39 protein-coding genes and 1 rRNA gene (1 of these 40 running past the window's edge) are annotated in these 57,671 nt (G+C 53.7%); 14 read left to right on the forward strand and 26 right to left on the reverse strand.

Features of this window, described 5'->3' with window-relative positions; all coding sequences use genetic code 11:
* Positions 1-90: ribosomal RNA gene (rrf, locus tag C8N40_RS17535) — 5S ribosomal RNA — on the forward strand; the annotation flags it as partial.
* Positions 91-559: 469 nt separating this feature from the next.
* Here the strand turns inward: rrf and C8N40_RS17540 are convergent.
* The 5 genes from C8N40_RS17540 to C8N40_RS17560 all read right to left on the reverse strand — a co-directional run bounded on the left by C8N40_RS17540 (position 560) and on the right by C8N40_RS17560 (position 8,132).
* Positions 560-1,843, reverse strand: coding sequence for a M16 family metallopeptidase (locus tag C8N40_RS17540; RefSeq protein WP_108213117.1), 1,284 nt, complete (start codon positions 1,841-1,843; stop codon positions 560-562).
* Between the two features lie 18 nt (positions 1,844-1,861).
* Positions 1,862-2,998 carry a type IX secretion system outer membrane channel protein PorV gene (gene porV, locus C8N40_RS17545; protein ID WP_108213118.1) on the reverse strand — a complete coding sequence of 379 codons (1,137 nt, stop codon included), beginning with the start codon at positions 2,996-2,998 and terminating at the stop codon, positions 1,862-1,864.
* A gap of 48 nt (positions 2,999-3,046) precedes the next feature.
* Positions 3,047-6,547, reverse strand: coding sequence for a type IX secretion system sortase PorU (gene porU / locus C8N40_RS17550; protein ID WP_108213119.1), 3,501 nt, complete (start codon positions 6,545-6,547; stop codon positions 3,047-3,049).
* A 217-nt stretch (positions 6,548-6,764) separates the two neighbouring features.
* Complete coding sequence (gene pssA, locus C8N40_RS17555; protein ID WP_108213120.1) at positions 6,765-7,475, reverse strand: CDP-diacylglycerol--serine O-phosphatidyltransferase; 711 nt, start codon at positions 7,473-7,475, stop codon at positions 6,765-6,767.
* Between the two features lie 21 nt (positions 7,476-7,496).
* A complete protein-coding gene (locus C8N40_RS17560) occupies positions 7,497-8,132 on the reverse strand; it encodes an MBL fold metallo-hydrolase (RefSeq protein WP_108213121.1) in 636 nt (211 codons plus the stop codon).
* Positions 8,133-8,216: 84 nt separating this feature from the next.
* On the opposite strand from C8N40_RS17560, the gene C8N40_RS17565 reads away from it, so the two are divergent.
* From C8N40_RS17565 to C8N40_RS17580, 4 genes are all read left to right on the forward strand, one after another.
* Entirely contained in the window at positions 8,217-9,308 is a 1,092-nt protein-coding gene (locus tag C8N40_RS17565; RefSeq protein WP_108213122.1) for an NAD(P)/FAD-dependent oxidoreductase, read from the forward strand.
* 4 nt (positions 9,309-9,312) lie between these two features.
* A complete protein-coding gene (locus C8N40_RS17570; RefSeq protein WP_108213123.1) occupies positions 9,313-12,519 on the forward strand; it encodes a TolB-like translocation protein in 3,207 nt (1,068 codons plus the stop codon).
* 15 nt (positions 12,520-12,534) lie between these two features.
* Entirely contained in the window at positions 12,535-13,686 is a 1,152-nt protein-coding gene (locus C8N40_RS17575) for a serine hydrolase domain-containing protein (protein WP_108213124.1), read from the forward strand.
* Positions 13,687-14,142: 456 nt separating this feature from the next.
* Positions 14,143-15,024, forward strand: a complete 882-nt coding sequence (locus C8N40_RS17580; protein WP_108213125.1) for a YicC/YloC family endoribonuclease — start codon at positions 14,143-14,145, stop codon at positions 15,022-15,024.
* Between the two features lie 79 nt (positions 15,025-15,103).
* On the opposite strand, the gene C8N40_RS17585 is transcribed toward C8N40_RS17580, so the two are convergent.
* The 16 genes from C8N40_RS17585 to C8N40_RS17660 all read right to left on the reverse strand — a co-directional run bounded on the left by C8N40_RS17585 (position 15,104) and on the right by C8N40_RS17660 (position 40,385).
* Complete coding sequence (locus C8N40_RS17585) at positions 15,104-16,393, reverse strand: M28 family metallopeptidase (protein ID WP_108213126.1); 1,290 nt, start codon at positions 16,391-16,393, stop codon at positions 15,104-15,106.
* A gap of 855 nt (positions 16,394-17,248) precedes the next feature.
* Positions 17,249-17,596 (reverse strand): VanZ family protein, encoded by a 348-nt coding sequence (locus C8N40_RS17590; protein WP_245905170.1) that lies wholly within the window; start codon positions 17,594-17,596, stop codon positions 17,249-17,251.
* Positions 17,597-17,648: 52 nt separating this feature from the next.
* Complete coding sequence (gcvH, locus tag C8N40_RS17595; protein ID WP_108213127.1) at positions 17,649-18,029, reverse strand: glycine cleavage system protein GcvH; 381 nt, start codon at positions 18,027-18,029, stop codon at positions 17,649-17,651.
* Positions 18,030-18,088: 59 nt separating this feature from the next.
* Positions 18,089-25,267, reverse strand: coding sequence for a T9SS outer membrane translocon Sov/SprA (sov, locus tag C8N40_RS17600; RefSeq protein ID WP_245905171.1), 7,179 nt, complete (start codon positions 25,265-25,267; stop codon positions 18,089-18,091).
* Positions 25,268-25,283: 16 nt separating this feature from the next.
* The gene (gene ruvA, locus C8N40_RS17605) at positions 25,284-25,874 is read right to left on the reverse strand and encodes a Holliday junction branch migration protein RuvA (RefSeq protein WP_108213128.1); all 591 of its coding nucleotides are present in this window, start codon (positions 25,872-25,874) and stop codon (positions 25,284-25,286) included.
* Positions 25,875-28,154 carry an NADP-dependent malic enzyme gene (locus C8N40_RS17610; protein WP_211318143.1) on the reverse strand — a complete coding sequence of 760 codons (2,280 nt, stop codon included), beginning with the start codon at positions 28,152-28,154 and terminating at the stop codon, positions 25,875-25,877.
* Positions 28,155-28,433: 279 nt separating this feature from the next.
* Complete coding sequence (locus C8N40_RS17615) at positions 28,434-29,963, reverse strand: lytic transglycosylase domain-containing protein (protein WP_108213129.1); 1,530 nt, start codon at positions 29,961-29,963, stop codon at positions 28,434-28,436.
* An 8-nt stretch (positions 29,964-29,971) separates the two neighbouring features.
* A complete protein-coding gene (gene gatA, locus C8N40_RS17620) occupies positions 29,972-31,408 on the reverse strand; it encodes an Asp-tRNA(Asn)/Glu-tRNA(Gln) amidotransferase subunit GatA (RefSeq protein WP_108213130.1) in 1,437 nt (478 codons plus the stop codon).
* A gap of 243 nt (positions 31,409-31,651) precedes the next feature.
* On the reverse strand, positions 31,652-31,867 hold the full coding sequence (locus C8N40_RS17625; protein WP_108213131.1) for a Sec-independent protein translocase subunit TatA/TatB: 216 nt from the start codon (positions 31,865-31,867) through the stop codon (positions 31,652-31,654).
* A gap of 753 nt (positions 31,868-32,620) precedes the next feature.
* Positions 32,621-33,856 (reverse strand): murein hydrolase activator EnvC family protein, encoded by a 1,236-nt coding sequence (locus C8N40_RS17630; RefSeq protein WP_108213132.1) that lies wholly within the window; start codon positions 33,854-33,856, stop codon positions 32,621-32,623.
* Positions 33,857-33,935: 79 nt separating this feature from the next.
* On the reverse strand, positions 33,936-34,685 hold the full coding sequence (lolB1, locus tag C8N40_RS17635) for a lipoprotein insertase outer membrane protein LolB1 (RefSeq protein WP_108213133.1): 750 nt from the start codon (positions 34,683-34,685) through the stop codon (positions 33,936-33,938).
* Positions 34,678-36,435 carry a tetratricopeptide repeat protein gene (locus C8N40_RS17640; RefSeq protein WP_245905172.1) on the reverse strand — a complete coding sequence of 586 codons (1,758 nt, stop codon included), beginning with the start codon at positions 36,433-36,435 and terminating at the stop codon, positions 34,678-34,680. The genes lolB1 and C8N40_RS17640 overlap by 8 nt, the downstream gene beginning before the upstream one ends.
* A 3-nt stretch (positions 36,436-36,438) precedes the next feature.
* Positions 36,439-37,446: a sugar phosphate nucleotidyltransferase gene (locus C8N40_RS17645; RefSeq protein ID WP_108213134.1), complete on the reverse strand. Its 1,008-nt coding sequence runs from the start codon at positions 37,444-37,446 to the stop codon at positions 36,439-36,441.
* A gap of 157 nt (positions 37,447-37,603) precedes the next feature.
* A complete protein-coding gene (dut, locus tag C8N40_RS17650; protein WP_108213256.1) occupies positions 37,604-38,053 on the reverse strand; it encodes a dUTP diphosphatase in 450 nt (149 codons plus the stop codon).
* Positions 38,054-38,071: 18 nt separating this feature from the next.
* Positions 38,072-39,568 (reverse strand): oligosaccharide flippase family protein, encoded by a 1,497-nt coding sequence (locus tag C8N40_RS17655; protein WP_108213135.1) that lies wholly within the window; start codon positions 39,566-39,568, stop codon positions 38,072-38,074.
* Between the two features lie 34 nt (positions 39,569-39,602).
* On the reverse strand, positions 39,603-40,385 hold the full coding sequence (locus tag C8N40_RS17660; RefSeq protein ID WP_108213257.1) for an enoyl-CoA hydratase/isomerase family protein: 783 nt from the start codon (positions 40,383-40,385) through the stop codon (positions 39,603-39,605).
* 172 nt (positions 40,386-40,557) lie between these two features.
* On the opposite strand from C8N40_RS17660, the gene C8N40_RS17665 reads away from it, so the two are divergent.
* A complete protein-coding gene (locus C8N40_RS17665) occupies positions 40,558-41,625 on the forward strand; it encodes a DUF3078 domain-containing protein (RefSeq protein WP_245905173.1) in 1,068 nt (355 codons plus the stop codon).
* A 92-nt stretch (positions 41,626-41,717) separates the two neighbouring features.
* Positions 41,718-42,068, forward strand: coding sequence for a hypothetical protein (locus C8N40_RS17670; protein ID WP_108213136.1), 351 nt, complete (start codon positions 41,718-41,720; stop codon positions 42,066-42,068).
* Positions 42,069-42,534: 466 nt separating this feature from the next.
* On the opposite strand, the gene infB is transcribed toward C8N40_RS17670, so the two are convergent.
* The 3 genes from infB to C8N40_RS17685 form a co-directional block, all read right to left on the reverse strand.
* Entirely contained in the window at positions 42,535-45,573 is a 3,039-nt protein-coding gene (gene infB, locus C8N40_RS17675) for a translation initiation factor IF-2 (RefSeq protein WP_108213137.1), read from the reverse strand.
* A 121-nt stretch (positions 45,574-45,694) separates the two neighbouring features.
* The gene (gene nusA / locus C8N40_RS17680) at positions 45,695-46,948 is read right to left on the reverse strand and encodes a transcription termination factor NusA (protein WP_108213138.1); all 1,254 of its coding nucleotides are present in this window, start codon (positions 46,946-46,948) and stop codon (positions 45,695-45,697) included.
* 7 nt (positions 46,949-46,955) lie between these two features.
* Positions 46,956-47,429 carry a ribosome maturation factor RimP gene (locus tag C8N40_RS17685; RefSeq protein ID WP_245905174.1) on the reverse strand — a complete coding sequence of 158 codons (474 nt, stop codon included), beginning with the start codon at positions 47,427-47,429 and terminating at the stop codon, positions 46,956-46,958.
* 511 nt (positions 47,430-47,940) lie between these two features.
* Here C8N40_RS17685 and C8N40_RS17690 point away from each other — a divergent pair.
* The 3 genes from C8N40_RS17690 (at position 47,941) to C8N40_RS17700 (ending at position 51,687) form a co-directional block, all read left to right on the forward strand.
* Complete coding sequence (locus tag C8N40_RS17690) at positions 47,941-49,074, forward strand: endonuclease/exonuclease/phosphatase family protein (RefSeq protein WP_108213139.1); 1,134 nt, start codon at positions 47,941-47,943, stop codon at positions 49,072-49,074.
* A 107-nt stretch (positions 49,075-49,181) separates the two neighbouring features.
* On the forward strand, positions 49,182-50,678 hold the full coding sequence (gene cysS, locus C8N40_RS17695) for a cysteine--tRNA ligase (protein ID WP_108213140.1): 1,497 nt from the start codon (positions 49,182-49,184) through the stop codon (positions 50,676-50,678).
* A complete protein-coding gene (locus C8N40_RS17700) occupies positions 50,668-51,687 on the forward strand; it encodes a M28 family peptidase (protein WP_108213141.1) in 1,020 nt (339 codons plus the stop codon). The genes cysS and C8N40_RS17700 overlap by 11 nt, the downstream gene beginning before the upstream one ends.
* 166 nt (positions 51,688-51,853) lie before the next feature.
* Here the strand turns inward: C8N40_RS17700 and C8N40_RS17705 are convergent, their stop codons facing one another.
* The gene (locus tag C8N40_RS17705) at positions 51,854-52,522 is read right to left on the reverse strand and encodes a hypothetical protein (RefSeq protein WP_108213142.1); all 669 of its coding nucleotides are present in this window, start codon (positions 52,520-52,522) and stop codon (positions 51,854-51,856) included.
* A 385-nt stretch (positions 52,523-52,907) separates the two neighbouring features.
* Here C8N40_RS17705 and C8N40_RS17710 point away from each other — a divergent pair, with 385 nt between their 5' ends.
* The 4 genes from C8N40_RS17710 to C8N40_RS17725 all read left to right on the forward strand — a co-directional run bounded on the left by C8N40_RS17710 (position 52,908) and on the right by C8N40_RS17725 (position 56,975).
* Positions 52,908-53,966 carry a class I fructose-bisphosphate aldolase gene (locus C8N40_RS17710; protein ID WP_108213143.1) on the forward strand — a complete coding sequence of 353 codons (1,059 nt, stop codon included), beginning with the start codon at positions 52,908-52,910 and terminating at the stop codon, positions 53,964-53,966.
* Between the two features lie 152 nt (positions 53,967-54,118).
* Positions 54,119-55,015 carry an acetyl-CoA carboxylase, carboxyltransferase subunit beta gene (gene accD, locus C8N40_RS17715; RefSeq protein WP_108213260.1) on the forward strand — a complete coding sequence of 299 codons (897 nt, stop codon included), beginning with the start codon at positions 54,119-54,121 and terminating at the stop codon, positions 55,013-55,015.
* Between the two features lie 281 nt (positions 55,016-55,296).
* Positions 55,297-55,992 carry a YiaD family glycine zipper/OmpA-like lipoprotein gene (locus tag C8N40_RS17720; RefSeq protein WP_108213144.1) on the forward strand — a complete coding sequence of 232 codons (696 nt, stop codon included), beginning with the start codon at positions 55,297-55,299 and terminating at the stop codon, positions 55,990-55,992.
* 296 nt (positions 55,993-56,288) lie between these two features.
* On the forward strand, positions 56,289-56,975 hold the full coding sequence (locus C8N40_RS17725; RefSeq protein ID WP_211318138.1) for a YiaD family glycine zipper/OmpA-like lipoprotein: 687 nt from the start codon (positions 56,289-56,291) through the stop codon (positions 56,973-56,975).
* Between the two features lie 274 nt (positions 56,976-57,249).
* Here the strand turns inward: C8N40_RS17725 and C8N40_RS17730 are convergent, their stop codons facing one another.
* Positions 57,250-57,671, reverse strand: partial view of a DUF2238 domain-containing protein gene (locus tag C8N40_RS17730; protein ID WP_108213146.1) — the 3' portion only. 223 nt of this gene lie beyond the right edge of the window; only the last 422 of its 645 coding nucleotides appear in the window; the start codon falls outside the window, past its right edge; it ends in the stop codon at positions 57,250-57,252.

Consider the following 57,671-nt stretch of genomic DNA (forward strand, 5'->3'; position numbering starts at 1 on the left):
AGCACCTCTTCCCATTCCGAACAGAGCCGTTAAGCCCGGGAGCGCCGATGGTACTGGGTTCACCCCCGGGAGAGTAGGTGGCCGCCAACCCCATCCCAAGGGGGCAGCAGGAAGTGATTCCCGCTGCCCCTTTTTTCGTTTCCACACCCCCAACCCAACAAAGCTCGCCAGCCCTAAGGCGCCTGCTATACTTGACTGCGCTTAATCCGCAGCAGTCAATCCTTTAATGTCAATGCCTACTCTAGGAACTGAGCGAGCTCAGATTTTGAGCTTCCTCTATTAGTTCTCCTACAATGGACATTTTCTTCTTTCTATACAAGTATATTTTCCAGGAGTGAACATATACCTAGTATAGGAGGATCAGGACGCGCGCCATCGAAATAGCTTAAGCACCAAGATTTTTCTAAGCAAAAGAAGTGTGGGAAATCAACAACGACTTGTGTGCTCACCTCCCGTACTAGACCGATACAACATAAAAAAAGCGCCTGGGATGTCCCGGCGCTTTTGAGTTTATACTTTAGGGGTGATTATTTCTTAATCCTGTACCCTTTCCTTTAACCTATTTCCTGCCAGCCACCGCCGTAAAGAGTTCTTCTTCCTGTAAATATTGGTTTGCCAGCTCTTGAAGTTCCGGGGCTGTTACAGTTCTGATGGTAGTGACATAATTGTTATAATGCTCTGGCGATAGCTCATGCAGAATAATCCGCTTGTACCTGTCGCTTTGGTCGAAAATGGTGGAGATGTCGTTCAGGAATTTGCCCAGCATATAATTCTTTACCGTACTTAATTCTTCTGCCGGTATTTCTTCCTGCTGCAGTTGCTTGATCTCCTTTTGCACTTCCTCTACTGTGTTATCTGTAACAGCATAATTTACATCTGTTCCAATATAAAATAAGCTATCATGCTCTTTAGGAGAGATAACAGAATAGATGCCATACGTATAGCCTTTCTCTTCCCGGATATTCCGCATGAGCCTGGATCCAAAGTATCCTCCCAGCACTTCATTCAACACCAGGAGCTTCTGGTAATCCTGATGATCAAGCTTTGGGAAACGCTTGCCTATGCGGATGGAAGACTGTAGGCTATCTTCTATCTCAACCAATTTATACTTCGCTGCAGGTGCAATGCTTATGGAAGAAGGTGTTGCTGCTGAGCCGGCAGCGGGAACGAGCTGGAAAGATGAGATTTCATGCTCCAGCTGTTTTTGTAGCAGGTCGTTTATAGCACCACTGGCAAATACTTCTAACTCCTGGGCAACAAAGCGCTTGCTGTAGTAGCGCTCCACATCCTCTTTTGTAACCGCTTCCAGTACCCCTTCATCAAACCCGAAAGTATAAGGATGGCTGCTGCCGTATACCTGTTGTGTGAAGCTATGTGTGGACAGGTAGTTATTCTTTTGCCGCTGCACTTTCAGCGTTTGGATGGTACGCTGCTTCAGTAGGTTGAATTCTTCTTCCGGGAAAGCCGGATTCTGAAGGACATCAAGTACAAGTGCCAGCAATTCTGAAGTATACTTTGACAAACAGTATAAAGTATACTCGGTGCGATCGTAGCCGTGGTTGTTGTCAAAGGATGCGCCGTAATACGCTACTTTATCAGCAATTTGCTTGGCGGTGTGGTTAATGGAGCCTTCCAGCAGCATTTTAGCTGCCAGATCGGAAACACCTTTCTTGTCCTCAAACCACTTACCGGCCTTAAAAACAAAATCCAGCCTGACAACAGGCTGGGTTTCGCTTTTTATTACATGCAGTCTGGCACCATTGCTTAGGTGAGTTACCTCGGCTATCTGGATACTGACGGCATCTATTTCATATGTTTCTGGTGCTTTTGTTCTATCTAGCATTCTTTAAAAGTGTAATTTCTACTCAAGGTTAAGCGCGAGCGTAAAGCGCCATGTATCAGCCAGCGGATTACCCTGATCATTCGGGATGAGATAGGCCGCATCTAGGCCGAACTTCTGGTAGCGAATACCCAAACCTGCAGAGAAGTATTTTCTGCCACCTTTGTCCGGGTGCTCGTAGAAGTAACCTACGCGCGCTGCAAACAGCTCATTATACCAGTACTCCACTCCCGTGGAAAGGTTTATTTCCTTCAGTTCTTCGCTGGCTCCGCCTTCGGCATCTCCGAAAGAGGAGAAGATACCACCGATTACGCTCTGATCAGTATCAGCTCCGGGAGAGGGCACCAGCAGTTTATTCGCGTCGAAAAGGAGTGTGAGCGAGTTATAAGCGTCCAGGTTATACTTCAGGGCAGTACCCAGCTTCAGGTTGGTAGGCAGAAAGCTTTTATCCTCGTCCTCAGAGTAAGCAATCTTGCCACCGATGTTCGAGATGTTCGCTCCCAGACCCAGGTTCAGGTTCTGGCCCAAATCGCGGTTATAGTATACGCCTACGTCTACAGCTGCTGTGTTGCCTGCCTGCGACTCTGTGTTGCCGCCGCTCACGTTCACATCACCGGCAAGGTTAGAGTGGATAAAGCGCGCCGAAATACCCACGCTAAAGTTCTCGCTGAGCGCCTGGCCATACGAAAGGGCTACGGCATACTCCTTCGGGTTATAGTTCTGCAGCGGGTTCTGCTGTGCATCAATAAACTGAATCTCTCCCAAATCGAAGTACATGAGCGAAAGCGAGATAGCAGACGTTTCGTTCAGCTTCTTGTACCCGGAGAGGTAGTTCAGCGACATGTCGTCCACAATATTGCGTAGCCACGGAGAGTAGGAGAAGGAAACGCTCAGGTCGTTCTGCACGAAGCCCAGCTTGGCAGGGTTCCAGTAAGAAGCATTGGCATCGGGCGAAGCTGCCACACCCGCATCACCTAAGGCTGCAGACCGGGAGTCCGGACCAACGGTAAGGATCGGTACTGCAGTAGTCACAGCGTTAAGATCAGAGCCGGTAGTGGTAGAAGGAGGTGGCGGCGTTTGCTGTGCGAACGCAGTTGGCGCTGAGAACAAGGCAAACGCTAACGCAGCGGCCTTCAATATCTTACTATTCTTCTGCATATGTAGGGTATTGATAACTACCAAATATAGGAATTATGTATCGTTAATTTACTTAATAATCACAAGTTTCTCGTGCCGGGAAGCCTTGGCCCCATCCTTCTTCGACAGTACATTTAGTCTATAAACATAAACGCCCGGCCTTAGCAAATCATTGTACTCATCCATGCCGTTCCAGGATATTTCTGTTACGCGGGTCTTGCTGTTATAACTCGCTGCTTGTAATGTCTTTACCAACTTGCCCGAAATAGCGTAGATCTGCACCTGTATTTCCAGGTCTTCTCCGGCCCTGTTATGGTCAAAAAGGAATGTTGTTTCTGCTGAGAACGGGTTCGGGAAGTTTATTACCTGCTTTAACGCAAGTTCGACGCTATTAGATACATGAAATTCTATATATGATTCGGAAGAATTATTATAATTATCCCAAGCCTTTACCCGGATAACATAGAACCCCGGTTCCAGGTCCTTTAGAGGGTATTTTATTTCCCCTTTTTGGTAGGTATCCGGATCAGCAGTATAGAAGTTGTTCAGGATGATGGGCCTGTTCTGGTCGTCGTTTAGTAAGCCTACTATTTCGTGGCCTATGCCTATGCCCGCCGTGTTGATGCCGCTTTCATCGTACAAGCGGGCCAGCAGCATCGTATGCTGCCCAGTAGTACCTCCCGATACGAACGAGTCGTCGTCCATATACAGGCTAATGGTAGGCGGCGTGTTGTCCTCAGGGGCATCCGGAGAAGTGCCGCCTATCACGACTTCCTGGTGAGCGCCTATGGCGTCGTGGGTGCTGCTGGTGGCGTAAAGGCTGATTTTGCCTAAGCCGTAGGTATAGTCAATGTCTTTGGGCACCACGAAGCTAACCTCAAACAGCCCCTCCCTTACGCTGGCTCTGCCATCATACACGATATTCTCGCGCACCTGCACCGGAACCTTCTGGCTGGTCTCATCTCCCAAAGTATAGCGTATGCTCGGCTTTTCGTATACTTTCAGATTGAGCATGCCTGTGAAATCACTGGCAAGACTTCCCGAGCTGTGCTGCACCTGCCCCTGCAGGGTCACTTTTGCCAGGGCTTTCAAGGTATCGCTGGCCGTGTCCTGGCTTTTTATACTGGTGATTTTTGCCTCCAGCCCGGGGTATGCCAGCTGCATGGAAGGGTCGGAGAGCAGGGTGAAGTTGCGGTTATTCACGCCTCGGGAGCCTGTGGCGTTTTCGGTTATACTGTTGTTCTTGGTGAGGCGCGCCAAATCCCCGAGGCGTGGTTTGCGGCCGTTAACCTCTTCAAAAGCAGCTTTAAAGAAGTTGCGGTTAAGCACGCGGTTGCCGTTCGAGTATACCGGCCGGGTCGTCGTCAGGAGGCCTACCGCGCCGCCCTCGGGGTGTAGGAGTGCCAACTCAGCGCCGGATGGCCTGCCGGGGTCGTCGTAACGGCCGAACTCGCAGGTGGCGGTCAGCAGGAAGGTCAATCTATCTTTGTTTTTCCAGCTGCTGACCTGCGGCAGGGTGAGCACCTGCTCGGACGCCAGGCTGACCTCGTTCCCGTGGCCGGTATAGTTCGTAATAAGGGAGCCCTGCTCGATGGCTTTGTCCAGGTCAGCGGAGGCCTCTGGTACGCGCTGGCCATTGGCCACTGCCTGCTGTGGGTACAGGTCGATGTAAATTTTCGTGGGGTTATACGCCGGATGGTGCTGCTCCAGGTAGTTGGCCAGAAACTCCGCATCGTTCTGGTGCTCGTTGTAATCGCTGTCGTCGGCTACAAATGTTACGTTGCTGCGCCAGTTGCCCAGGTGGTTGGGGCTGTCGTAGTTTATAATCTTGTCTACCATGGTGGCGGCTTCGGCCCTGGTTTTGGCGGGCAGCCTGCCTATGCCCACATCCAGCAGGTGGTCGCCCGAGATATTCTCCGCCCATTCGCCTTCGTCCTCATCCAGGAAACCATAGTAGTCTTCGGAGCTGTAGCTGGTAATGGGGTGCAGCGACTCCCGCGACTGGTAGGCGGGCACAAAGTTGGTGTTGTTGCGGATGCGGTCTTTAAAGTCGTAGGAGGCATCGCCGAAGAGCAGCAGGTACAGCACATCGTCGCCGGACTTGCTGCTGCGGCTGTAGAGCATGCGCATAAAGTCACGGATAGCGGTTACTTCCTGCGCGCCGGAGGAGAACTCGTTGTATACTTGCTGCGTGGTCACGACCTGCACCTCCATCTGGCTGTGCTGCGCCCGGTGGCTGGCCAGCCGCTGCGCCTCCTGCAGAAAAGCCGGGTGCGTCACAATCACAAAGTCGAGGGTGCCGCTCTGGTTAAGGCTGTGCAGGTTCTGATTCTCCACGCGGCCTATAGGGATAGGTTTGCTGCTGATGCTACCAGCCTGAAAAGCCACAAACTCGCGCAGCACCTCCGTAGCCACACTAAAGCTGCCGTTTTGGTGTTGCTGGGCCACTGGCTGCAAGGGGTTGGTGACATCCCAGATAGTAGCGCCTGCCGCAAGGCCAGCGATGGAGAAAGTGCTTGACGGCTGGTTTATACTTTGAAGAGAGCGGAAAGCCGTCTGCTCCCCGTAAAGCTTTAGCTGGCGCTCGTAGTGCAGCTCCAGGTAGTTCAGGTAGCCCATGGCCGTGGCGCTGGCACCTGTGCTGAAGTTGAGCGTGACGGTAAAATCACTGTTACTTCCCAAACTTGCCTGGGGGATGCGGTACGATCTGGTGCTGTTTATACCTTCCGGATGATACTTCTGGGTGCCCCGACCGGCAATATCCTGCGTGCCGAGTGCTTGGTTGTTTAACAGAACGGAAAAGCTGCTGCCAGAGGGGGAGTTCGCCATCAAAGCTGCCTCCAGCATGACTTCAGAGCCTTCCACTGCGTCTGACGCGGGAAAGCTGAAGCTGCGGGAGGCCTGGTGGGCGCTGAACTCCTCGCCGTACCACTCGCGCCCCGAGAAGACCATGTTTTTCAGGTCTTTCTCATGAAAAAGCCGCTCGTTGTAGCTGGTTATAGGTTGTGTTGCCCCGCTTGCCTGCCCGCGCGTGCTAACCCTGGCACCGGTGCTGTGGTTGATCCGGAGGAAGTAAAAGGCGGTGTCGGAGTATACGTTATACTCGTGGCGGAAGCGTTTAGCTGCTTCGTCATACTTCCAGGCGTGCGGCCCCTGCGCGTAGAAAAGTATAAAATCAGCATCATCAAACCTGCCGTCCTCTTCGCCTACTACGATGATAGCATTCTCCTGCAGGTCGTCGGGGCGGGGGGCACTGTTGGGCTGGGGCAGCATGCCGCCGCCGTTGCCGTAAAGCTGAATTTCCCGAGGGTCTATACTTTGAGGACTAATGCCAAGCGCTTGCAGCACGCTTTTATCGATTTTGTGGATGCCGCTCCCGGTTACGGCAAGCTTGTACCATTCGCCCTGGCTCAGCACCGAGTTAGGAGCAAAATCTACGGAGGCAGCGGCAGGTTGTGCGGAGGGAGAGATGTTGCTGCGTTCAGTGGCTGAGGTTTGCGCGGAAGTACTTACCTGGCTGGCAAGCAGACAAATCGCACACGCAAAAACCAAACGCTTGGGCCACATCATCAGCAAGTATAAATTATGGACAGCTGCCAGCTTACAGGTAACGTTCAGGAAGGCAGCATCCTTATATCTTCAGTAAGCTACGGCTAAAATAAAGGAATTGTGAGAATATTTATACTTGTTATGATTCAAAAGTATAAAATGCCCTTCCGGTTAATCCTTTACTCCATACTTTCCAGGGAGGTTTAGTTATTCCCAGACGTTGCTTTCAGCAGGAACTTTAAGCTGTAGGAGAGGCCCTTTTAATGACGGACAACAGGACGTAGAGCAGGATGATAAATGGGATGGCTGCATATTGGAGCAATACCACCAGAAGCACCGACAGGCCCAGGAAAACGAAGCGGATAGCATTATCCTGCCAGGTAAAGTTCTTGAACTTGAGGGCAAAAAGCGGGAGCTCCGCCACCAGCAGGTAAGAAAGTATAACCGTCAGAGTCACCAGCACCACCGGGTTAAGGATGATTTCGTAAGCCAGCAGGCCATCCGTAGTTTCCAGTATCAGCGGCAGCGAGGCTACTAGCAGGGTGCAGGCTGGCGTGGGCAAACCAATGAAGGAGTCGGTCTGGCGGGTGTCGATATTGAACTTGGCCAGGCGCAGCGCCGAGAAAATGGTTACCAGGAAGCCGAAGAACGCAAAACTTTCGGCAGGGATGCCAAAGAACGAGGCGTCGGCCCGCTGCAGAAGTATAAAAAGTATGGCTCCCGGCACCACACCAAACGATACCACGTCAGCCAGTGAGTCGAGCTGCTTGCCAATCTCGGAGTAGGCTCCAATCAGGCGGGCCACCATTCCATCCAGAAAATCAAATACGGCGGCCAAGCCCACCAGGTAGGCGGTGATAACCAGTTCTCCTTTAAAGGCAAAGTATAACGCCAGGCAGCCCGAAAACAGGTTCAGGCAGGTGATGGCGTTCGGAATGTGTTTTTTCATGTAGCACGGAGGGCGGCAGGGTTACCGCAGAAAGGGGTTATACTTTTTCTCGTAGCCGATGGTGGTCTCCGGGCCGTGGCCGGGATAAACCGTTACCTCATCGGGTAGCGTGAAAAGCTTTGTTTTTATACTTTGGATGAGCGTGTCGAAGTCGCCGCCGGGCAGGTCGGTGCGGCCTATACTTTGCCGGAACAGCACATCGCCACCAATTACGGTTTTATCGGCCTTGTTGTAAAACACCACATGCCCCGGCGCGTGGCCCGGCGCAAAGAGTACTTCCAGCTCCGTGTTGCCAAATTTTATACTTTCCCCCTCTTTCAGGTAAGAAGCGGGTAGTTGCTCGGCATACTGCGGGAAACCGTAGTTGGCGGCATAGGTCTGTACGGCGCGCAGCACCTGCTCATCCTGCTGGTGTATCTCCAAACCCACGTTATAGGTAGTGGCCACAAAGTTGTTGCCCAGCACGTGGTCGATATGGCAGTGGGTGTTTAGCAGCCTGACTACTTTCAGCTCGTTGTCGGCGATATACTTTTTCAGCTCCTCCTGCTCATGGCGCTCGTAGCAGCCGGGGTCTATTACCACGCACTCCTTCGTCTCGTCGTGCAGCAGGTAGGTGTTCTCCTGAAACGGGTTAAATGTAAGGCAGGTAACCTTCATAGCTTTCTCTTCTGATGATGGGGTGTGCGCAAAATCGTGCCTCTAAGTTACTAATTTACGCGGTACATCTCGTAACTTGCCCTTATGAAATACGATTTTATAGTGGTGGGCCATGGCCTGGCCGGCGCTATTTTAGCCGAAACGCTGCGCAGCCGCGGCAGCAAGGTACTGGTTATCGACGAGCCGAAAGCGAACTCTGCCTCCAGGGTGGCGGCGGGCTTGCTGAACCCGGTGGCAGGCAAGCGCTTCGCCAAGTCGTGGCTGGCGGACACGTTTATACCTGCCGCCGATGCCTTTTATACTTCCCTGGAGGCGCGCTACGGGCAGGAGCTGTTCTTCCGCAAGCCCATCTACAAGATATTCTCCTCCATAGAAGAGCAAAACACCTGGATGGCCAAGAGCGCCGGCGGTAACTGGGGCGATTACATCCTGGCCACACACACCCAAAGTATAAACCAGCCGGGCATCGACGACCCGTATGGCGGCATTATGATCGGGCGCGGCGGCTACCTGCACGTGTTCGCCATGCTCGACCTGCTCACCGAGGATCTCCTGAAACAGAACCTGATGCTGCCCGAGCGCTTTGACATGAGCGAGTTGCAACTGACGGAGGGTGGCGTGAAGTATAAAAGTATAGAGGCTGCGCGCCTGGTCTTTTGCGAGGGCTACCAGGTGGTGCACAACCCATACTTTAAGTGGCTGCCCATACAGCCTACCAAGGGCGAGGTGCTGGAAGTACAGACGGATCAGAATTTCAGTCCGGAATGCATCTATAACAAAGCCGTTTACGTTGTTCCGGAAGGGGCAGGGCGTTTCATCATCGGGGCCACCTACGATTGGCGCAATCCCGACGAGGAGCCGACACCACAGGGGCAGGAGGAGCTTTCCGAACGCTTTCGGCAGATTACCCCACAGCCGTTTCAGGTGACAGGGCACTGGGCGGGCATACGTCCGGCCGTCCGCGACCGCCGTCCGCTCGCGGGCTTGCACCCGCAGTATCCGCAGCTGGGCGTGTTCAACGGAATGGGCTCGAAAGGCGTATTAATGGCGCCCTACCTGGCCCGGCAGTTTGCCGCCGCACTGGCCGGGGAAGAAGAGCTGATGCCGGAGATACACATTTTTAGATATTTATCGTTATATTACGCGTATACAGATCAACAGAACCTGCAACCATAAGCGCATGCGTTTCCTCTCCAGATTTCTACCGCTGTTCGCCCTTTGCCTCCTGGCGGCCTCTGCTGTGCAGGCGCAGCCAACCGTAGATGCCTTTGGCAAAAGCCGCATACAGTATAAGAACTTCAACTGGAAGCTGTACAGCACCCAAAACTTCAACGTTTTCTTTTACCAGGACGGGCAGGACATGGCGGTTAACACGGCCGCCTACGCCGAGCGGGAGCTCAAGCGCATCACCAGCCTGATCGGGTATTACCCTTACTCCAAGATCACGCTTATACTTTACAACTCCCCCACCGACCTGCTGCAAAGCAATATCGGCCTCAACAACGACCAGTACCAGACCGGCGGCGAAACGCTCTTCATGAAAAACAAGATGGAGCTGGCCTTTGGCGGTACCCAAACCGAGTTTAAGCGCGATCTCAATTACCAGCTCACTGAGCTGCTGATGAACGACATGATGTATGGCGGCAGCCTGAAAGAGGCGCTGCAGAGCAGCTACCTGCTGCGCCTGCCGGAGTGGTTTATCTCAGGCGTGTCGGCTTATACGGCAGAGGGGTGGAGTATAGAAATGGACAGCTACATGCGCGATATGCTGCTGAAGCAGCAGGGCAACCCGCGCCCCGAGAAGGTTTTCCTCAAAAGCCCCGCGCTTACCGGGCAGAGTATCTGGAACTACATCGCCGAGCGCTACGGCTACACGGCCATCCAGAACATCCTCAACCTCACCCGCATCACCCGCGACATTGAAATAGGCATCACCAGCAGCCTGAACATCCCCTACAAGCGCTTCCTGCAGGATTGGTACAACTACTACGTGCAGATAAACACCAGCTCCGAAAGCCCGCTGGTGCAGCTGCCCGATGGTGCCAAGCTCTTTAAAAAGAACAAGGAAGGCCACTACTACGGAAAGCCAGTCCTGAACCCGGACGGCACGATGCTGGCCTATGTAAAGAATGACAACGGCATTTTTAAGGTATTTGTGCAGGAGGTGCGCACCGGCAAAAACCGCGTGGTATGGCGGGCTGGTTACAAAAACCTGGACCAGCGCGTGGACTTCGATTTGCCGGTGCTGGCCTGGCGCTCCAACACGCAGCTGGGGCTGATAGAGTCGAGGAGGGGAAGGCTTTTGCTGCGCCAGGTAAATGCCCGAAGTGGTTATTCTTTTGTGCCTTTTGTGGAGAACCTCACCACGCCAGCCGCCACGCTGGAGCAGTTTGTGCACGTCAATGGCATGGCTTACTCCGAGGACGGGCAGTCGGTGGTGGTCAGCGCGGTGCGTAACGGGCAAACAGACCTGTTTCTGCTCAACGCCAGTGGCAGGCTGCAGCGGCAGCTCACCAATGATATTTTTGACGATATAGACCCTATTTTTCTGCGCGGCAACGGGGGTATCGCCTTTAGCTCTAACCGTTGGGTAGATACCACCGGCGCCTCAGGCCAGCCCAGCTTTAACAGCATTGTCAATAACTACGACATTTTCCTGCTGAACCCGCAGGGGCCTGATAACAACGTGGAGCAGCTGACCAGCTCCATTGCCAGCGAGGTGATGCCGCGCCCCACAGCCGATGGCAACCTGGTATATCTGGGCGAGGAGAGCGGTATCCGCAGCGTGTACCATTACGACCTTAGCACCGGCACCAGCAGGCCCGTTACGAACTTCCTGCAAAGTATAGAGCAGTTCGATTACGTGCCGTCGGCCAATGTGCTGGCGGTGTCAGCGGCGGATGAGGGCAACAGGTTTGTATACCTGCTGCCGGAATACACCGCCTCTACGCTGGACAGGCTTCCACAAACCTCCCGCCAGATTATACTTGAAACGCGGGCCCGCACCAGCCAGGAGGCTGCCGCAGCCGCCACCCGCCGCAAGCTGCTGGAGCAGGAGAAGAAAGGCACGAATTCCGTACGCGAGGAGGGAGAAATTAACATCGAGGATTACGAGTTTAACGATGCGCAGCGGCAGGCACAGCAGCAGAAACGCAACACAGCGCCAGTGCGCAGGGCCAGCAGCGGCAACACCAACGTGGACCTGCTAGGGCCGCTGAACTACGACCTGCGTTTCAGTGTGCAGGAAATCATCACCTCAGTACACGCCGACCCGCTGCTTGGGTTTGGTATTGTGGCGGGCGTGGAGATGGCCGACCTTTTTGAGAACCACCGCATCCGGGGCACAGCCTTTATGCGCACCGACTTTGAGACGAACAACTTCTTTGCCGAGTACATGAACCTGACCAACCGCGTGGATCTGGGCGTGCAGTTTGAGCGCTCCACCCTGCGCGGAAGCCTGCTGAATGCACCCGGCTCGATCGTGAACTTCACCAAGAACGAGCTGACGCCGGTGCTCAAGTACCCCTTCAGCCACAGCACCAGCCTGCACCTGAAGCCTAAGTTCGTCAGCACCCGCTTTATCTATAAGAACGATTTCTCGATACCCGACACGGTAGAGACTTTCTGGGGAGGCAACGCCGAACTGGTGTACGACAACAGCGTGATAACCGGGGTGAACCAGCGCGAGGGCACCCGCTTTAAGGTAGGCCTGCTGTCGCTGAAAGGCTTCGAGAGCTCTCGGGGTAATTTCAGCAAGTTCTATGTCGATTTCAGGCATTACCTGAAGCTGCACCGCCAGATAACGCTGGCCACGCACCTGAGCTACGGCAGGTTCTTTGGCAACTCCAGCAAGAAATTTTTGATAGGCGGCATGGATAACTGGCTGCTGGCCGATGAGGACGAGGAGGCCGAGCTGAACGACGTGCAGGTGAACTCCCCCGCCGACCTGTTCTACCTGGAGTACATCACGCCGCTCAGAGGCTTTAACTTCAACGTACGCAGCGGCAGCAACCACCTGCTGGCCAACGTGGAGCTGCGCATCCCGATTGTGCAGTACCTGTACAACGGGCCTATTGGCTCCGGCTTCTTCCGCAACCTGCAGCTAACGGCCTTTGCCGACGCCGGCTCGGCCTACAGCGGGGCCAACCCGTTCTCCGGCGACAACTCCATCAACACCCGGCTGATAGGGGGATCTTCGGGGCAGCTGAGTGTAGACAAGTTCGACATCACTGTGATCAACTACCGCAACCCGTTCCTGGTTGGCTACGGATTTGGAGCACGCACTACCCTGCTGGGCGTGTACGGCAAGCTGGATGTAGCCTGGGGCGAGGCAGAGGATAACCGCGTGGGGCCTAAGTTCTACGTAACATTGGGCTACGACTTCTAATAACCGCCATATCCTATGAACCGCAAAGCCAAACGCTTTGGCCTGGGCGCGTTGTTGCTGCTGGGCTTGCTGGCAGCCTGGATACGTATGGCCGATAAAGAGTACCTCTACAAAGCCATTGTCTACAACTTCGCCGACATTGACGACCACACTATTTTTGACCAGCGCAAGATAGATGCCCCACTTTTGCCGCAGCCGTGGCCGCTGGCAAACAACTACAACCGCCTGCAGCTGCCACAAAAACTGGATGAGCTGCACCGGGAGTTAGAGTCGGTCGCTTTCCTGGTGGTGAAGGATGACTCTATACTTTACGAGCAGTACTGGCAGGGCTACTCGGATGCGTCGCTGAGCAACTCGTTCTCCATGGCAAAGAGCATCGTGAGCATGCTGGTAGGCGCGGCGATAAAGGAGGGCAAGATAGAAAGCGTGGAGCAACCGGTGGGTGATTTCCTGCCATACTTTAAAAGGGGCGATAAGGCTAAAATCAGGATAAAGCACCTGCTCTGGATGAGCTCCGGCCTTAACTGGGAAGAATCCTACACAAACCCGCTCTCCATGACGACCGAGGCCTACTATGGCACTGACCTGGAGAAAGTCATTAAAAGACTGGAGGTGGTGGAGGAACCGGGGCGGCGATGGTCCTATAAAAGCGGCGATACGCAGATTCTGGCTTTCCTGCTGCAGGAAGCCACGGGCAAGAGCCTGAGCGAGTATGCCGAGGAGAAGCTATGGCGGCCGCTTGGAGCCGAGCACGATGCCGAATGGAGCGTAGACAAGCCCGACGGGATGGAAAAAGCGTACTGCTGCTTCTTCTCCAATGCCCGCGACTTTGCGCGCCTCGGGAAACTATACTTGCACAACGGCATTTGGAACGGCGATACCATTGTTCCATCCGACTATGTGAAAGCTTCGATCATGCCCAACGGCCTCATCAACGCCAATGATGGTAAAAAGGTTGACTTCTACGGTTACCAGTGGTGGCTCCTGCCTAACTACAAAGGGCAGGATATCTTTTATGCACGCGGTATACTTGGCCAGTACATCATTGTCATCCCGGAGAAGAACCTGGTTATTGTGCGCTTGGGCAAGCAGCGCGCTGAGAAAGTTGGCGAGCACCCGGGCGAGGTAATGGGTATGATTGATGGAGTGAACCAGATGCTGCAGTAGGCAGCCGGATGCGGCCTATGCGGCAGCTTTATACTTCCCCGAGCTCAGGTACAAGTAGAAAGTACAGCGTATAAATAGAAATACATTCCAGGGCTGGGGCGACCCGGCTGGATCTATAAAGCGTTATGTGGGGCGTAAAACTTCTCATTATAACTGCACAAGTATGGCATTTTGCGCAAGGATGCGTTAGCGCCTGTCCATAAAATGTGAGTTTTAAGTATAAAGGCGTTTTCCTGGCTTATAGGCGGCAATAGAAGTTGCACGAACTTATTATTCCTGTTTCCTGAGGCAGGTCTGTTGTGCACACCATTGATGGCAAACTTCAGGTTAGTCTTGTGCGATAGGCTTGCCGGCGGCCCACATGATCCAACAGCTTTTAACTAGCTTTAGCAGGTCTGGCTGCGTAATTCTGAAGAATTATGCCTAATTTGCAAAGTATCATTTTATAAAGAGCTTATGTTGCATTCCATGACAGGCTTTGGCAGTGCCCGCCTCGACACCGAACAGTATTGTATCTCCGTGGAAATCCGCTCGCTCAACTCCAAAAGTATGGACCTGAGTGTGCGCACCCCCAGATTCCTCTCTGATAAGGAGTACGAGATACGGAACATGGTGCAGAAGGCGCTGGTACGTGGCAAAGTAAGCGTGACCGTGGAGTTTACGAAGAACAAGACGCAGAAGGCACGCAACACCATCAACAAAGACCTGCTGAAGGCCTATTATACCGAATTGAGCGAAGTAGCTGATAAATTGGCCGCCGACAAGGGGGAGCTTTTCCGGCTGGCCCTGCACATGCCGGAGGTGCTGCAGCAGGAGGAGCAGGAGGATGAAAATGCGGACGAGGATTGGAGCCAGGTGCAGCCGCTGATACAGGAAGCCCTGCAGGGCGTGAATAGTTTCCGCGCCAACGAAGGCAAGGCCCTGACTACAGAGATTATGTCGTACATCGACCGGATCCGTATCCTGCTGGCAGAGGTGGACAAGCATGACCCGGCGCGCGTGGAGAGCATTCGTAACCGTATCCGTGGCCATATCGCAGAAATCTCTTCGTCAGAGCATTTCGACCAGAACCGCTTCGAGCAGGAGATGATCTACTACATGGAGAAACTCGACATTGCCGAGGAAAAGGTGCGCCTGGTTAACCACCTGCATTATTTCACGGAAACAGTCTTCCTACCGGAGCCAACGGGCAAGAAACTGGGCTTTATCTCGCAGGAGATTGGCCGCGAGATAAACACCATCGGATCCAAGGCCAACGACGCGACCATACAGCACCATGTGGTGGAGATGAAGGAGGAGTTGGAGAAGATAAAAGAACAGATCAACAACATCCTGTAGTGTAGTTTTGAAAGTATAAAAGCCGGGGTTGCTGTAACCATGCAGTAGCCCCGGCTTTTATACTTTATACCTGGTCGGTTCAGTTTGCCTCCGTTGCCATCAGGGCGGCTGCAAAATCGTTTATCAGTTTAAACACCTCCGGAAACCGGGTGAGGGGCAGCTGCCGGGCGTGGTCCTGCGGGTTGTGGTAAGCGGCGGTACCGCCCAGCGTATAGAAGAAAAATGCCGGTACGCCCGCCTCTGAGAAAGGGTAGTGGTCGGAGTTGGCGGCCTTGCCCCGGCTTTTGATCTGGGGCAGGTACTGGTGCTGCCCGTTCAGGCGCTGAAGCAGCTCGAATTCCTGCTCGTGTACTTTGCCGTTCACCACCATCAGGCCATCGTCGCCGGTGCCCAGCAGGTCCAGGTTTAGCAGGAAGCGAATCTGGCTGAGCGGGAAAAGCGGGTTCTGCACGTAGTGGAACGAGCCCAGCAGACCTGCCTCCTCGGCGGCAAAGGCGATAAAGGCCATACTATACGTTGGCTTGTTTTCGGACTGGCTGTAGTGCTGGGCGAGTTCCAGCAGCATGGTGGTGCCGCTGGCGTTATCGTTTGCCCCCGGAAAGTATACTCCCTCTCCCTGGCTGCCCAGGTGGTCGTAGTGGGCGGTGAACACCAGTACCGAGTCGGGATGCTGGCTGCCCTGTATAAAACCGATGACGTTCTGTGCCTGGTGTTTTGGGTTGAGATCTGCCCTTACCTCAAAGTATACTTCCTTAGCTCGCTGCGGCCACGCACCTTGCAGTACCTCCAGCACCGGTACAGCCTCCTGCTGGCGCGCTACGGTGGTGAGCAGGTTGCCGGGCTGAAGGATGATGTGCAGCTTTGCCTGCTGCAGGAGTTGCTGGTAATGCACTGGCAGTTGCGCCAGGCGTTTCTGCTCCTGCTGCGGGTATACCAGCGCCTTGTTTGTAAAATTTTGCCTGAAGAATTTCTCTGCTGCCCGGGTATTGCTGAAGATGAGGGTATCCAGCATTAGTATGCTGGCCTTGCCTGTCCCGGAGCCGGAAGAGGCGCGCGCCACGAAATCCTGCCCCGGCACGAGCGTTTGCCCATCTACCTGCAGTTGCGGCGTTTCCAGGATACGGTTCACCGAAAAGCTAAATTCCTGAAAGTATGACCCGCCTGGCACCGGCTGCAAGCCCATTCCTATAAACCTGCTCCTGATATACTTTGCCGCTTTCAGGTCGCCCTCAAACGTATAGCCGCGGCCATACATGCTTTTGGACGTCAGCGTATCAATGGTTTGGCGCACCCGCGTCATGTCCTGCGCCTTTAGCAGGGCAGGGGCCAACAGGCATAGGGTGAGGAGTAACGTATAAAGCTTGCTCATGATGCTAAGATAGGGATTATTGTGTATTGTGGGGTTACCTACACTGACTCTCAAAGCTAAGCCCGCTACCTTCGAACTCGCGGTGTCCGCAGGTCCCGCGAGTGTCTGGTTATACTTTATACTTTGTCTGCATCAGGATTTGCAGGATTGAGGGATGAGCAGGATTTCTACAGTGCCGGGTCCAACCACCCCTACCCCTCCTTAGCCAAGGCGGGGAGCCTGTAATTATTGCTGCTGAAGTATAAGTGTGTAGCAAGAGATGCTGGTGTTTACACCCCTATTGAGCTTTGCTCGCAAGTTTCGAGCTCCCGTTCTCACTTGTCCTCAAGGGGACAGTTTATACTTGTTGCATAGCAAAGGCAGCAGCTATCGAATGATTCCCAGCCTTTGGGTTGAGCGCCTCGAGAGGTTCCGGTGCCGAGCGCAAGCGAGACAGCCCGAGGCACGAGGGCAGGAAGCGAAAGCAGCGCGATGCCCGAAGGCGAGGCCTCCCGGCCTAGGAGGGAGCCAAAGCCAGAGATGCAACGATAGGTTAGTGCGAACTATAGGAGGAACTGGAGCTAGCAAGGATAGCTTGGATCAAGCTGCAGGAAGCAGCGGCTATGTAAGTATAAACTGGAAGGTATTAGTCAGCAAGTATAATACTACAGTTGAAATAAATATGGCTCTGCGAGCCAGTTGGGTTACAAACCCAACATCATAGAAGGACACAAGTCTGAAGACTTGCGCCATAAACAGGCTATAAAAGTATAAAGTCACAAACGGACGCTTGCGCCAGCAGCGGCTAGGAAAGTATAAGTATGGGTGAATTATGAAGTATAAACCGGCAAGTATAAAGCAGAGGAATTCTCCCCACTACCAAACATAAATCAACTTAAACAGCACAATACCCAGCAAACAACCAATCGTGTTCGCCAGCACATCAATAATATCGCCCTGGCGGCCATAAACAAAGAAGTGCTGTGTGAGCTCGATGGTGATGCCAAAGAGGGTGCTGATCAGGAGGCTGGCGCGGATAGCATAATCCTTAAGGCGCGGAAAGGTGAACTGCTTGGAAAGGCCCACGATCATCAGGAAGCAGAGCACGCAGAACATGAACGCGTGCGCAAAGGAGTCGAAAGAGAGAAGCTCCCAGATGTTGAGCGTGGAGGGTAGGGAAGTAGAGGGCAGCAGCGTCGTCAGCAGGATCACTGCTGCCCACATAATCGTGAATAGATTGTAGCGTAGTATCAACTCTCTATTCCGATGTGTATACTTATTGGCCGATTACTTCGCGGTAGCCTTCAGCTGTCAGCAGGCCGTCGATCTGGCTTGCGTCAGCGATAGACATTTTAATGATCCAGCCTTCGCCATAAGGATCAGAGTTAACCAGCTCCGGGTTGTTCTCCAGTTTCTCGTTAAACTCCTGCACAGTGCCGCTCAGTGGGCTGAACAGGTCAGATACCGTTTTTACGGCTTCAACTGTACCAAATACATCGTTCTGGTTGATATCCTTGTCTACAGTGTCAATGTCAACATAAACAATGTCGCCCAGCTCGCTCTGAGCAAAGTCTGTGATGCCAACATAGGCGATGTCGCCCTCTACGCGTACCCACTCGTGGTCTTTGGTATACTTTAAGCTTTCAGGTAAGTTCATGTGATTGCTCTTTAATGATTACTCTTCAAAAATACGGTCTTTTTCTGTATCGAAAAACTTTATTGCAGACTTACCCGCAACTGCACCCCTCCCTCGGTTACGCTGTTGCGGAATGAGGTGGAGATTTTAGGGTCCGACACCGTGCGCAACACATAAAACTGCAGGTTCAGGCGCTGGCTCAGCACGTAATCCACGGTTGGCCGTAGCTGCACCTGGCGCGTGCCGTTCGTAATCTGGTTCTGGCTGCGCTCCACACCGGTGTTGTCTGTAGAAATGGCGCGCTGCACCGTCTGGTTATCGCGTACCTGCAGATCCATGCGCATGGTCAGCTCATTGTCCAGCGTGGTGTTGGTAAATGGTATCTTAAAGCTGGTGGTCGTATACCCAAAGCCCACCACATAGTCTTTCACGTTCGTTTCCGTTATCTGCGCGTTCGTCAGGTTCAGCGACAGATTACGCTCCAATTTATACTCTAAACGGCCGGTAAGGTTTGTCTTCGTTCTGAAGTTGATGCCCATCAGCGGCGCCAGTCGCTCTACCACCGTCAGCTGGTTCACGATGTAGTAGGGTTCCAGGCGCCCAAACTCATTCAGCTGCGTAGGGAAGCCCTCCGGCCGCTGCAGGTAGCTGAGCGAGGTAGAGTAGCTGGTGATGTTGTAGCTGGAGTTATAGGCATGCTGCAGGCTAATCTGGCTAAACCATTTCTGGAAGATTGGCAGGCGCTCCAGGCCGTTGTAGGTGACGCTCCAGTTCGGAATCGGCAGGCGGTTGAACGGCCCCTTGGTGTCCGGCTCATAACCGTTTATCTCCCGGCCCTGGTAGGCGTACAGGAACGACTTGAGCAGCACCTCCTGCGAGTTCAGGCTATACCCCGAGTCGCCGGCGGCGGGGTTGGCAGCCGTGAGCCTGTCGCGCACCACGTGGCGGTTGCGGATAAACTGTTCGAAGGCATCAGACAGTCCGTCTTTGGTGGATTCAAACAGCGTGCCCAAGGCCATGAAGGAGGTGCTGAACGAGCCGGACGTAAACGGATTCTGGCGTTGGTCTTCTGCACTTACGTTGCCGAAATCATCAAACTCCTTGCGGTAAAACACTTCATCTATCTCGGACTTGGCGCGGCGCACATCCACCGTGATGGAAAGGTTGCGGAACGGTTCCAGGTTGGCGCGCGCTGTGAAGGTCTCGCTGTGCAGGCCGCTGAAGGGTGTGTTGAGGTACTGGCTGCTGTCGGTGTACCAGCCGTTGCGGTTCATGCGGCTGTAGAGCTCGTGCAGGTCATACTGCTTGCCAAGTATAAACGGCAGGCCCGGCGCCTCAAAACGATCGTCAAACCCGAAGAACTCCGTCTCAGGCATATAGCCTGGCAGCATGGAGCCACGGTTTTCCAGATACGTCACGTTCAGCGAGCGCGTCATCATCAGCACCCTGGCCAGGCCTTTCAAAAACTTCAAATCAGCCGGTGCCTTGGCTGCGGCGGTGTCGGTAGCGGCAGGCTGGGCTGGTTTGGCCGGGGTAGTAGGCGAATTAGCAGCCTTCAGGAACCTGACCTTGTTGTAGAGCTTCACCAGGTCCACGCGGCCGTTCACACTGAACTCCACGTTGTTCTCGGCGGTATTGCCCAGCCTAAAGGTGGTATCCTGGTTCAGGGCCGTGGAGCCCGCTGTCCAGATGTAGTTAGTAGCATAACGGGTATCGGCGCTGAGCCAGTCCGTTAGCGGGAGCTTATCAAAAGGCAACCTGTAGTTCAGGGCGATAAGCTGGTTAAAGTTGGTGTTGCGCCCGCCGCTCAGCAGGTTCTTTCGAATCGTTTTATTTTTATACTGCAACGAGTCGATGTCGCTGTTGATGCGGCCGTCCGGCTCATCCACCACCGAGCGGTTGGTGGCCGTGTAATCGAGCGTCAGGCTCTTGGTCAGGTCCCAGCGCATGTCGTATATGCGGTTAAAGAAGAACGACTTCTGGAATACCGGCTCAATGCCACGCGTGGTCACAAAGCGGGTTTCCGGGTCAGGGCGCTGCAGGTATGTTTCGTTGTAGAAACGGTTAACATCGGCCCTGAACGAGAAGCGGCTCGGCAGCAGCGAGAAATTAAAGTCCTTGATCAGGCGCAAGTATGGCGAGTTGAGTTTCTCGCTGTTGGCAAACGGCTGGTAGCTTCTGGCAGGGTTATCATAAGTATAAGCCAGGCCACCGGAGTAGTTCTTCGTGTAATCGCGGTCTGTCTCGATGTTGGTGAACAGGCGCTCGGAGTAGGCGTAGGAGAAGGAGAAGTTCTCAATGTCGTACACCCGCACCTTGTCCTCCGGATTAGTGCGCTCTTTCCGCACGTTCAGCAGGCTTATACTTCGGCGCGTCTCCTGGGTAATCACCTCTTTCTTATAGTCGTCGCGGGCATCGTTGTTATCGAACTTGGTGAGCGATTGGCTCAGCGGCATGTCCTTGTCCAGCGGGTCGTACTGCGGGGCAGCGGACGTGACGCCATACTGCACCGTCATTGGCACCTTCACCCCCCATTGCTCGGGTAGGAATTTATCCAGCGCCATATTCGCGCTTACATCAAACTGGCTAATGTTATCGCGTGAGCGTAAGGAAAGCGGCTGCTGCAGGCTGCCGAAACCAACCGTGGTATAGGCACCCGTAGCAGTCACGTTGGCAAAGTCAGCCAGCTTGGCATTCAGGCGGGCATTGGCCGCCCATCCGGTGCGGTTTACAAAGTCCGTCACGCGTAGTTCGTTTACCCAGATACAGGCGGAGTGCGATAGCGCATCATCGTTCACGCCGGATGGGTTGCGGATACCAATCATGATGCCTTCTACCTCGCTGAAGTCCGGGTTACCCACCACGCGAATCAGCTTGCCGTCTGCTGTCGTTACAGTATAAGGCACAAAGATATTGCCCGGGGCATTGATGTTTCGCTCGGCCTTGGCATCGACCAGTTCCTGCAGCGGAATGTTTACCTCGTTCTCAGCGGGCCAGATGGCTTCTGCTGTGTTGCTGCCGGAAGGGGTAAACTTGAGGGGCACCACGTACTCGTAGTAGTTCTGCGTGAAGTCCGTACCGATGCGAATAAAGGCCTGCATCTCGCCATCCTGTATACCCGGCTCGTTGGACTGGGCATGGATAAACATCTTCAGCTGCTTGTAAGCCAGCAGGTCCAGCGTCATGTTTTTGAACACCGCTTTGGAGAAAGAGTCCCGCAGGTCCTCCACACACAGCTGCAGCGACTGCTCGTTCTGACGGCGGTCGTTGGTGGAAGCGTAGTCGCGGAGGCGGTTGATGCCCGGAGGCACCACGTACGGAATGTTTGTTTCTGAAACCTGGTTATTTGGCCCGTTCTCCTCAATGTTCACGGTAGACACGGTAAAGCTGCGGGCGTCGTCGGTACAGGTAAGGCAAGGCGTGCCCTCGGTGAGTGGCTGGGTAAACTTACGCCACTGGTTGGCCACCAGCTGGAACTGAGCCATTCGCAGCACCACCGGGTCGGCAAAGCCGGTCATGTACATACGCATAAAGCGGATAGACTTAAACCCGCTGATGTTGCCTACAGAGCCTGTTGGCTGGCGTACCGGCACACGGAACTGATACCACATGGCCCCGCCTTCTCCCTCTACTTTGTCTACGATGTAATTCTGGCCTACTTCCAGCTGGCCTGGTGTCAGGTTAATCTTATACTCGTAGTACTGCTCCAGGTCCGAGATCACGTTGTCGCCGTTCAAGTCCTCCTTATCCGGAAAGGCATAGTTGGCAAAGCGGCTGTTCTCCGGCGAGTTGTTCTCCATGCCGTTGAAGCGTTTGTAGCGCTGCAGCACACCTGCATTTTGCTGATCGTAAATCGGGTCGAGGTGGTGGAAGAAGTTATCAGCAGAGGGGTCGTCAAGCACGGTCTGCGGTGGCGCACCGGGGATGCGGTCCAGGAAGGAGCTGCGGAAGAAGTCGGCCTCATCGGCATCGTTTAGCCCGTCCAAACCTATGTCCTGACGCTGACGGCCGCCTGGGATACCCGTAAAGGCATCCGTCAGGAACTGCTGCTGCGTTACGCGGCCCCACATCGTTTCTGTCAGGTTTTGCACGTCACTGGCATCGGCGGGCAGACCGTTCTCAAAGGAGTATTCGTTATCTTTCAGGATGTCCTCCGACACGTTACCCAGGTTCAGGACGAGTTGCCCTGGATCTTTCGCGTTAATGTTGCCACCAAAAGCCCCGTCTCGTCCCTTGGCCCCCTCTATGAAAGGGTCCATCATCCAGAACTCTACATACTCGATGTTGGCATTGTCAAAGTCTGTGTCGAGCGAAATCTCGCGGCTGATACCGCCCCAGTTCTTTCGTGGGTCGCCGGCCAGCAAACCTTCTGAGGTCAGATTATAGTTGTAGTTATACTGCCCGCGCTCACGAGGGTAATAAGCTAGGTCAAAAGTATACTCGTAGCTAGTCGTTACCTCTGCATCGCGGCCTTTAAAAACTTCGGTCCGGCGCACGGGGCGCACGTAGTGGTTCTCCAGCTCGCGGTCCGTAATATTGTCGGGCTTCAGGTTGTTGCCTGAGCTTCTGTAGTAGGTCTGGTCAATAGTATACCAGGCCAGTTTCGCGCGGTTATATGCATAAGACAGACCCTCGCCGGTTATAAGCGGGGCAGGGGTGGCCGCCACGCGCCAGGTGCTGTTGTTAAAGCCGCCCAGGCTGTACGGAGTTTCGGCACCCTCAAAGTCGTCTAAGTATGAAGCACCGTCCTCGTTAGCATTGGATTTAGACTTGGCCGGAATAAGCTGCGCAAACTCACTGCTGAACGTGACCATGGACGGAGCCTTCGTCTGTATCAGCGGAATGGCATCTACAAAGCGCGTCAGCATCCGCGACTCCTTCTGCAGGTTCACGTCGAAGCCGTAAATGGTGTTGTTGGTGGGCTCGTCGCCTATACTTACACGGTTAATGAAAGTCTGCTCGTTCAGGTGCAGCACCGTGGCACCGATGTTTACGTCGTCGTTCAGGCGGTAATCGAAGCGGGCGCCCAGCATGGTGCGGGGCTGTATGTTCAGCAACTCTGCCTTTTCATAGGTCACGCGCAGGTCGTTGGCCGAGTTCAGGTAGCTCGGGTTCAGGATTTTGATGCGGCCCAGGTCGTAGAAAACCTGATAATCGGTTCCTTCCTGCAGGCGCGTGCCACCAGAGTATACCGCCACCGAGCCCTCCGCTATCTGGAAGCCGGGTAGCATGATCTCATCGGTTGCCGTGGAGCGTACGCGGCCCTTGATGTAGAACTTAGCCTTCACGTTGTCCTGCTGCACATCGGTCTGGGTCTGCTCGTACAGCTCCTGAAACACGTACTGGTCGATCAGGTTCGGATAGCCCTGCAGCTTGTTGGCCAGGTAATCGCCGAAGGGCTCCACCTGCGGAAAGTAGATGCGGCCGCTCTCGGGGTCTATCGTGATGCCGGGCAGAAAGTCGAAGTTGCCGTCGCTGGGCTTGTCGTTGTTGGAGTTTACATTGTCCAGGTTCAGCACCTCCACCAGCGGAATGTTCTGAATGGGGCTCGGCTCTTTTATACTTGTCAGGTCTACGCCCGTCTCATCATCCTTATAAACAACTTGCAGCTTAAAGTCTTCGCGGTTGATCTGGTTGGCATCGAGCGCGTACACGTTCTTCATCATCAAATCCCAGGTGGGGTAATTTAATGATGGGCTGGTGGCGCGCAGCAACTTCATGTGGATAACCTGGTCGGAGTTGAGGTTCTGGTAGTCGTCCATCAACTCCCCGACCTTGTAGGTCTTGCCGTTGTAGGTATACTCAAAGGCTACGCCCAGCACCTGATCCGGCATCAGCGTGAAGTTCAGGGAGATATAGCCCAGCTGTGGGTTGAATTTATACTCATTTGGCTCCAGCCTGCGGGCGCGCACGTGCTCAAAGTCTGTGCCTTTCTCCAGGCCCAGCGACTGCAGGTAAGAATCCACGCGGGAGTTGCTGCGGGCAGCGCTTCCCGGATTGGAAATTTGGCCGTAGAGCGAGTTGGCTTGGTTATCGGCCGGTGCGGTGGCAGGCCTGCCCGTGCTGAGGTTCTGCCGGTAAGGGACAGCCTCGCCCAGGTCCATATAGGCCACCATGTTGCGCAGGTTCTCGGTAGAGCGGTTATTGTTGGTCACATACAGCTCCACGCGGCGGATGACGATGCCCGAGTTTACTAGGGGCAGGTTGCGCAGGGCATTGTCGTAGCGCTGTCGGAAGAACTGCGACAGGTAAAAATGGCGGTCGCGGTCGTAGGCATCCACTCTAATCTCGAAAGGCTTGTTCTGCCCTCCGTTCTGGATGATTACCTCGTCGTTGGTTCCGCGCACGCTGGAGGCAATGGTCGTCACGCCCAGGCGGCCGAACTGCAGTTGCGCCTTTACGCCAAACAGGTTCTGCGCCCCGGTAATCAGCGAGTTGTTGAGGGGCAGGCTCACGTTACCGGCTTCCACCTTGCGGATGATCTCCTCCTCGTAGCCGGTGTAGTCCAACTTCATGTTGTTTTCGAAGTCGAAGTTGGCGTTGTTGTCCCAGTTGAAGTTGAGGCGCATCTTCTCCCCAATCTTGCCCACCAAGTTCAGGGAGATGTTCTGGTCGAAATCAAAATCGCCGGTACGCTGCTGGCTGAGCGGGATGGTGGGGTTTTCGTTGCGGTTAAAGCGCGCTCCAAATTTCAGGGACACGTTGCCGTTTGGCTGGATATCCACATAGTTGCCACCGAAGATGCGGTCGAACACCGGGCTAATGTATAACTTGGGGATCAGGCGGTTGCTGCTCACCACACTCTCGCCATCCAGACCGGCAGATTTGGCCCGCCAGTAATTGCGGATAGCCTCGCGCTGCTGCCACTCCGAGTACTCCCGCATCGACATAGAAGATGGCGGACGGTAAAGGATACTGTCGCCAATCGTTTCGGTGATATTGTACTGTTGCAGGCTATCGTCCAGCTCTACGTTCAGCTGCAGGTTGCCGGGCTGGCCCAGCAGCAGGGGAGAGCTGCTGCTACGGGTGCCGAAGGGGCTGCCCCGCCTGTCGGAGGGAGTGAAGGTGGGCCTGCGGCTCGGAATATACTTTGCCGTGTCCTGCCTGACGGTATCCTGCCAATAAGCAAAATCCTGAAGCATAGACAGCCCAATTTGATCTGGCGCACGAAGCCCTTCTGCCCGTGCCCACCAGGCCAGCAAAGAAACAGTAGTAACCGTGGCAAGCAGCAGGTTGTGCTTTTTACTTTTCCAGATCAAAGTAGGATATGCTCTCTTATGAAGATTTCAACGCGAACTTAATCAAGTCCTCCACACTCAGGTTTCCGCCTTCGCGCTTGATGATTGTGTCTAAAGTTTTCTCGGCAATGTTCTTGGCGAAGCCCAAGGTCACTAAAGCTGATAACGCCTCTGCCCGGTTGGTATTGTATGCCGCCGCGGAGACAGGAGCATCTGCCAATAGTACCTCTTTTTTCATCTTATCTTTTAACTCGAGGATGATGCGCTGCGCCGTTTTTGCACCGATTCCTTTCACGTGCTGTATGGTGCGCGCATCCTCGCGTATGATGGCCTGCTGTATCTCCTCCACCGACAGCGACGACAGAATCATGAGCCCTGTATTCGGCCCCACGCCTGAGATGGAAATCAGGTGCAGAAATGCCTCCTTCTCTGCCAAAGTAGTGAAGCCATATAGCGTATGGGCATCCTCCTTTATATGTAGGTACGTGTGCAGCTTGCACCGCTCGCCGGCCGGCAATGTGGAGTAAGTGCTAAGCGGTATCTTGATCTGATAACCTACGCCATTAGTTTCTATAATGACGTAGGTTGGATCTTTATAAGTCAGCTTGCCATCAATATAGGCTATCATCTATATATGTTGGTTATTATAGTTTTGAGCATCTACGACAGCAATCGCCACCATGTTTACAATATCACGAACAGAAGAGCCAAGCTGCAGGATGTGTACCGGCTTGCGCATACCCATCAGTACCGGGCCAATTACCTCAACGCCACCGATTTCCTGTAACAGTTTGTAGGCAATGTTGCCTGAAGTCAGTGTCGGGAAAACAAGGGTATTGGCGCCTTTTTCGGCGAGTTCACTGAAAGGGTAGTTCTCGCGCAGCAGGTTTTTGTTCAAGGCCGTGTTCGCCTGCATCTCGCCGTCAATCAGCAGGTCAGGGTAGCGCTGCTTGGCTTTACGAACCGCCTCCGCGCCTTTGTCCGGAATGTCGCCACGCACCGAACCGAAGTTTGAGAACGATAGCATGGCCACACGCGGCTCCTGGTCAAAGAAGCGTACGGTACGTGCCGTCAGCCCGATAATATCTACCAACTCGTCGGCAGATGGATTTACGTTCACGGTGGTGTCGGCAAAGAAGTATGGCTCTTTCTGGCCCAGCACAATGTACATGCCCGCCACTTTGTTTATTCCTTCTTCCACGCCAATTACCTGCAGCGCCGGCGAAATGGTCTTGGAGTAGTCGCGGGTAAGGCCTGAGATAAGCGCGTCGGCCTCGCCGTTATGCAGCATCATACTTCCGAAGTAGTTGCGGTCGCGCATCAGGCGGCGTGCGTCGTAAAGGGTGATGCCCTTGCGCTGGCGCTTCTTGTACAGGATCTGTGCGTACTCCTCTTTCCTGGCCTCCTCAGTCTCGGCAAGGGGGTCAATGATAAGGGCACCATACAGGTCCATGTTGTTTTCCTTGATGATGGCCTTGATGCGCTCGGGGTTGCCTAGAAGTATAGGATTGGCGATGCGCTGCTCCTGCACAATCTGGGCTGCCTTCAGGATCTTGTAATTATCAGCCTCCGCGAACACAACTGTTTTCGGATCGCGCTTGGCCTGCGTGGTGATGCGCGACATCAGTTTCTGGTCGATGCCAATGCGCTCTTTCAGTTCGTGCTCATAGGCCTCCCAGTCTGTAATCGGAAGCCGGGCTACACCACTTTCCATGGCAGCCTTTGCCACGGCCGGTGATACGGTTGTGATCAGGCGTGGGTCTAGCGGTTTTGGGATAAGATAGGTGCGGCCGAAGTTAATGGTGTTATCGCCATAAGCCTTATTCACGAGCTCCGGAACAGGCTCCTTTGCCAGCTCAGCCAAAGCACGCACAGCGGCCAGCTTCATTGCCTCGTTAATTTCCGTGGCGCGTACGTCCAGTGCACCCCTGAAAATGTAAGGGAAGCCCAGCACGTTGTTTACCTGGTTCGGATGATCGGAGCGGCCGGTGGCCATGATCAGATCCTCGCGGGTAGCCATCGCCACGTCGTAAGGGATTTCCGGGTCAGGGTTCGCCAGCGCAAAAATAATAGGGTTTGGCGCCATCAGCTTCACATACTCCGGAGGCAGCACGTTACCGGCAGAAAGGCCCACGAAAACATCAGCTCCCTGCATGGCTTCATCCAGTGTCGTGATTTTACGCGTGGTCACGAACTGCGCTCTGTAAATGTCCAGGTCGTTACGCTCCGGACGTATAATGCCGTCCTTATCGAACATCACGATGTTGTCGAGCTTCACGCCCAGGGCCACATATAACTTAGCGCAGGCGATGGCAGCGGCACCAGCGCCGTTAATCACCATCTGGATCTGTCCGATCTTCTTACCCACCAGCTCCAAAGCGTTCAGCAGTGCCGCCGACGAGATAATAGCAGTGCCGTGCTGGTCGTCGTGCATGAGCGGGATGTTCATCTGCGTCTTAAGCGCGTTCTCTATCTTGAAGCTCTCCGGCGCCTTAATGTCCTCCAGGTTAATGCCGCCAAACGTAGGCTCCAGCGACTTTACGATGCGAATAAACTCCTCCGGGTCCGTGCTGTCTATCTCGATGTCGAATACGTCGATTCCCGCGAACTTCTTAAAAAGTACGCCTTTTCCTTCCATCACTGGCTTGGAGGCGTCAGGGCCGATGTTGCCAAGACCCAGCACCGCAGTACCATTCGATATAACACCTACCAGGTTGCCCTTGGCAGTATACTTGTAAACATTGTCTTTATCGGCATATATCTCTTTGCAAGGCTCCGCCACACCCGGCGAGTAAGCCAGCGCCAGGTCGTGCTGGGTGCTTACCATTTTGGTTGGTACCACCTCAATCTTCCCGGGCTTTCCGTCCATGTGGTAGTTCAGAGCGTCCTCTTTCTTTACTTTGATCATTTTTGTGTTATTGTAAGTAGTATTCGTTCTCTGCAGGCCCAACGTCGCTTTATTTTTCTCATTAAAGTCCATAGTTAAAAACTATTGATGTAAGAGTCCGGTGCTGTTACAAGTTGAGCCATCAAAGATAATCGCTGCAAATTTACGTAAGCAGGATACCTTAAAATTAAACTTATCTCGCCTCAGGGCAAGATTAAAGTACAAAAAGTATAAATTAAAGTATACATAAAGAGCACCCTCTGGCCGGAAGGTGCTCTTTACATGGTTCCCGGCCTTATTTTAGCCAAGAATCAACTTCTGACCAGGTTTCAAATCGTTTGATTTCAGCCTGTTTAATTTCTTTATCTGTTCCACGCTCACACCCTCATACTTGCGCGAAATCTGCCAAAGCGTATCGCCCGGCTGCACATGGTAGATAAGCTCTTTCTTGTCGACAGCTGCAGGCTTGTGGCTGCTCTTTGGGGCATTGGTAGCCAGCACCGTATTAGCCGCCGCTGGTGATGCCTGCACAATCTGCAGTTTCTGAGCTGCCTTAATATTGCTATCTGTCAAGTTGTTCCACTCCTTCAGCTGCTCTATGGTTACATCGTGCTTGCGGGCTATGCTGATAAGGTTATCGCCACGCTGGACAGTATAGGTTACCTTAGTGGTTTCAGCAGGTGCCGCCGCCTCTTCGGTTTTGGCAGAAGCCAGCATGACCGGTGACTGATGTGCCTCCACTGGCTTAGGTGGGGCAGGGGCAGCGGCTAACAGTATGCAGCTCTTGTCTTCAGCGGAGGCCAACAGGGCAGATCTGCTCGACGGAACGCGTAGTTTATACTTATTGCCGGGCACCACGCCTTTTGTAAGTTCCGGGTTCAGGGCCATCAGCTCCTCCGGCGCCAGGTGCAGCTCTTCTGCCAGCCTGTCCAGCTCCAGTTGCTGTGTCACCTCCAGGTGTGCCACCTCCGGCTGGTAAAGTATGGAATCTGCGAAAATGTTATGTTCCCCGGCATAGCGCATGGCGTAACGCACGGCCGTCATACTTGGTACATACCCCCTGGTTTCGCGGGGCAGGTATGGGAAGATATCCCAGAAGGACCGTTTGCCACCCGCCCTGCGGATCGCCTTATTTACATTGCCCAAACCGCAGTTGTAGGCTGCCAGCGCCAACTCCCAGTCGCCGTCGTAGTATTTGTGCAGACGCTTGAGGAACAGCATGGCCGCCTCGGTGGATTTCTCCGGGTCAAGGCGCTCGTCGATGTACTGCGTTTGATGCAGACCGTACTCGCGGCCGGTAGGCTTCATAAACTGCCAGAGGCCGGCAGCTCCCACCGGACTCTTCGCCAGCGGGTTCAGGCCAGACTCCACAATGGCCAGGTACTTCAGTTCATCAGGCATGTTGTGCTTCTTGAGGTACTTCTCGAAAAGCGGGAAGTATACGTTCTCGCGCGACATCATGGTGCGTGTATACTTCCGGTTACGGATGGTGAAGTAATCTATAAAATTCCTTACAAAGTTGTTGTACACCAACGGGATATCTGCCTCCAGGCAACTCAGGCGGTCGGCAATCACATCGTCCGGCTCGTTGGGTACCACTTCCACCATCAGGGCCAGTTCCTCAGGCGTTAACGTGAAGATGCTGGTATCGGTGGCAAAGGAGATGCCTCTAGCCTGAAGTGTGTCCGGGGAGCCTGGGTCCAGCGCAAGGGAGTCGCTGGTAACAAAAGGCGCTTCAAGCAAACGGCTATGGCCGGTAGCACTGGCGCCATAAGTCCAGATGCTACCGGCCATAGCCGCAAGCAAGGTAAAGAATTTGCGATGAGTCATGTCAAGGTTTATGCTTCAACGGTAATCTTGTCCAGGATTTGATTTGAGAAGGCCAGCAAGGCTGTTTCCTCAAATGAGCGGGCCATTAACTGTAGCCCAATGGACAGGCCGTTGGCATCGCGCCCAACCGGTATGGAAATGGCTGGAACACCTGCAAGTGAGGCCTGGACCGTAAAGATATCAGCCAAGTACATGGCTAACGGGTTAGCTGTGTTTTCTCCTATTTTAAAAGCTGTAGTAGGAGCGGTAGGCAATATAAGAAAATCATATTGCTGTAGCAACTCGTCGGTCTTTTCTTTAATGAGGCGTCTCACTTTCTGTGCCTTGGTATAATAGGCATCGTAATAATCTGCGCTGAGCACGAAAGTACCTAACACAATGCGTCGCTGTACTTCAGGGCCAAAGCCTTCGGACCTGGTTTTTTTGTAGAGCGAGGTAAGGTCAGTCGCGTTTTCGGAGCGGTAGCCATACTTTATACCATCGTAGCGACCCAGGTTAGAACTGGCCTCCGCGGTGGTAAGGATGTAGTAGGTAGGCACCATAAAGTCCAGGTATGGGAAATCCACGCCCTCTACTTCATGGCCTGCTTCGCGCAGCATGTCTTTTACGCCAAGTATGGCGTCTTTTACTTCCGGCTCCAATCCTTCCCGCTCAAAGCAGTCGCGGATGTAGCCGATTTTATACTTTTTATCCGCCTGCAGCAGTTGGCTGTAAGCCGGTACCTCGCGCTGGCTGGCTGTGCTGTCCATGCCGTCCTGGCCTGCCATCACCTCCAGCAGCAGAGCTGCGTCTTCCACGCTCCTGGTTATCAAGCCAATCTGGTCGAAAGAGGAGGCATAGGCGATAAGGCCATAGCGGGAAATGCGGGAGTAGGTCGGCTTAAAACCGATAACACCGCAGAAAGAGGCTGGCTGACGCACAGAGCCGCCGGTATCGGAACCGATGGAGGCAAGGCAAAGGTCAGCCTGTACCGCTACGGCAGAGCCACCCGAGGAGCCACCTGGCACCCGGCTTTGGTCGTCTGCATTGAGTACATTTCCGAACGCGGAGTTCTCATTAGAGGCGCCCATAGCAAACTCATCGCAGTTCTGGCGGCCAATGATGATAACGTCCTCATCGAGCATCCGCTGCACGGCGGAGGCCGTGTAAAGGGACTTAAAACCGTTCAGGATCTTGCTGGAGGCTTGCAGGCTGTGGCCCTTGTAAGCGAGCACGTCTTTAATGCCCACTACCATGCCTGCCAGTTTACCGGCAGTGCCATCGGCAAGTTTTTTATCCACTGCGTCGGCCTGGGCCAGCGCCTCTTCTTCAAAAACCTCCAGGAAGGCGTTCAAGTGGGCCTTCTCCTTTATGTTGCGGAGGTACTGCTCTACCAGTTGCCTGCACGAAACGCGGCCGCTGCCTATGTCCGTGCGGATGTCACGTAGCGAATTATACTGTCTCAACCTTTAGGGGACTTAGGATCGTCTTAGATAGATTGGTCTGGATCAAGTTTTCCGTTTGGCCTATTCCATCATACCAGCAAGCCTTCCGGAAGGATTGGACTATAGCGGAACTGCTGAGCCTGGCCAAACAACTAAAGGGTAGTGATCACAGCCATCATAGCTTCTGCCAATAGCTTGCTCAGAAACTAAAAGAAGCATGAGGAAGTATAAACTACCTTAGTAAGGGAAACTTATAAGCAGGGGTTATTTTGTCGTGCTGCTGTCGTCCTTTACCGAATTCTCGATATCGCTCTTTATTTCTTTGGTAGCGTCTTTAAACTCGCGAATGCCACGGCCAAGGCCTCTTGCCAGCTCAGGAATGCGTTTCGCACCAAAAAGCAATAAAATGACAAACAGGATAAGAACTACCTCTGTACCGCCCAGACCTCCGATGAATAACAAAATGTTGGTGATACCCATATTTTTAGATATTTAAGTTGTGCTACAAAATTAGGGTTTATATTTTAAATAAACCCACATCAGGTGGGATAAGTTTAAAACGTACCTGCAAAGTATAAATTACTTCATTTTCCGAAAACCACCTCGTAAACTACCTGTTATTTCTTTAGTCAGCTTTTTAGTCTTTCCGTATTTGGGATAGCAAACTTTCTTTTTGTCCCAAGAATGGAAAGTATATTTTGCGGCCGTTGTTTAACTTATTGGCCTTTAAATGGTTATGTTTTTAAGATTTTTTGGCAAGGGTGTTGTATAAGCGCAAATGCCTGAGCTGCCCTGCCGGCAGTTGGCTTAGCAGAGAAGCTGCTAAGTTTTTTACTCTCTGTTTGCAACTATATTGCATTTAAGTGTGTTTCATGAATAAAGCAACGACTTTCTGAAACCTTTATCTTAAATAGCTGTATAGCTATACAAAAATGCTTAAGTAATAAGTTGTTTTAGCTACAATGTTGCATCTTTGAGGATCAGGTTGTAACTTAGTGTCAAGAAGTCTCAGCAGTTCTGCAACTGCTTATAGATATAAATATTAAGTTTGTTTTCATAGCTTGGAAAGGCACCCTGCACTGTGGGGTGTTTTTTTATTTACACAGAGCTGTTTGTCTCTAAAAACAACGGCCTTTAGTTATTTTACAGTGGTTTTGCCTGGGGGAGGCAAAACTAACGAGAAAGCCACAGGTAATACTGTGGCTTTCTTCATTATAGGACTTTTATACTTTCTTAGGGCTTCGCAATCCAGCCCTCGGGGTCCATGTTGGAGCTGTTTTTCCAAATCTGGAACTGAAGCTCAGTGGTGCCATCGCTGTTGGTGTATACCGTGCCGATAGGGTCTTTCAGTTTCACATCCTGACCTGGTTTTACGCTTACTGTCTTTAGCTTGGCGTACACTGTAAAGTACTCGCCGTGCTGCACCATCACGATGTTGTTCATGCCGGGCACGCTGGCTACGGTCAATACCTTTCCTTCAAAAATGGCACGGGCCGTGGCACCTTGCGCTGTCTGGATGTCTACACCCCGGTTTTCTACCACCACGCCTTTCAGCACCGGGTGGTTGTGGCGGCCAAATTTCTGCGATACAAATCCCCGCTCCACAGGCCAGGCTAACCTGCCCCTGTTGCCGGCAAACGAGGAAGAGATTAGGGCTGCCTCCGGGGTAAGGGTAACCTTGTTGGGGCTGCCGCTGGTTTCTTTGCCTGCCTCACGGGCAGCGCGGGCGGCTCTGGCGATCTCCTCGCGCACAATGTCGGCAATCAGGTTATCGAGCTTCTTAACGGCTTGCTGTCGCTCCGCTACTTCTTTCTTCAATTGGCTCTCCTGCTGACTCAGGCGCGAAATCATGGTATTCTGCTGTTGCTGCAGGCCTTTCAGGTTCTTGCTCTCAGACAGGTGCTGGCTCAGCAGGCTTTTCTTCTGCTCCCGCTTGGAGGCAAGCACCTCCAACTGTCCGTTCAAAGCAGCCTGCACCTTGCTGATTAGCTCCACCTGCTTCTTGCGTGATTCAGAGTACTGCTGCAGGTAGCGCAGGCGCCTGGCAAACTGGTTAAAGGAGTCGGAGGCGAACAGGAACATGAGTTTGTTATAGCTGTTGGCGGTTTTGGAGGCGGCGTACACCATGGTGGCATATTCCTCCTTTAGCTTCTGCAAATCGTTCTGCAGGGCGCCCACTATGCCCTCAGTTTCCTGCACATCAGACTCCAGCAGGCTTAGCTCGCGGGAGATGTTCTCTATCACGCCCTGCTGCACCACAATCTTCTCCTTGATAGCGTTCAGCTGGCCAATAGAAGCCTGTTTCTGCTTGGCGGTTTGCTGCAGAATGCGGTTAGCTTCTTTTATGCGGTTGAGGTTTTCCTTTTTTTCCTTCTCCAACTGTGCCTTGGACTTCGCTTTTTGGGCGTACGTAACCAGCGGCAGGCTCAGCAGAAGCAGTAAAAGGGTGAATCTGTAAAGGGCCTTCATCAAAACGTATCGTTCTTCTACTCTTAGCCTACAAATATGGTAAATCTAAAACGGAAGAACCAACCGGCCTGAAATTAAATTAAAAGGTGAGGCGTGTGTAGTCGGTGGGTACGGCAAACGGAAAGGTCAGCGGCTCCTCGGAAACCGTGATACGGCTGTGTTTCAGCGTGAAATCCGATACCTGGCCTTTCTGCAGTACCTGGGCCACCAACTCATGGGCAAAGGGAACCTGTCCAATCGGGGCAAAGCTGTTATACTTTACTGTGATGGTATTGCCCGTGTTCCTGTCAAGCGCATTGAGCTGCTGCAGCTTGTTGTTCAGGCTGCTGATGAAGTAGTCGAGCGTGAGGTTCTGGCGCTGCTGCTGTATGTGGTGGCTGTTGTCCCGGGCCATTACTTTCTCAGAGCCCAGGGTTTGGTAGTTGCCCAGAAGTATGGCCTGCAGCACATCGTAGCTCACATCCACCTGCAGCTTGCTGCGCAGGAAGCGATAGTCTGTTGCGGCATACTCTTTCTTGAGGCGGTTCATAAAGTACACTGAGTCCTGCGTGAGCATTAACCTGGCGGCCTCTATTCCCAATCCGGGAAGAACCGACATCCAGATGACACTGTCCTTCTGCATCCTGATGCTGACGCCGGAGGAGAGGTTGTCGTTGTTGTCGTTCAGGGTTATCTGCGCCTTGCTGCTGAGGAAGGCGAAGTCGAGGTTGTCTACTTTAACGGCACCAACGGTGGTAGTGGCGGCAGAGGCGGAGGTAGGTACAGTATCTTTCTTACAGCTTGCCAACAGCAGCAGGCTGCACAGGAAAAGCATGAAATGCTTATTCATACAATTTTTTCTCTTTTATCTTTCTATCGATAAAGGCGGAGGCTTCGCCTTTAAGCTTGGCTTTTTGCCACTGACTTACGGCTTCTTCTTTCTTGCCCAGCTTGTACAGCACATCACCGTAATGCTCCACAATGGTGGCGTCATCCGAAATGGCCACGGCTTGCTCCAGGTACTTGCGGGCATCGGTGTAATTGCCGAGTTTATAGAGTACCCAGGCATAAGTATCCAGGTAAGTGGGATTAGTGGGGTGCTGCTTCACCAGTCGCTCTGACATTTCCCTGGCCTTCTCAAGCTTCTCGCCCCGAACCGACAGGAAATAGCTGTAGTTGTTGAGCACGTGCTCGTTGTTGGTGTCCTGGGCTAGCACGGCCTCATAAGCAGCGTCCGATTTGGCATACTCTTTCAGAAAGTTGTAGCCATCTCCCAGCTGCATGTTAAACTGCATCACCAGTTCCGGCTCGCTCACAGAGAGGCGTTTTCCATACTCCAGTGCCTTCACGGCCTTCTCATAATTTTTTTCGATCAGGTGGCCGGTGCCGCTGTAGAACCAGAAAACGGCCTGGTTCGGGAACAGCTCCAGGGCCTGCTCGGCATGTTTCACCATAGCGGCAGGTTCTTCCAGCTCGGCATCCAGCAGCACAATCTGCTGCCAGATTTTAAAGTGCGAGTCATCCAGCTTCACGGCTTTCAGGTAATTGTCGCGGGCGATCTGCTTTTTACCCACGATGGTTTGCAGATCGGCGGCAACGGCGTAAGCTTTGGCTTCCTCTGGGTGCTTTTCAATCGTCAGGTCTACCAGCTCCAGGGCCACGGCCTCTATCTGCGGGTTGGGCAGCTGGCGGATAAAGTCTACCAGAATGCGCACTTTGGTGTCGATGTCCAGCTCAGCGCTGGAAAAGGCCTGCTTTACCTGGCGCTCCGATTCTTCCGGGTTGCCTTTCTGGCGGTACAGGTCGGAGAGCATGAGGTGGGCAAAGGCGTTGCCAGGCTCCAGGCGCAGGGCCCGGTTCAGCGTGTTCACGGCATCGTCGGTGCGGCGAGCGGCGTTGTAGAGCTCTGCCTGTGCCAGAAAGTAGCGTATCTCGTTAGGATAGGCCTTCAAAAGCTTCTCGCCCTCGGCAATGGCCTTGTCCACGTTCTTCTGGCGCAAGTATATCTGCTGGCGGTTTACCAGCAGCTGCTCCATCTCCCCGAATTCCTTCTCGATGCGGTCGTAGGTCTTCAGCGCATCCTCATACCTGGACTGCGACAAGTATAAATCGGCCAGGTTGAAGAGGTACTCGTTGGAATTAGGCACGTTGGCCAGCAGGTCGTTGAAGGCCTGGGCAGCGGAATCGTACTGTTGCTGCTCGGTGTGGAGCTGGGCAAGTAACAGGTAATAATAGGCGTTTGATTTCTCCAGCTTCACGGCTGCCTGCGCAAAAGGCATGGCCAGCTTGGCCTGCCCCATCTGCAGGTATGTTTCGCCGATCTTGTAGTTCAGGGCGGCGTTGTTGGGGGTAATGGTGTAGGCTTTTTGAAAAAGCTGGAGGGCTTGTTGATAGTCCTCCAGCACAAAATATTTCATCCCATCCAGAAACATCGCCTCGCTTATCTGCTTGTCGCGCTCGCTCAGCACCTGTACTGGCGGTGCAGGGGCCTCCTGTGCAGCTTTGGCCTTCTTCTTTTTAGACGATTGCGCCGCGCTCTCGCCTGTAGCTAGCAAGGCCAGGCAGCAGGTGGCAAGTATAAAGTTTCTGAATGTATTCATGTGTTACTCCGCAAGTGTATTGTAGTCGCCGAGGCTCAGGTCGGACGGACGCCCCTCATACACAACATAGTTGCCGAGCATAGAGTTTGCAACATTGCCATTTTTGAGGGTGGTGTTCTCCTGGATGATGGAGTTGCTCACCACGGAGTTCACGATGTTTGTACCGTTGCCTACCGACACATGCGGACCGATTACCGAGTTGGTAATTTGGGCGTTTTCGCCAATGTATACAGGCGGGATAATCACTGCGTTCTCCAGTTTTGCCGACGAGGCCACCAGGCCTTCCTCATCCTTTATATACTCTAAATAGCGTTGATTAGTATAAACAGTTGCGTTTTTATTTCCGCAGTCGAGCCACTCTGAGATAACGGCAGGTATAAACCTAGTGCCCTTGTTCTTCATGTTCTCCAGGGCGTTGGTCAGCTGGAACTCGCCTTTGTCCTTGATGTTGTTGTCGAGCAGGTACTGCAGCTCATCACGCAGGTAGGCGCCGTCGCGGAAGTAGTAAATACCGATAATGGCCAGGTCAGACACAAAGTGCTCGGGCTTCTCCACAAAGTCGGTAATCTCGTTCTGCTCGTTCAGTTTGATAACACCGAACGGGCGCGGGTCCTCCACGCGCTGCACCCAGATGGTACCGTCGGCGTTGGTGTCGAGCTGGAAGTCAGCTTTGAAAAGCGTGTCGGCGAAGGCCACCACCACTTTGCCCTCCAGTGCTTCTTTGGCGCAAAGTATGGCATGGGCGGTGCCCAGTGCTTCCTCCTGGTAATGGATGCTTCCCTTCGCCCCGATCTGGGTAGCGATTTCCTTCAGGTCGTTCTCCACTTGCTCTCCGAAGTGCCCAATAATGAAGGCCACCTCCTCGATAGGCTCGTGGCATACTTTGGCGATATCCTCTACCAGGCGCTGCACGATCGGTTTGCCCGCGATAGGGATAAGCGGTTTCGGAACTGTAAGTGTGTGTGGGCGCATGCGCTTGCCCATCCCGGCCATCGGTATAATAATCCTCATAGCTGTTTTTTGTATCTGGTTTTTATAGTTGATCCACAGCCCTTTGCTGCAGTTATTAGGTGTTCGTTATTCGTTGCTAGTTATTCGTTGTCCGTTGTTCGTTAACCGGATTTATAACTTGTGCGCGATTAACGAGCAACGATTATCAAACAACGGCTTACTTAACTCCCGTGCTGCCGTAGCCGCCGGCGCCGCGCTCGGTGTCGGTCAGGGTTTCGGCTTGCCGCCACTCCACGCGCTCATACTTGGCCACGATCATCTGGGCAATGCGCTCTCCGTCTTCCACCACAAAGTCCTGGTTCGAGAGGTTTACGAGCAGCACTTTAACCTCGCCCCGGTAATCGGCATCTATGGTGCCCGGGCTGTTCACGATGGAGATACCGTGTTTGTAGGCCAGGCCGCTTCTCGGGCGGATCTGCGCCTCGTGCCCCTCCGGCAGCTCGATGAAGAGGCCTGTTGGGATGAGCGCGCGCTGTAGTGGCTTCAACGTAACAGGGGCTTCCAGGTTTGCCCGTAAATCCATACCGGCGGAGTGTATGGTTTGGTAGCCCGGCAACGCATGCTTGGATTGGTTTATGACGTTAACGGGTAGGTTCTTGTTGTTCATCATTCTTAAATATACACTTTAAATTTTAAGGAAGCGGGAGCGCTCCCGCAGCCATACTATCAGCAGGAAGGCCGCGCAAATACCCAGGTGGTAGGCGTGCCGCAGCCAGAAGTCCTCAATCTCAACCCCCAGGGCCAGCCATACCAGCCCCACCGCCAGCAGCACGTAGGCCATGATGGTTTTTGTAGGGTACGGGATGGGGTAGTGGCGCTGCCCCAGCACATAGCTAACGGCGGCCATACTTGCGTAGCAGATCAGCGTGGCGATGGCAGAGCCCATGTAGCCAAGTACAGGTATGAGCAAGAGGTTAAAAAGTATGGTCACAGCCGCGCCGCCGAAGCTGATGTAGGTGCCATACTTTGTCTTGTCGGTCAGCTTGAACCACACCGACAGGTTGTAGTACACGCCCAGAAACAGGTTGGCCAGCAGCAGCACCGGCACTACCATGATGCCCTCGCGGTAAGCCGCGCTGCGCAGGAAAAGCGCAAAATCCTCCAGGTTGGCCGAGATGAAGAGGAAGATGAAGGCGCAGGCAATCACAAACCACTTCATGATGAGGGCAAAGGTCTGCGGGGAGTTTTTGTCCTGGGCCTGGGAGAAGAAGAACGGCTCGGCGGCATATCGGAAGGCCTGTATGGCCAGCGTCATGAAGATGGAGAGCTTGTAGCAGGCACTGTAGATACCCACCACGGCCTCGTTGCTGTGCTGCGGGTAAAAGCCCTCGGGCAGCCACTCCTCCAACAGGATACGGTCTATCACCTCGTTCACCATGCCGGCCATGCCCATAAACAGCAGCGGGTAGGCGTACACCAGCATCGGGTGCAGCAGCTTTTTGTTCAGCTCGAACCGGAAGATGCTGAACTCACGCCACAGCATGGGGATGAGCAGCGCGTTGGCCACCAGGTTAATCAGGAAAATGTAGCCGATGCCAAAGTCTGGGTCGTAAACTTGCGACACCAGCGGCTGCAGCCCCTGCAGGTACTGCCCCTCGTAGATGTTGCGGCAGATGACTAAAAAGAACAGGTTGGCGCCTACCGTGATAAGGATGTTTGCCAGCTTGATAGAGGCGAACTTGACCGCCTTGTTCTGCAGCCGGAGCCAGGCAAAGGGAATGGCCACGATGGCATCGATGGCCAATATGAGCGCCAGCCAGATAATGTAATTTTGCTCCTGCGGCGTGTAGCCCTTGTAGTCGGCAATGGCGCCGGAGGCAAGTATAAGGATGGCCGTAAACACAGCGCTGGAGCTGATGATGAGGCTGAACACCTGCCTGTAAAGCTTTTTCTGGTCTGCGTCGGGCTTGTTGGCAAACCGGAAGAAGGCGGTCTCCATGCCATACGTGTAGAGTATGTTAAAGAAGCCCACAAAGGCATACAGGTACGACACCACGCCATACTCCGCCGGCAGGAACACCGAGGTGTAGACGGGAACCAGCAGGTAATTTAAGGCTCTGCCAACGATACTGCTTAAACCGTAGGCAGCAGTTTGCCCGACCAATTTCTTGGCTATACTCATGCTATCTGTTTCGGGGCCGGGTAGGGGCTTATACTTAGTTTCCGGTGAAGTTGGCCTTGCGCTTCTCTATAAAGGCGCTGGTGCCTTCCACAAAATCCTCGGAGGTGCAGCAGCGCGCAAAGGCGTTGGCCTCTGTCTGGTAGCCGTCCTCGTCGTTGTTGAACACGGCGTTTACGCACTCTATCACCAGCCCAACGGCCAGCGGCGCCTTGCTCAAAATCTTCTCCATAATCTCGGTGCACCTGGTCATCAGCTGCTCCTGTGGCACCACGTGGTTTACCAGGCCGAGCTGCAGTGCCTCCTGCGCATTTATCATGTCTGCGGTCATCATCAGCTCCATGGCCTTGCCTTTGCCTATCAGCTGGGTCAGGCGCTGGGTGCCGCCGTAGCCCGGTATCAGGCCCAGGTTTACTTCCGGCTGCCCAAAGCGGGCATTTTCGGCGGCCACACGGATGTGGCAGGCCATGGCCAGCTCGCAGCCACCCCCCAGGGCAAAGCCGTTTACAGCGGCAATCACGGGTTTGTTGCTGCGCTCTATCATGGCAAAAACCTCCTGCCCACGCTCGGCAAAGCTTCGGGCGGTTACCTCGCTCAGCTCAGCAATTTCGGTTATATCGGCGCCCGCCACGAACGCTTTAGGGCCGGCTCCGGTTATAATGGCTCCTTTAATGCTGGCGTCGTCATACACCTGCTGCATCGCGTTCCGGATTTCCCGGATGGTCTCGATGTTGAGCGCGTTCATTTTGTCGGCGCGGTTAATGGTGATGAAGAGTATGCCATTTTGCTGGTCAAGCACTAGGTTTTCGTATATTGCCATAATTGTGGTTTTCAATTCTTAACAGAATCTTTTTTCTTTGCCACAAATATAAGGATTTAGTTCAATCGGGAACAGCCGTGTCCCTGGATGTCCGTCGGGGCGCGTTTTAGCCACGTCACTGTGCGCTGTTCTGCTGCCCCTGTTGTTTTGCCATTTCAGTGTATTGTTCATCATGCTTTTTTCTTCTAGCCGCCTCTTCACAGTTATTTTTACCCTTGTACTTTCCTTGCTCTCCCTGGGTGCGGTAGCCCAAAGGGCGGAGGTGATGCCGCTTTCCACTAAACGGCCTGCGTTTATACTTCCTCCTGCCGGTACATCGCCTTTCGTTATACCTCCGGTAGCCAAATATCCCGTCGCGGTAGTGCCTGTCGTGGCGCCAACGGAGCCTAACATCTGGGATTTTGGCGGGATTGGCACTGTCAACTTCAGCCAGGTAAGCCTTTCCAACTGGGCTGCGGGCGGCCAGAACACGGTATCTGTGCTGGGCAACGCCAACCTGTATGCCAACTACGTTCAGGGCAAGCACACCTGGAACAACTCCGTAGACCTGACCTACGGCCTGGTGAAACTGGAGGGCAAGCGCGTGCAGAAGAGCGATGACCGGATGGACCTTAACCTCAAGTATGGCTTCCGCGCCTCCAAGCGCTGGTTTTATACCGGGCAGCTGAACATCAAAACGCAGCTTACCCCAACTTATACTATTACCCGCGACACGCTGCGGTCGGGTTTTTTCTCGCCGGCATCCATACTGGCCTCTCTGGGTATGGACTACAAGCCAAACGACAAGCTGTCGGTGTTTATTTCGCCGTTTACGGGCAAGATGACCGTGGTAAAGGAGCAGCGGCTGGCGGATAAAGGCATGTTCGGTGTGGAGCCTGCCCGGAAAGATGCCGAGGGAAACATTATCCCCGGCACCGGCAAGCGCATCCGGAGGGAGTTTGGTGGTTACGTGAACGTCCGCTACAAGAACGAGGTTCTCAAGAACATCACCCTGCAATCCAAGCTGGACATGTTCTCCAACTATCTGCGCTCTCCGGAGAATGTAGACATCAACTGGGAGAACCTGGTAAACTTTAAGGTCAACAAGGTGGTGTCGGCAAGCTTGTTTGCGCACATCATCTACGACGACGACACGAAAATTGACGTGGACCGCGATGGCGATGATAAAGTTGACGGTCGCGGCCCGCGCCTGCAGCTAAAGCAGACGCTGGGTATTGGCATCTCCTACAAATTTAAATAAACGGAATTTTCTTTTACAGCTATACGTTAAACTGAAATTGTATACTTTTAGGCAATGTTTACGTTGTATACACAGAACATTAGCAAGCTGTTATGAAGAAACTAATCCCTTTGCTGTTTTTCCTTGGATTTGTACTTTTTGTGTCTGAGTCCAAAGCACAATCATCCCTGAGCAGTGACAGCGGGAAAGACGAATATTGGGGTACTGCCAAGGCCGAAACCAAGGGAGCCTCTACGGATGCCGTTGGTCGCCGCGCCAGTGGCCTGGATACACGCTACAATACCTATGAGACAGATACCCGCTCCAGCTTTGCCAAGCGAAAAATCGCCAACAGCAAGCGCATGAAGGCCATTTTGAAGAAAGAAGACAAAATGATGAAAAAGCGCAAGCAGGACAGGAACAGGCTCAAGCGCATGGGCTTGCTGAAAGGCCCCAGCAATTAATACCACAAAAGCTACACAGCAAGTATAAGTACAGCAAGTATAAGTACAGCAAGTATAAGTACAGCAAGTATAAGTATAAAAGGGCTGCCCGAAAGGGTGGCCCTTTCTTATTTAATGCAGACTGCCATACTTTAGACCTCTGCGACCTAGCCCTGTAAAGTATAAAACCAGCTACCTCTGCAAAGTATAAAAGCGGTGCTTCCTTCAGTGGGAGATGGGGACGAAAACGCCTGGAAAGTATAAAGTTTAGCTATACCATAAGCGGTCTTCGTTTATACTTTATACTGCCACTCATACTTTTATAATTGTCGCGTAACCTAACAGGCCTTCGACCGAAGCGGCTTGCCAGGGCATTCGGGGTGCTACTTATAGTATAGAGGAGATTTATACTTTGGCGTAAAAGCAAAACAGCCCCGGCTACATCAGGTTGCCGGGGCTGTTTTTATACTTTAGAGCGCTGCTATACTTACAGCGTACGCTTCACTTCTTTCTCCACGTAGGCTTCAATCACGTCACCCACCTGAATGTCGTTGTATCCTCTCAGGCTGATACCGCACTCGTAGCCTTGTCTTACCTCAGCCACGTCGTCTTTGAAGCGCTTCAGGGCCAGTATCTCGCCATCGTGGACCACGATGCCGTCGCGTACCAGGCGTACCTTCGCGTTTCGCTGAATGGTACCGTCTGTCACCATACAGCCGGCGATAGTACCCACCTTGCTGATACGGAACACCTCACGTACTTCTACGTTGCCAGTGATTTCCTCCTTCAGGGTAGGGGCAAGCATACCTTCCATGGCATCCTTCACTTCGTTAATTGCGTCGTAGATGATAGAGTACAGGCGCACGTCAATCTGCTCCTGCTCTGCCAGCCTGCGGGCGTTGGCCGAAGGACGAACCTGGAAGCCGATGATGATAGCATCCGAAGCCGAGGCAAGCAGTACGTCAGACTCGGAGATGGCACCCACCCCTTTGCCGATGATGTTTACCTGTACCTCATTTGTAGAAAGCTTCAGCAGGGAATCCGAAAGGGCCTCTACCGAGCCGTCCACGTCACCTTTCACGATTACGTTCAGTTCCTTAAAGGTTCCGATGGCCAGTCGACGACCAATCTCATCCAGCGTGATGTGCTTACGGGTACGCAGGCTTTGCTCGCGCTGAACCTGAGAACGGTTGGAGGCAATTTCGCGGGCCTCACGCTCAGAGTCCATCACCAGGAACTTGTCACCGGCCTGCGGCGCACCGTCCAGGCCAAGCAACTGCACCGGCGTAGATGGGCCTGCCTCTTTCATTTTGCGGCCACGGTGGTCGGTCATCGCCTTTACTCTACCGTAGTGCGAGCCAGCCAGCACCACGTCTCCTATTTTCAGGGTACCGGTTTGCACCAGCATCGTGGCTACGTAGCCACGGCCCTTGTCAAGAGAGGCCTCAATCACGGTACCTACTGCCTGGCGGTTCGGGTTAGCTTTCAGCTCCAGTAATTCAGCCTCCAGCAATACTTTCTCCAGCAGGTCAGGTATACCTAAACCAGTTTTCGCGGATACTTCCTGCGACTGGTACTTGCCACCCCACTCTTCCACCAGAATGTTCAGCTGAGCAAGCTCCTCACGAACTTTGTCCGGGTTGGCAGTAGGCTTATCAATTTTGTTCAGCGCAATAATAATCGGCACGCCGGCCGCCTGCGCGTGGTTTATCGCTTCTTTTGTCTGCGGCATCACCGAGTCGTCGGCAGCTACCACAATAATAACAACGTCCGTAATCTTGGCACCACGGGCACGCATCGCGGTAAAGGCCTCGTGACCAGGCGTATCGAGGAACGTAACTGTTTTTCCGCTCTCGGTTTTCACCTTGTAGGCACCGATGTGCTGCGTAATACCGCCGGCCTCGCCAGCTGTTACGTTTGCGTTACGGATGTAGTCAAGCAAAGAGGTTTTACCGTGGTCAACGTGGCCCATAATGGTCACGATTGGCGCACGCTCTTCCAGGTCCTCATCGTTTTCTTCCGCCATTTCCTCCAGGGCCTGCTCTTCCTCAGTAGTGATAAACTCTACAGAGTAGCCAAACTCATCGGCAATGATGGTAATCGCTTCCGCATCCAGGCGCTGGTTAATCGAAACGAACATACCCAGCTGCATACACACCTTGATAACGTCGTTTACGCTCACGTCCATCAGGGCGGCCAGGTCGTTGGCTGACACGAATTCGGTTACGCGCAGTGTCTTAGACTCTGCCTGCTCCTGCATGCGGCGCTCTTCCGTGGCGTCGGCAATGGCCGAACGCTTCTCACGGCGATACTTGGCGCGGTTTCCGCCTGGGCCTCTACCACCGCTCAACTTGGCAAGGGTAGCCTTAATTTGCTCCTGGATTTCCTTATCCGAAACCTCCGTCTTCTCAGGTCTGACAGGCTTGCCTCTGCCGCCTGGCTTGCCTGGGCCTCCCGGGCGTGGGCCACGGTGGTCTGGTCGGCCGCCATGCTGCTGCGCAGGCTGAATAGGGCGGTTCGGGCCCTGTCCTGGTCCGTGCTGCCCTTGCCCCGCTGCGGGTTGCTGGCCACCCTCGGTAGCCACCATAATGCGCTTGCGCTTCTTCTTCTTGCCCTTGCGGTCATCGGAAGAGGCAACAGGCTTGGCGCCTTTTCTGCGCGACTCTACTGGCAATTCGATCTTGCCAAGTACAGTTAGACCCTTTAACTGGTCTGCTTTTGCTGTAATCGTTTCTATATCTTCTTTTGTTTCTGTGCCTTTGTTAGCCTCTGCAGGTGCGGCCGGTTGCTGTGGCGCCTTCTCTGCTACTGGCTCTTTAGGTGCTGGCGCCGGCGCCGGGGCTGCCGGTTTTTCGGCAACTGGCTCAGGCTGCGGCGCAGGCGCTTCTGGCTGAGGCTTGGCAGGCACCTCAGGGGCAGTCACGGCCGGTGCAGCAGGGGCTACTGGCTCCTGCTGTTTTGCAGGTGCCTCCGGTTTCGGGGCTTCCGCTACCGGTTGGGCAGGGGCCTCGGCCTTAGGTGCCTCCGGAACTGGTACGGGGGCAGGAGCTGGTTTTTCCTCCACCGTTGGTGCCTCTGGTTTTGGCTCCGGTTGCTTTGGTATCGGTCTGCCCTTGGCGTCCAGGTCTATCTTGCCAAGTACCTTTATACCTGGAAGTTTAGATGCAGGTTCTGCGGCAGGCTCTTCTTTTTTAGGTGCCGCCGGTGCCTCAGGCAATTTGGCGTTCTTGATCAGGATTTCCTGCTCCGGCTCGCTTGCCTTCTTTGGCTCGTGCACAGGCTCCGACTCAATAACCTGGTTCGTTTGCGGCTTTTTGCCAATATGGATTTCCTCTGCTTCCAGCTTGTCTTGCATGGACGCAGCAAACTCCTTAGCCAGCATACTGAACTGCTCTGCCGTGATTTTGGTGGTAGGCTTGTTTTCCACCTCAAATCCTTTAGCAGAGAGGTAATCCACAATGGTGGATGTACCAATGTTTAAAGTAGTCGCAACCTGTTTAAGCCTCCTTGTTTTTTCTTCTGCCATTTTGTTCTATATGCTGTCTAAGTTATTCGTATTTAAAGTATAGTTGCCTTATTTCTAAGGTATAAGCTGTGCCCCGGGCCAAGTATGTTTCAAAATTAGCGCAACGGAGCACAACTCACAACTATTGATTGTCTTCTTCTTCCAACTCTTCGCGGAGGATGGAGAGCACATCGTCGATGGTTTCCTCCTCCAGCTCAGTGCGGCGCAGCAGGTCCTCCTTCGTGATGGCCAGCACACTCTTAGCGGTGTCTAAGCCAATGCGGCGGAGTTCTGCTATCACCCAATCCTCGATCTCGTCGGAGAATTCCTCCAGGCTGATATCCTCCTCGTAGGTCTCCGACTCACGGAACACGTCGATCTCCATGTCCACCAGGCGGCTGGCCAGCTTGATGTTCTGACCGCCCTTGCCGATAGCCAGGGATACCTGGTCCGGCTTCAGGAACACAGATACGCGTCTGTTCTCCTCGTCGATCTTCATGCTGCTGATCTTAGCCGGGCTAAGGGCACGCTGAATGTACAGCTCCAGGTTCTCTGTGTAGTTGATCACGTCGATGTTCTCGTTCTCCAGCTCGCGCACGATGCTGTGAATACGGGAGCCCTTCATGCCCACGCAGGCGCCTACCGGGTCAATGCGGTCGTCAAACGACTCTACGGCTACCTTGGCGCGCTCGCCTGGCTCACGCACGATCTTCTTGATGGCGATCAGGCCATCGAAAATCTCCGGAACCTCGTTCTCGAACAGGCGCTCCAGGAAGGTAGGAGAGGTACGCGAAAGAATGATTTTCGGGTTTCCGTTCACAATCTCCACGCGCTGCACCACGGCTCTTACTACGTCGCCTTTGCGGTAACGGTCTTTCGGGATCTGCTCATTTTTAGGGATAAGCAGTTCGTTCTCCTCCTGGTCCAGCAGCAGCACCTCGCGGTTCCACACCTGGTATACTTCGCCGGAGATGATTTCACCCACCAGGTCCTTATACTTCTGGAAGAGCAGTTCCTTCTCCATGTCCTTGATGCGCTGGATCAGCGTCTGGCGGGCAGTGAGCACGGCGCGGCGGCCAAAGTCCTCCAGCTTCACCTCCTCCGATACTTCCTCGCCTACTTCAAAGTCCGGCTCAATCTTGCGTGCATCCGACAAGGCGATTTTATCATGGTCCCAGATATCCTCGGAGTTGTCGTCCACGATCTCGCGGTTACGCCAGATCTCCAGGTCTCCCTTCTCCACGTTGAGGATGATGTCGAAGTTCTCATCGGTGCCCCACTTCTTGCGGATCATGGTGCGGAATACATCTTCCAGGATGCGCATCATGGTCGGGCGGTCTATGTTCTTGAATTTCGCAAATTCGGCGAACGACTCGATCAGGACTGAACTGTTCATTATCTTATCATTTAAATGAGATTACAACATTTGCTTTTACAATGTCCCCGAAGGGTATCTGTACAGGCACATACGTTACCTTTTTTCCTTTTTGTTTTACTTCCTCCATCAGGTGAAGCCCGGTGTCGGTTACTTCCTCCAGCTTGCCGGTTTTCTCGGTGCCGTCCTGCAGCTTCACCTTCAGGCTGCGGCCCGTGTTGCGCTTAAACTGCTGCGGCTGCGTGAGCGGGAAATCCACGCCCGGTGAGCTTACCTCCAGCACATAGGCCAACTCCTCGCCATAGGCCTCGGCTATTTTGGCGTTGATGCGGCGGCTGATGGTGGCGCACTGGTCGATGGTAATGCCCTGCTCGCCATCGGCCAGCACCGTAATTTTGGGCCGGGCCGGGGAGTCCGACACCGCCACATCCACGATAAACAGGTCGCCCTCCGGCAGGCTCGCCTCGGCCATCTCTCTTATGTTCTTTGCGGTAAGTGCCATTGCAAACGGTTAAGAAATAAAGAAGGGGACTTCATGTCCCCTCAGCTCCTTGGAAATATTACTGCAAATTTACTACAAATTCATTATATACACAACAAATTATGTAGGGATGATATCTCCCAGGCGATTTTATTGCCGCATAGCAGGGGCAATAAGGGCTGGTGCTGGTATCCGGTGCCCGGCATATGCCGTAGACCTGACCTTCTTGCAGAACACGTGCAGGTGCGCTTTTAGTTCGCTTGCTGGTATGGTATACGAATTCCTGGCGCGAGCTTTCAGCTCGTGGCTTTGCATGAGGCCAGCTTTCAGCTGGCGAAAGTATAAGTATGGCTCTCGCAGGCTGAAAGCCTGTTGGCTAAATAACCACGAGCTGAAAGCTTGTGGCAGAGTTTATACTTGTGCCGTGGGCGCCGGCATACAAGCAGTCCGAAGGTAGCCGTTTAACGAAGTATACAGATATTCTGTAAGGCGGCTAGGAATACATAATCGCAGAATTTGTAAGTTTGCTCTTGTGGCGGGAACATTTAAAAATATACGCAGGCGGGTATGGCTCACCCTCAATACCCTCGTCGTGCTTTGGATGCTGGTGGGCGTGCTGTGCCTGCAGGTGCCGCCCAGCACGTTCTGGCCGGCCGGCTTTGTGGCCTTCTCGCTGCCGGGCGCGCTGGTGCTCAACTTCCTGTTCCTGATCTACTGGGTGCTGCGCCGCTCCTGGCTGCTGGTGCTTCCGCTGTCGGCCTTTATACTTGGCTGGAACTACTACGCCCGCCTGGTGGCCATCAACTTCGGCAAGGACGTACCCGAAGGCGCCAAGACGCTGCAGGTAATGAGCTTTAACGTGCATGTGTTTAACGCTTACGATAAGATTGTGAAGGGCGTGCCGCAGGTATCCACCGACATGATAGACTGGGTGGCCCAGCACCCGGCCGATGTGTTTTGCCTGCAGGAGTTCTACAGCCGCGTAAACTCTATAGAGTATAACAACTTCAAGCGCATCGGCGAGCGCTACGGCAGGTATAAGTTCGCCTCTACCTCGGTAGGAGATCGCGTCAAGGCAGATTTGGGCATTGTGATTTTCTCGAAGTACCCCATTGTGGAAGGGGGCACCATCCGCTTTGACAACACGCATAAGCGCAGCGCCAACCGTGCCGCCTGGGCCGACATCAACGTGAAAGGCGATACGGTGCGGGTGTATGCCGTGCACCTGCAGTCGATGAGCATCAAGGCGGAGGATATTGAGAACACCTACTCGGCCATCGGCAACGAGGAGAGCTTTAAGAAGGAGAGCCGCAACCTGGCGCGCCGCCTGCGGAACGGTTTCGTATCACGGGCAGCGCAGGTGCAGGAGTTGCTGGAGCATGTGCAGGCCTCACCCTATCCGGCCATTGTGTGCGGCGACTTTAACGATATCCCCTTCAGCTATACTTACAATGAGCTGGCAAAGGCATTGCAGAACTCCCACGAAAGAGCTGGCAATGGCGTAGGCGCCACGTACAACGGCCTGATCCCGTTCCTGCGCATCGACAACCAATTTTACAGCCAGGGCCTGGAGGCGTACAACTTCCAGACGCACTACGAGATGGGGCTTTCCGACCACTTCCCAATCTCAGCCACCTACGTGCTGCAGCCAAAGAGCGGGGAATAGCGTTAGGAGAAGGTGCGCAATATTTCGTAATTTTGGACCACCGTCGGCCCTAGCGCCGGTACCTGATAAAGTACGGCCCCTGCCGGGGAGCCTATACTTATAGAACTATGCAACAGAAACTGAACCTGTATAATACGCTTACGCGAAAGAAAGAGGAGTTTGAGCCGCTGCACGCCCCGTTTGTGGGGATGTATGTGTGTGGCCCGACGGTTTACGGGGAGCCCCACCTGGGCCATGCCCGCAGCGCCGTTACCTTCGATGTGCTGTACCGCTACCTGAAGTACCAGGGGTATAAAGTGCGCTACGTGCGCAACATCACCGATGTGGGCCACCTGGAGAACGATGCCGACGAGGGCGAGGACAAAATCCAGAAAAAGGCCAAGCTCGAGCACCTGGAGCCGATGGAGGTAGTGCAGCACTATACCAACATCTACCACCAGGAGATGGACAAGCTCAACATGCTGCAGCCCGACATCGAGCCGCGCGCCTCCGGCCACATCATCGAGCAGGTGCAGATGATACAGGAGATACTCGACAACGGCTACGCCTACGAGGTGAACGGCTCGGTATACTTCGATGTGCCGGCTTACAACAAGGAGCACAAGTATGGCAAACTATCGGGCCGCGTGATTGAGGACCTGATGGCCAACACCCGCGACACCGAGGGGCAGAGCGAGAAGCGCTCCCCGCTGGATTTTGCGCTCTGGAAGAAGGCATCGCCTACGCACATCATGCGCTGGCCTTCGCCGTGGAGCGAGGGATTCCCGGGCTGGCACCTGGAGTGCTCGGCCATGAGCCGCAAGTACCTGGGTACCACCTTCGATATCCATGGGGGCGGACTGGACCTGATGTTCCCTCACCACGAGTGCGAGATTGCGCAGAGCCAGGCTAGCCACAGCCACACCGATGCAGCCAAGTACTGGATCCATAACAACATGATCACAGTGAACGGGCAGAAGATGGGCAAGTCGCTGGGCAACTTCATCAATCTGAGCGAGCTCTTCAGCGGCAACCACGCGATGCTGGAGCAGGCCTACACGCCCATGACCATCCGCTTCTTTATACTTCAGGCGCACTACCGCAGCACGCTGGATTTCAGCAACGAGGCGCTGCAGGCGGCGCGCAAGGGCTATACCAAGCTCATGAACGGCCTGCGTGTGCTCAAGAAGTTGGAGTATACAGAGGAAACCGCCGAGACAGTGCCGGACGAGAAGCTGAACGAGGAACTGCAGAAACTGGCGCAGGAGTGCTTCCGCGGCCTGAACGACGACCTGAACACCGCCAGAACTATAGCGGCGCTGTTCAATCTGCTTAAGAAGATCAACAGCCTGTACTTAGGCCAGATCAACATGGGGCAACTCTCCAGAGGCACCTTCGATTTGATACGCGACACGTACCAGGAGCTGGTGCTGGATGTGCTGGGGCTGAAAGAGGAGTCGGTGGGCGATATGGAGGAGGTGCTGAACCTGGTGCTCTCGTTCTACAAAGAGGCCAAGGAGCAGAAAGCCTACGACAAGGTGGATGCCATCCGGGCGGAGCTCAAGCAGCACGGCATCGTAATCAAGGACATGAAAACAGGAATAGACTGGGCTTATGAAGAATAAACGGAACATGCTGGCACTGTTGCTTTGCGGAACCCTTTGCCTGACCGGCTGCGACTCTTCCGAAAAGGGGAGCACACAACAGGTGACAGCGGTGGAAGAGGAAGAAGCTGCCGCCATGGTGCAGGCACCTGACTTTAACGCCGACTCGGCTTATGCCTTTGTGGCCAAACAGGTGGCATTCGGGCCCCGCGTGCCCAACACGGCGCCGCACTACCAAACCGGCGAGTGGATTGTAGCCAGACTGAAAGAGTACGGCGCCCAGGTGCAGGAGCAGAAGTTCCAGATGAAGGCCTACGACGGCACCGTGCTGAACCTGCGCAACATCATCGCCTCCTATAACCCTGGTGCTGCCAACCGCATCCTGCTGGCCGCCCATTGGGATACCCGCCCCGTAGCCGACAAGGATGACACCGATACAGATAAACCCATAGAGGGCGCCAATGACGGAGGCAGCGGGGTAGGGGTGCTGCTGGAAATCGCCCGTACCATACAGCAGGCCCAGCAAAAGCCCGACGTGGGCGTGGACCTGATCTTCTTCGACGGGGAGGACTACGGCCAGCCGGACGATAGCCCGATGCCGTACGTGCAGGACTCCTGGTGCCTGGGCTCGCAGTACTGGAGCAAGAACAAGCATGTGGCCAACTACCGCGCCAAGTTTGGCATCCTGCTGGACATGGTGGGAGCAGAGAACGCCCGTTTCCCGCGCGAGGGCTACTCCAGGCAATTTGCCAACGAGGTGGTGAACAAAGTATGGAAGGCCGGAAACCGGATCGGTTACTCAGATTACTTTAAGTACCAGAACGCCCCGGCTATCACGGACGACCACTACTACGTCAACACCATCGGCAAAATCCGCATGATCGATATCGTGGAGCTGAACCCGAACGCCGGCAGCGGCGACATCTTTGGGCCCTACCACCATCGCCACACCGACACGATGGACAACATCAGCAAAAACACCCTGAAAGCCGTTGGGCAAACCGTGCTGCACGTGCTCTATAACGAATAGAGGGAGTTTTTGAGTTAAAGAGTTTAGGAGTTAGAGAGTTGGGGAATCCTGACAACGAATAACAAGTAACGAATAACTGGCTTATCCTTTAAGTATAAAAAAGCCCTTGCCTTATACTTTAGAAGGCAAGGGCTTTTTCTTTTTTGTTGTGGAAGGCAAGCTATACTTAGCGCACCAGCCCATCCTGCGCCATCCTGCCAACGGTGAGTTCGGCCAGGGTAACGGAGGCCTTGCGCAGGCTGGAGGGGCTGTGTGACGCACTTTGCGCTGACCATTGCAGTTGCTCGGTTCTTACATCGTAGAGGTTGGTTTCCAGGAAGTATGTTTTCTCCTCGGTGTAATACCCGGGGTCGTAGATGGTGGGGTACCAGTAGGTATAATATCCCCTGAACCTGCCATACCAGCCAAACCGCGTGATGGGTGTATAGCCGTAGCTGCCCGGTACGTAGCGGGTTTCAGTTTCCTCGTCCAGCAGGGCCACAGTCAGTATGGCATCATACTGCTGCTCCCGCACTTTATCCAGTATCTGGTTTACATCCGGCCCTCCCTTCTGCGACATGGTCGGCGGAAACATATCTATACTTTTAGCGCCCTGTATACCCCGCTGCTGCAGCTGCGCCTGCATATCGGTTTCCACCGTCTGCCGTGCCCGCACATTGTCCGTAATGGCCACCACCATTATTTTGTTATAGGCCTGACCGCCTCCCTCAGGATTTTTCCAGGTGCCTGTTATTTGCGTGGAGGGAGCACAGCCCGGTAAAACCAGGGTAAGCAGAAGTATAAATACAAGCAGGAAGTTATACTTCCAGGTTGTTGTTTTAATGTATAACTCCATCACTATTAAACTTTTATACTTATACTTTATAACGAGTGCAGGTCTTGTTTAGATGCTTGCCCGGCAAGGTGTAGTTATAGAGGAAGTTGTTTATATTTGAAGATAGTTTATACTTTTGCAGCGAGGCGAGGTATGTTGGTGTAACTGTGAAAGGAACTCTGATTGCTGTTTCGGGCACAACTTTTTCAGGCGGTTAAAGTATAGGTTTGGGCAAGCCATCCGGCCTGCGTCACCAAGAATAAGGTGCCTGCCATGCTATAGAAAACACCGCGGTTCAAAGCCTGCAAAGGCTTTGCCGCTCTGGTAGATGACCATAACGTGAGTATTAAGATTACCCATACTTAGTTCTACATTTTACATTCTACCCAAAAACTATCAAAACAAAATGAGTTACGAGAAAATCGTTTCGCTGCTTGGCTCCGATGCAGAGAACCTGCTGCAGTACCAGAGCCAGACCATTTCCAAAGAGCAGCTGCACGCACCCGGCCCCGACTTCGTGGACCGCGTCTTTGCGCAGTCCAACCGCTCGCCGCAGGTGCTGCGCAGCCTGCAGCAGCTGTTCAACGCGGGCCGCCTGGCTGGCACCGGCTACCTGTCCATCCTGCCCGTAGACCAGGGCATCGAGCACACCGCCGGCGCCTCTTTCGCCTCAAACCCCATTTACTTCGACCCGGAGAACATCATCAAACTGGCTTTAGAAGGCGGCTGCAACGCGGTGGCCACTACCTTTGGCAACCTGGCGATGATGTCGAGAAAGTATGCGCACAAGATTCCGTTTGTGGTGAAGATCAACCACAACGAGCTGATGACTTACCCCAACAAGTATGATCAGATCATGTTCGGCTCTGTGGATGAGGCCTGGAACCTGGGCGCGGCTGCCGTGGGCGCCACCATCTACTTTGGATCGGAGGAGTCTACGCGGCAGATTATGGAGGTGGCCGAGGCTTTTGAGCGGGCCCACGAGCTGGGGATGGCCACCATACTTTGGTGCTACACCCGCAACAATGCCTTCAAGAAAGACGGCGTGGACTACCATGTAGCCGCCGACCTGACAGGCCAGGCCAACCACCTGGGCGTCACCATCCAAGCCGATATCATCAAGCAGAAACTGCCCGAGAACAATGGCGGCTTCAAGGCCATCGGCTTCGGGAAAACGCACGAGAAAATGTACTCCGGGCTTACTACCGACAACCCTATCGACCTGACGCGCTACCAGGTGGCCAACTGCTACATGGGCCGCGCCGGCCTCATCAACTCCGGTGGCGAATCGAAGGGGGCCTCGGACTTGGCCGATGCCGTGCGCACGGCTGTCATTAACAAGCGGGCGGGCGGTATGGGGCTCATTTCTGGCCGTAAAGCTTTCCAGAAAGACATGAACGCCGGGGTGGAATTGCTGAATGCCATTCAGGACGTGTACCTGGCAAATGAGATTACACTGGCGTAATTTGTAGCAGAACTGCTGATTATTACATATTTTTGTGGCCTGCCTTTGCCAAACCCCCTGGGTGGCTGGGCAGGCCACTTTTTTGATTTTATACTTTAACTCAAAAGTATAGCCATAACTTTAAATGTGCGGAAGCACGCTGTATAACTATGATGCCTTGGTTTAAAAGAGCAGAAAAAGGAATCCATACGCCAACAGAGCAGAAGAAGGAGACACCGGACGGATTGTGGTACAAGTGCCCGAACTGCAAAACCGTGACCAGTATGGCCGAGCACCGCAAGAACCTGAACACCTGCGTGCAGTGCAGCCACCACGACCGCATCGGCTCCAAAGAATATTTTGCCATCCTGTTCGACGACAACGAGTTTGCCGAGCTGGACGAGAACCTGAGCTCTGGCGACCCGCTGGAGTTTGTGGACTCCAAGCCCTACCCGCAGCGCATTGCTTCCACGCAGAAGGCCACGGGCCTGAAAGATGCTGTGCGTACGGCCTATGGCAAGATCAATGGCCAGAACATCACCATCGCCTGTATGGATTTCGCGTTTATCGGGGGCTCTATGGGCTCGGTGGTAGGCGAGAAGATTGCCCGCGCCGTAGACCATGCCCGCAAAACTCGCACGCCTTTCCTGATGATTTCCAAGTCGGGTGGCGCGCGTATGATGGAGGCTGGTTTCTCGCTGATGCAGATGGCCAAGACCTCCGCTAAGCTGGCCCTGCTCTCCGAGGAGAAGCTGCCCTACATCTCTCTGCTGACAGACCCGACTACCGGGGGCGTGACAGCCTCTTACGCCATGCTGGGCGATTTTAACATTGCCGAGCCGGGCGCCCTGATTGGTTTTGCCGGTCCGCGCGTGATTAAGGAAACGATTGGCAAGGACCTGCCGAAAGGCTTCCAGAGCGCTGAGTTTGTGCTCGAGCACGGCTTCCTGGACTTTATCGTAGACCGCAAGCAACTGAAAAACCGCCTGAGCGAGCTACTGAGCATGGTATTGCTGCCAGAGGACGTTACAACCGCTCCGAAGGCTAAAAAATCCGCGAAGGCATCCTAAGCAGAAGTATAGCAAGTATAAATTATTATAAAACAGGAACCTGTTGGTGCTGCTCCGTCAGTGCTAACAGGTTTTTTTATAGGACCTTACGAAAGTATAATTTCTTCTAATATATTCGCACCGCAATATTTTAGCGGTCCGAAAGTACGATTTGGCACAGGACTTGCGTTTGCAGGTGAAAGAACATTATTAACTATTTCAATCAATCTACTTTAACAAACATTTACAGAAATTACTAAACCCGAATTACCATGAGATTTCTAAAACTATCCCTGAGCTCTATGCTCGCTGTTACCCTCCTGTTTACTTCTTGCAAGAGCACTGCTCCGGTGGCAGGTTCAGGTTCCACTACCCAGACAACCGAGAAGAAGGGTATGAGCAAAACGACGAAGGGCGGCCTTATTGGTGCCGGTGGTGGTGCCGTAATCGGTGGCCTGGTAGGCAGCAAGCTGGGTAACACGGCTGCAGGTGCTATTGTGGGTGCTGCTGTAGGTGGCGCTACGGGTGCCGTTATCGGCCGCAGAATGGACAAGCAGGCCGAGGAGCTGGAGAAAAGCATGGAAAACGCCAACGTGGAGCGCGTGGGCGAGGCCATCCGTGTGAACTTCGACTCAGGAATACTTTTCGCGGTGAACTCTGCCGAGTTGAGCGCCTCTGCCAAGCAGGATATTCAAAAGCTGGCTAAGACGCTGCAGGAATACCAGGGCACTGACGTGATTATCGAAGGGCACACCGACAACACCGGCTCTTACGAACTGAACCAGAAACTGTCGGAGCGCCGTGCGATGGCTGTGAAAAACTATGCCCAGAGCCTGGGTGTAGGCGCCAAGCGCCTGCAGGCCAAAGGTTACAGCTACGACCAGCCTATCGCTGATAACAGCACCGTGGAGGGCCGTCAGCAAAACCGCCGTGTGGAGATCATCATTGTGGCTAACGAAGAGCTGAAGAAAGCTGCCGAGAGCGGCCAGATCGACTAAACATCATCTCCATTTTAAAGTTTGAAAGTATAGTGCCTGCTTCCTGTAAGGGAGGCGGGCACTTGTTTTTTATACCTACGGGAGCTGCCAGCGCCATCTGTAAAACTCAGTAGAAGTATAGCCGTTATAGGAGATATACCCGGTACAGCAGTCTGCTGTAGGCCCTGTGGCTAGAGGCAGAATGGATTTGGAGCTGATGAAACTTTTTCAGCAGATGTTTACATAACATTTTAGGTATATAGTGAGTAAAAGGCTCAGGATTATGGATTATCCTGATTCAACTTAAAGAATGAATTATGAAGAATTTTAGAATTAGTCTTTCTATACTCGCCGTCATCGCCATGTTATTTACCTCGTGTGCTTCCAGCCGTGAGGGTGGCGGCATGAGCAGAACCGCCAAGGGCGGCGTAATTGGTGCCGGTTCCGGTGCCGTGGTAGGTGGTGTGGTTGGCAGAGTGGCCGGTAACACAGCGGCAGGTGCCATTATTGGTGCTGCCGTGGGTGGTACGGCCGGTGCCCTGATTGGTCGTCACATGGACAAGCAGGCGGAGGAACTGCAGCGCGACCTGGAGAATGCTGAGGTAGAGCGCGTGGGTGAGGGTATCAAGATTACCTTCAACTCCGGCATCCTGTTCGCCACAAACTCTTCTGATTTGCAGTCTAACGCCAAAATCGAGATCTCGCAGCTGGCCCAGACCCTGAAGAAGTACCCTGATACAAACATCCTGATTGAGGGCCACACCGACAACACCGGTAACAGAAACATCAACCAGCCGCTGTCGGAGCGCCGTGCGCAGTCAGTGGCCAATTACCTGTCGTCGATGGGCGTTGACCGCTCCCGCATGACCACACAGGGTTACGCCGATGACCAGCCTGTGGCGGACAACAGCACCGTGGAGGGCCGTCAGCAAAACCGCCGCGTAGAGATTGCCATCTTTGCCAACGAGAAAATGAAGAAGGCCGCCGAGCGCGGAGATCTATAACAGCATTAAACGTTAGAATTAAGTAGTAGTAGATTGATTGGATAATTGGTGATTACCAGCCGCGCGGGGGCGCGGCTGGTTTTTTTTTTTGTGCCTGTTGGGATGGCGGGTTTATACTTGCAGCCCGCTTCTGTGATTCGCTGCACCGGAAAGTATACCTGAGCCCGGTATTCATCTTATACTTTTATACTTGTGCCCCACATGTGTTATGTAACTCGGTAAGAAGGAAAGTGCCCGCTGATACACAAAGTGCGAGAAATGTAAATTCTATACTTTATACTTTCCAGTTCTTTCGCTGCCTGGTAAAAGCCAGCGTTAGCAGCATGGCGACAACTGCTCCGGCAAAGGCCATGGCTATGTCTTTCTGGGCATCCCATATATCGCCCTGCATCCCCAGGAAATTCATACCTTCCTCTTTGCCTCCGTACACCCAGTCGGCTACAATCCACTCGACCAACTCGTACAGCGCGCTTGAGGAGAGTACCAACTCCACGGGCAGCAGGTAGGTTAAGATGGGCCTCAGCTTAAAACCATAGGCCAACGCCTCGTACATGGGGTAGGTCAGGAGCAGGCCGTAACCCAGATGCACCAGCCGGTCGTAATGGTTGCGCTTAAACCCCAGCTGACCTTTCAGCCATTCCCCAAAGGGGTTATCCTCGTACTGGTACTGGCTGCCGTACACGTGCAGCAGCAGGA

Origin of the sequence: Pontibacter mucosus, assembly GCF_003054055.1 — a bacterium.
GTDB classification, from domain to species: domain Bacteria; phylum Bacteroidota; class Bacteroidia; order Cytophagales; family Hymenobacteraceae; genus Pontibacter; species Pontibacter mucosus.

Bases quoted from the DNA above. Each gene is read 5' to 3' on its own strand.
- C8N40_RS17540 (WP_108213117.1), bottom strand. From the start codon at position 1,843: ATGCTAGATAGAACAAAAGCACCAGAAACATATGAAATAGATGCCGTC.
- porV (WP_108213118.1), bottom strand. From the start codon at position 2,998: ATGCAGAAGAATAGTAAGATATTGAAGGCCGCTGCGTTAGCGTTTGCC.
- porU (WP_108213119.1), bottom strand. From the start codon at position 6,547: ATGATGTGGCCCAAGCGTTTGGTTTTTGCGTGTGCGATTTGTCTGCTT.
- pssA (WP_108213120.1), bottom strand. From the start codon at position 7,475: ATGAAAAAACACATTCCGAACGCCATCACCTGCCTGAACCTGTTTTCG.
- C8N40_RS17560 (WP_108213121.1), bottom strand. From the start codon at position 8,132: ATGAAGGTTACCTGCCTTACATTTAACCCGTTTCAGGAGAACACCTAC.
- C8N40_RS17565 (WP_108213122.1), top strand. From the start codon at position 8,217: ATGAAATACGATTTTATAGTGGTGGGCCATGGCCTGGCCGGCGCTATT.
- C8N40_RS17570 (WP_108213123.1), top strand. From the start codon at position 9,313: ATGCGTTTCCTCTCCAGATTTCTACCGCTGTTCGCCCTTTGCCTCCTG.
- C8N40_RS17575 (WP_108213124.1), top strand. From the start codon at position 12,535: ATGAACCGCAAAGCCAAACGCTTTGGCCTGGGCGCGTTGTTGCTGCTG.
- C8N40_RS17580 (WP_108213125.1), top strand. From the start codon at position 14,143: ATGTTGCATTCCATGACAGGCTTTGGCAGTGCCCGCCTCGACACCGAA.
- C8N40_RS17585 (WP_108213126.1), bottom strand. From the start codon at position 16,393: ATGAGCAAGCTTTATACGTTACTCCTCACCCTATGCCTGTTGGCCCCT.
- C8N40_RS17590 (WP_245905170.1), bottom strand. From the start codon at position 17,596: ATGTGGGCAGCAGTGATCCTGCTGACGACGCTGCTGCCCTCTACTTCC.
- gcvH (WP_108213127.1), bottom strand. From the start codon at position 18,029: ATGAACTTACCTGAAAGCTTAAAGTATACCAAAGACCACGAGTGGGTA.
- ruvA (WP_108213128.1), bottom strand. From the start codon at position 25,874: ATGATAGCCTATATTGATGGCAAGCTGACTTATAAAGATCCAACCTAC.
- C8N40_RS17610 (WP_211318143.1), bottom strand. From the start codon at position 28,154: ATGATCAAAGTAAAGAAAGAGGACGCTCTGAACTACCACATGGACGGA.
- C8N40_RS17615 (WP_108213129.1), bottom strand. From the start codon at position 29,963: ATGACTCATCGCAAATTCTTTACCTTGCTTGCGGCTATGGCCGGTAGC.
- C8N40_RS17625 (WP_108213131.1), bottom strand. From the start codon at position 31,867: ATGGGTATCACCAACATTTTGTTATTCATCGGAGGTCTGGGCGGTACA.
- C8N40_RS17630 (WP_108213132.1), bottom strand. From the start codon at position 33,856: ATGAAGGCCCTTTACAGATTCACCCTTTTACTGCTTCTGCTGAGCCTG.
- lolB1 (WP_108213133.1), bottom strand. From the start codon at position 34,685: ATGAATAAGCATTTCATGCTTTTCCTGTGCAGCCTGCTGCTGTTGGCA.
- C8N40_RS17640 (WP_245905172.1), bottom strand. From the start codon at position 36,435: ATGAATACATTCAGAAACTTTATACTTGCCACCTGCTGCCTGGCCTTG.
- C8N40_RS17645 (WP_108213134.1), bottom strand. From the start codon at position 37,446: ATGAGGATTATTATACCGATGGCCGGGATGGGCAAGCGCATGCGCCCA.
- dut (WP_108213256.1), bottom strand. From the start codon at position 38,053: ATGAACAACAAGAACCTACCCGTTAACGTCATAAACCAATCCAAGCAT.
- C8N40_RS17655 (WP_108213135.1), bottom strand. From the start codon at position 39,568: ATGAGTATAGCCAAGAAATTGGTCGGGCAAACTGCTGCCTACGGTTTA.
- C8N40_RS17660 (WP_108213257.1), bottom strand. From the start codon at position 40,385: ATGGCAATATACGAAAACCTAGTGCTTGACCAGCAAAATGGCATACTC.
- C8N40_RS17665 (WP_245905173.1), top strand. From the start codon at position 40,558: ATGCTTTTTTCTTCTAGCCGCCTCTTCACAGTTATTTTTACCCTTGTA.
- C8N40_RS17670 (WP_108213136.1), top strand. From the start codon at position 41,718: ATGAAGAAACTAATCCCTTTGCTGTTTTTCCTTGGATTTGTACTTTTT.
- infB (WP_108213137.1), bottom strand. From the start codon at position 45,573: ATGGCAGAAGAAAAAACAAGGAGGCTTAAACAGGTTGCGACTACTTTA.
- nusA (WP_108213138.1), bottom strand. From the start codon at position 46,948: ATGAACAGTTCAGTCCTGATCGAGTCGTTCGCCGAATTTGCGAAATTC.
- C8N40_RS17685 (WP_245905174.1), bottom strand. From the start codon at position 47,429: ATGGCACTTACCGCAAAGAACATAAGAGAGATGGCCGAGGCGAGCCTG.
- cysS (WP_108213140.1), top strand. From the start codon at position 49,182: ATGCAACAGAAACTGAACCTGTATAATACGCTTACGCGAAAGAAAGAG.
- C8N40_RS17700 (WP_108213141.1), top strand. From the start codon at position 50,668: ATGAAGAATAAACGGAACATGCTGGCACTGTTGCTTTGCGGAACCCTT.
- C8N40_RS17705 (WP_108213142.1), bottom strand. From the start codon at position 52,522: ATGGAGTTATACATTAAAACAACAACCTGGAAGTATAACTTCCTGCTT.
- C8N40_RS17710 (WP_108213143.1), top strand. From the start codon at position 52,908: ATGAGTTACGAGAAAATCGTTTCGCTGCTTGGCTCCGATGCAGAGAAC.
- accD (WP_108213260.1), top strand. From the start codon at position 54,119: ATGCCTTGGTTTAAAAGAGCAGAAAAAGGAATCCATACGCCAACAGAG.
- C8N40_RS17720 (WP_108213144.1), top strand. From the start codon at position 55,297: ATGCTCGCTGTTACCCTCCTGTTTACTTCTTGCAAGAGCACTGCTCCG.
- C8N40_RS17725 (WP_211318138.1), top strand. From the start codon at position 56,289: ATGAAGAATTTTAGAATTAGTCTTTCTATACTCGCCGTCATCGCCATG.